The following is a 57,671-nucleotide window of genomic DNA, read 5'->3' as shown; positions in this document are numbered from 1 at the left end:
TTACGTATTTTCATCAACGAAAGAGGTTTCGCTAAAATAGAAATTGCTTTGGCTCAAGGTAAAAAAGAGTTCGACAAACGCGATAGCATTAAAGACAGAGATACCAAACGGGAGCTGGATAGAGCGATGAAGCGGTAGGATAGTCTTCAGTCCGGAGTCTTTAGTCCGGAGTCAAAATTAACTAAAGACTGAAGACTTCGGACTATGGACTTAAACTACTACCACGCCTGGTCGCCCACTAAGGGCACAAACCTAAAGGTATCCAATATAATTTTTTCGTAGTCCGTTTCACTTACGCGGATCACAGTAACCATTTTCTGGGTTTTCTCATCACCCACCGGGATCACCAGAATGCCTCCTATTTTTAACTGTTTCAATAAGATTTCAGGAACCAAAGGGGCACCCGCGGTAACGATTATTTTGTCGTATGGCGCGTGGGCAGCAATTCCTTTCGAGCCATCGCCACAATAAAAAGTAGGCCGGTAGCCCATTCCTGGTAAAACCTGAATGGTTCTGTTGTAAATATTCTCTTGTCTTTCGATGGTAAAAACTGTGGCACCCAGCTCCATTAAAATACAGGTTTGATAGCCAGAACCTGTTCCAATCTCGAGTACTTTATCTCCTTTTTTAATATGCAGCAGCTCACTTTGGTAAGCAACCGTGTAAGGCTGGGATATAGTTTGCCCATCACCTATTGGAAAAGCAATATCTTTGTAAGACTGGTTCCAAAAAGTTTCATCGAAAAAGAAATGACGTGGAACTTTACCTATGGCTGTTAACACATTTTCATCTTCAATCCCGCGAGATTTTAACAACTCAACTAGCTTTTTTCTCGCTCCACGTTCCCGGTAATTATCAACAAATTTATACGCCATGAGCTTCAAAATTAGCGTTTCTTAAACGGTGATACAAGATAAAGAAATCCACATTACTGTAAGTAACACTAAATCAAAACTTAAATTAGTAATTAATACGGATCGACATCTATTTGTGTAAAAACGCCTTTAAATTCTTTGGTCGCATTAAACTGGGTGAGGGTTTCTCTTAATGCATCTTTAACTTTTTGAATCGCAGTATGTTTATCTGCTTTGATAATGATTTGTTTAATATAAAGGTTCCGCACCCTGCTTACCAAAGGTTGTTCGGGACCTAAAACGCGTTTACCAAACTTTCCTTTAAGGATATTGGCTAAAGTAAACGCAGCGTGATCCAGAACATGTGAATCTTTATGTTTGATGTACAGGAATATCATCCGCGAAAACGGTGGATAAAGAAATTTCTCGCGTTCAACAATTTCGTCGTTGTACATTCCCTCATAATCGTTATTGACCACCTGTTTTATGATGCGGTTTTCAGCATCATAAGTCTGGATACAAACGTTCCCCTGATCGGCCCTTCTGCCTGCCCTACCCGCCACCTGCGCCAGTAACTGGAAACTTCGTTCGTAAGCACGGAAATCGGGGTAACCTAAAAGCGTATCGGCATTAATTACCCCAATAAGATTCAGGTTATCGAAATCCAGTCCTTTGGCCACCATTTGTGTGCCGATTAAGATGTCGGTTTTCTTCTCCTGAAAATCATTTAAAATTTGCTGCAGTCCATTTTTCGTCCTCGTACTGTCCATGTCCAATCGGGCGATGGTCACCTCAGGATAAAGTAACCTGAGTTCTTCTTCAATCCGTTCCGTACCAAATCCTTTTTGCTCTACATGTACCGAGCCACAAGCGGGACAGATATTTACGCTACTTTGCTGATAGCCACAATAGTGACAATGTAATTTGCCACTACTTTTATGATAGGTTAAACTTACATCGCAGTTTACGCATTTAGGGGTATAACCACAGGTTGCGCAGATCAGAATGGTGGCATAACCTCTCCTGTTCTGGAATAATACAATCTGCTCTTTTTTAGAGAGCGCCAGATCGATATCTTTGATCAATACACTCGAAAAATAAGAACTCATCGTTTTTTTCTTCGTTTCTTCCGAAATACTGACTACCTGCTGATTTGGAAGCTGAACTCCACCAAAACGCTCTTTCATTTCTACCAGTCCGTATTTACCCTGTAATGCATTATAATAACTTTCAAGGGATGGTGTAGCTGAACCTAAAATAACCTTAGCCTGATGCAGATAACCCAGATAAATGGCTGCATCCCTGGCCTGATAGCGTGGTGCCGGATCGTATTGTTTGTAAGAGGGTTCGTGTTCTTCATCAACCACAATCAGTTTTAGGTGTTCGAAAGGCAGAAAAACTGCTGAACGGGCACCAAGAATAACCTTGTACGCGCCAGTACGCACTTTATTCCAGATTTCTACCCGCTCGCTATTGTTAAATTTAGAGTGATATACCCCAATGGAATTGCCAAAATAGCGCTTAATCCGTTCTACAATCTGGGTGGTTAAAGCAATTTCGGGCAAGAGGAACAAAACCTGTCCATCTGTATTTTGTATAATTTTCTCAATCAGCTTGATGTAAACCTGCGTTTTTCCGGATGCGGTAACACCATGCAGTAAAACCACCTCTTTCTCTTCAAAATACTGGTTAATCTGACCCAATGCTTTCTGCTGACCTTCATTCAGTTCGAAATTCACACTGAATTCTTCATCATGCGCGGCCAAACGGCTAACCGGCCTTTTCATCACCACAAAAATATCCTTATCGGTTAAAGCTTTTAATGCGGCTGGTCCGCAATTGCTTTCTTCTAAAAGCTGTTCTTTAGAAATCGGCAGGTTAGATTTTTGTAATTTCAGGTAAGCCAGTAAGGCATCTAATTGTTTAGGTGCCCGATCCAAAACATTAAAAAGCTGTTTCAGATTTTCTTCATCGCTATAGAAATCGTTTAATATGATGAACGATTTAAGCAAAGGTTTGTATTTCTGCACCACCTCTTCAGCCACCAGAACCAGTTCTTTATCCAATAAATGATTGATGATCGGATAGACAGTTTTCTGTCCAAGGAGCTTAGAAACATCATTAACGGTAAGTTTCTGCTGCTGTTTCAGTGCATTGATAATGATTTCTTCCTTATCGGTGAGTTCGGTATCTTCATTGTAATCTTCGCGAAGAATCAAAATCGTTTCGCTGGCCAGTTTTAAACTTGCTGGTAGAGCAGCCGCCATTACATCGCCTTCGTTGCACATGTAATAATTTGTCATCCAGGTCCAGAATTTGAGCTGGGTAGGTGTAATTACAGGCTCGGTATCTACTACGTCGATAATATATTTGGCCTCATAAACTGTTGGCGGTACCGTGCTGATTCCACTAATTAAAGCCGTATAAATTTTATGTTTTCCAAATTGCACCACTACCCGTTTTCCAACGGCAATCTGGTCGTTTAAATCAAAAGGTACACGATAGGTATAGTTTTTCGCCAAAGATAATGGCAAAATAACTTCAACAAAAAGTGTTTCTCTTTCTGCAAAAATATCACTTTCGAAAGTATTCATTATTTATCTTTAAATGCCGCAAAAAAGAGCATTATCCATCCCAGTACAAATAAAAGCCCGCCAATTGGTGTTATTGGGCCTATAAATTCGGTAAATCCTAAATGCGATATGCTTCGGGTAGCCAATAAATACAACGACCCTGAAAAAAGGATAATCCCAAAGGTGAAGCAAAAGTAAGCGATATTAATGAGCTTGTTCCGATAACGGGCAAAGGTAGAGAGATATAATAGCGCAAATGTATGATAGAACTGATAATCAACACCTTTTTGCCAAATTTCTAATGATGGTCCATCAATTAAGGCTTTTAAACCATGAGCACCAAATGCGCCAAGTAAAACAGCAACAGCACCAAAAAAAGAAGCAGTAAGAATTATTCGTTTATTCATAGTTATTTGCAAGTAGCAATCGCTAAATTAATAAATTGACAAAGAACTTCTCACTAATCAATGTAATAAATTAAATTTGTTGCACAGCAGATGAAAAAAATCGTAATTCTAACAAGTGCATTATTTTTAGGTGTAGCCTTTATGGCTTACCTCTATTTTTCAAAATTGGGTACAGATAATGATGCGAAGGACCTGGCGCTGCAATCGGCAACCAATAACGCAGCATTGGTATTTTCTTTTCAGAACGACAAAGGTTTTTACGATATTATTGAAGGGCAGCAACTTATCCAGCAGGTTTTGGGAAAGGACAAAATGAGCCTCTTAAAACAGCTGAAAACAAGCATTATCGACGACCATCTGCTCAACAAACAACTGAAAGATCAGCAGGTTTATATCAGTGTATTACCTGATTCGGATAAAACCCTGAATTTCTTATTTACCATACAGATACAGCATGTCGATGACATCAAAAAATTCTATGAGCAGTTAAAACTTGAAAAAACGATCAGTGAAAATGCTAAAGACCTGTATACCGTGAAGTTAAATGACAGCTTATCGGTTTATTTAGGCGTGCATGGCCAGGTATTAACGGCTTCAACATCGCTTAAACTGATCAATGATGCGAATGTACGTTTAACGGAAAATCCTTTTACTGAGTACATTAAGGAGAATAACCGACAGATCAAAAATGTACTGGCCCACGTGTACATCAATTTTAACCAGGCGCCGTTATTACTCAAAAATATTATTGCAGGCAACATTAACGGAGAAATTGCCCTGTTTAACCAACAAAACAGTTTTGCAGTACTTAATTATAATTTCAGTAAAGAAAGAATTCTTTTCAGTGGCAATACCGAATTAAAAAATCAGCATAATTACCTTAAACTATTCGAAAACACCGCTGCACAAAATACCTCTTTACAAAATATCCTGCCTGATAACACGGCAAACTACGCCCTGTATGCTTATGATGATTACGGCAAATGGCTTAAAAAGTTAACGAACTGGCAAGCGCAAACTAAAGTGGCAACTAAAGCCAATACAGTTATTAAAAATATCAAAGATGAATACCGGATAGATTTGAATGCGATATTCCCGGCTTATACAAAAAATCAGTTTATTCTTTTTCAATTAAGTACAACCGAAAAATTAGGGGCTATTGCTTTAAGCAACGGCGAAAAGGTAAAACAGCTTCTGCTTGATGTAAGTGCAGACTATAATGAAGATATTAAATTATTTAAATCATCCGATATCCTTTACAGTTACTTTGGTGAACCATTTAAAAAATTCGGCCGTCCTTATTATACCATAGTAGATAATAATTTGATTGTGGCCAATAATGCGAGTACGGTTCAATCATTTTTAAATGATTACAAGCACAACAGGCTTTTGATACAAACGCCACAGTATTTAGATGCGGTGAACCAGATTTCGACCACCTCGAATGTGAGTTATTACATCAACACCAAAAATTCGGCAGATATTTTCAGGAATAATATTCAGCTTCCATTTTACAAACATTTGAGGGCAGACAGTGGTTTGAAAAGTTTCGATACTTTTTATTACCAAATGAGTGCAGACAAAAACAAGTTTATCACTAACTTACTTTTAAACAAATATTTACAAGCAGAAATACCAGATTCATTAAGTAACCGTTAATAAGGAAACCATCCCAACATACTATTTTACATGAAGAAACTTTTACTTGCGTTACTGGCAATAGCTAGCTTCGGGGTTGCAAATGCTCAACAATATGCGCTTTTCGGTACTAAAACCATGTTCGATGCATTCGAAAATCCATCTCAAAAATCTTTCACCTTAGATTCATCACGAAGATTTTCTTCTAATTTCTTCCTACCCTATTTTGGAACAAATGCCATCAATAAAGGGAGCTCTAAGTTTGCCATAAGAAGATTAACACAGGAAGGTGTTTTTGATACAAAAAGTTTACCGATTGGTACCGGAGAAGTAAATCATTTTTTCGAAAACAGCAATATCTATGTTGCTGCATTCAGGCTTTTTAAATCTTACAAATATCAAAAAGAAATGGGCTTTTCGTGGCAGATCAGGTCTGATGCTCATATCGATTACACCAATGAAACATTGGCAATTTTTGATTCGTTCGAAAGGTTTACGCCCAACCAACAATATACCGGAATATTCGATACCAAGGGTTATGAACAGAGTTATCATCAATTTAGCTTTACCTACCGCGAAAACTGGAATAAAAGGCTGGCATTCGGTTTAAAAGCCAGTGTATTGAGCGGAATACTCTATAACAAATTAAATGTTTCTGACTCTTATTTATACATTGATCCTGAAGCGGATGCACTGTTAATTGGCTTGAGAGGAACTTATTCCAGCAATTTTTCAGATTTTAATGAAGTAAATAAGAAAAACTTCTTTCCCAACTTTAAAAACCCGGGTGTATCCTTAAGCTTTGGGACCAATTACACAACTAAAAAAGGCCTGTTCTTAATGGCGAATATTAAAGATTTAGGTTTTATCTGGTGGCGAAGTAATACGCAACGTACGATGATAGATCAATCGAAAATTATTGAGAACATCGAAAACAACCAATCGAATACCAATCAGGAAATAGAAGATATTTTTCTCCTTTCGGAGCAGAGCAAAAAGTTTTTAGCCCCTACCAATGCCAAACTTGATGTTTACCTGTCCAAACGATATGGTTTTTACAAACCAGGACTGGCTGTTTCGAAAAACCTGTTTTACAAAGGTGGAGACATTGCTTTTGTAAATACCTTTATTGCCAACGATTTTTCGGGAAGTATTACACCCTTATACAACTTAAATGGCGTTTTTATGGTTGGGTTGCAGGCAAAATACCAAACCCCTAATTTTGAATTGTTTATGGGCACCGACAATTTGGTCGCGACCAGTTTTCAAACACTGGGGACCATTAAAAATGACGCAACTATTGGCAGTGGTCCAAATGGTGCTTCTTTTTATATGGGTGTAGGCATTAAATTCGGCAGTGTGGTTAACCATCCGCAGTTTGCCGACGTTATACCGGGTATAAATGATAATGAAGGTGGAAGTTTCTTTAAAAGTTTATTTTCAATCTTCAAAAGAAAATAAGCTACTTAACCCTGTGCCTGTTGCTTTTTAGATTGCGTAACAACAAAATCTTTCAGGTAAAAAGGTTCGAAATAAGCTACATCTTCAAATTTACTTTTGCAGAAAGCTTCATTCGCTAATCGCGACATGTATGTTGCAGAATTGAAATTAGCCCCGTCGAATTTTGCATTTTGATGTGTTAAAACTTCAGCACACTTGGCAGCCCCATCACCTAAAAAAGTAACTGTTTGTTGTGCTAGATAATCTGTGAAACTGGATTCGTCGATAATTTTCGCTTCGGTGGGTGTGATTATATTTAAGGAGTGATCGAAAATTGAGGTATAAACTTCCATCCTACGGGCGTCAATCATCGGGCAGATTAAACCAGCATAATCAGGATTTTCTGCCAGGTAACCAGCTGCCATCATTTCTAAGGTTTCGACGGCAATTAAAGGCTTATCTAACGCATAACAGAGACCTTTAGCGGTAGAAACACCAATCCTTAAGCCGGTATAAGACCCCGGTCCTTTGCTTACGGCAACGGCATCTAATTCCTGGTAACTTACTCCTCCGGTTTTAAGCACGTCATCAATGAACAAAGTTAAATTTGCCGCATGCAGGTTCTGTCCCTGCTCCTCTTTAAATGAAAATGTTTTGCCGCTGACAGATAGTGCTACAGAACAAATTGCGGTAGCTGTTTCTATTTGAAGTATTTTAGCCATTGGACAAAGATATTAATAAAATGGAAGATGGAAGAGGTATTATGGAAGATGGGCTTGAGATTGAGCGTTATCCCGAAGTCTTGAGTCTGAAGTCCATAGGCGATTGACCAGTTTGGAGCTGGGCGTTTGGCGTTTAGAGTCGATTAACCGCTAGCCCTAATAGACCATCTCAAGATTGTGGACATACACAAATGACTAATGACAAATGAACTAACTCGAAGTTGGAATCAATTAATCGATTGATCAGTTTGGAGCTGGGCGTTTGGATTAAATGACGGCCGCATCAACCAATAGTCAAATGACTAATGAATCAATAACTAAAGAGCGATGCCAACAAATGAACTAATGACCAGTGAACTAATAAACCTCGCTAAGGAACAGGATCATGACCATGTTTGCCCCATGGATGGCAACGGCCAATACGTTTCAGTGCCAGCCAGCCACCTTTAAATGGGCCGTGTTTTTTAATGGCTTCAACCCCATACTGTGAGCAGGTTGGTGTAAACCTGCAATTTGCACCGAGCATTGGCGAGATGGCATATTGATATACTTTAATTAAGCCTAAAAAAAACCATCCAAAAATTTTATTGATGAATTTCATTGGGCTGGATTAAATTGTGAAAACGCTTAAAAGTAGCAATCAGTTTTTTCTCGATAAAGGCAAAATCATATTTTTCTTTACCCACAAATTGAATGGAAATCAAAAGCAATCCCCTGTCAGCAGGTAAAGGCAGGTATAATTTATCTTGTTTATTGAGGCGATAAGCTTCGCGTATGCGGCGCTTGAGCAGATTACGATCTACTGCCCGTTTATATCTTTTTTTAGGAACGTTGATCACCACCTGCGCCTGTACATCAGCCGGTTGGTCGACAAAAAGATAAGAAATCCGAAAAGGGTATAATAAAAAAGAAGAACCGTTTTTAAACAACAGGTCTAAATGTTTCCTGCTGCATAACCGTTCTTCTTTCCTGAATGTGTACATATATTTTTGATTGATAACTGCAGATTTTGATCTGCCGATCCCGAATTAACGGAAAAGCAATCAAAAATTATGCTTTATGCTTGCGTTCGTCAGAAACTGTTAATCTTTTTCTTCCTTTAGCACGACGTGATGCTAATACTCGTCTGCCGTTAGCTGTTGCCATTCTTTCGCGGAAGCCGTGTTTGTTTCTTCTCTTTCTTTGCGAAGGTTGGTATGTTCTTTTCATGACTGTATATTATCTATTGTAAAATTAAGAGGTGCAAATATAAAGCGATTTCTCTACAAATGCAAGAGTGATTAATTATTATTTTTTCTATTTAAATGCAAATGTAATAATTCTTTTGAAAAAGATGCCTTAGAGGCATTTATAAATATTTTATTGTACGGTTTATTGTTTTATCAAACGCGTCTACTACCTATGATTCGTTCTGATGGGACCTATCGTGTGGAAACATCTTTGTTAGCCTGTATTTTTTTGACATGTTCCAAAGGCGATCTGTCCTGTGTCCTGAAGCTTCGGTATCAGCATCTTTCCTGCTATTAAGAGCTCCTTATCCTTAAAAAACTATCTTGTGGTCACAAATATCATTATTTTTTCCGCTCTCTGCCGCGGGGGCATGGTACTTTGGAGCGCCAAAGTACCCAAAGCGCTTTGTCAATCCGGCAAGGTGGCTTCTCACTGCCCCAGGCTTATCAAAAAAACAGCGGCACTTCGTTTTGTGTTCAATATCTTTTAAAAGCTGGGAATCATGATTATTGAACACAAAACCACTGCGTTTAAGGTTTGGTAGTGCTATTTGTTCTATTCTGCAACTGTTTTTTTGATTTTTCTGCCACTTGGGATTGACGAAGTTCTTCGGCAAAGCCTGAACTTTATTAATGTTGGTTAGCAAAATGCATAAAAACCCAAATCAAAATATGGGTCTACGCGATGGGACGGTCTAATGTTCTCCTTTCACACGATTACCTGTGTTATTTATTTCATCAAACGTTCCTACGGAACGAAAATATGCATATGGCATTTTTTCTACCAATGATTCGTTCCTATGGAACGAAATAAGCAACCCGTGATCAATATCCCCTGTTTTAGTATAAGGCGCTAGAAAGGCGCAAACCATTAATAGCAGCACAGCAGATGTAAAATAAACCTGATTGGAGTGATCCCGATTCTTCATCGGGAATAACGAAAAGCAGGACTAACAATAACTTCAGCACTCAATTGCTTTTCAAATAAAAACTGTTTATTTCTGTCGGTGAAACACCGACCGATAGATTCAATCAAAGGGCAATTTACAAGCCCAGTGCGGCCTTCAGTTTTACATAACCCGTTTTACTCACTGGCAGCCAGATATCAGACTTTAACAGCACCACATAGCTGTCTTTCTCTTTTAGCTCAATTTTGGTTACCTGGGCCAGATTAATGATGTACGACCTGTGTATGCGGATAAACTGGCTCACATCGAGCGTTTGTTCGAAATAAGCCATGGTTTTGTTCTTATAGAAAGCACCATCAGTGGTACTTAATTTCACATAATCATCATCGGCCTCTAAATAGTTAATATCAGCAACCGGAATAATTTTAATTACACCATCTTTTTTAACCACTACCCTGTTATTTTGAGCAGGACTTAAAGCTGCCGCATCCAAAACAGCCTCAGTATTTTCGTTTTGGTTTAATTTGTTCGGTAATTTTTTAAGGGCTGCATCGAAGCGCGATTTATCAATAGGTTTAAGCAGATAATCTACCGCATTAACCTCAAAAGCTTTAATGGCATATTCATCAAAAGCCGTGGTAAAAATTACGGCAGGTTTATCTTCAACCAGCTCGAGCATTTCGAAACCGCTGATTTTAGGCATCTGTATATCCAGAAAAATTAAATCGGGTTTATGTAAAGTAATGGCTTTTAAACCTTCGAACCCATCACCACATTCGGCCACAATTTCTATTTCTGCATGATCTGAAAGGTAATATTTTACAATATCTCTTGCTAAAGGCTCATCGTCAATTAGTATTGTTCTGATCATTTTTTTGTGGAATTTTTAGGGTGGTAATATATAAATTATTTGCCTCAATATCGGTTTGTAACAGGTGGGTATTCGCAAATAACAGATATAACCTGCGTTTAATGGCACTTAAACCAAATCCGGTTCCTCCGGCAGCCTTCATTTCCGGATCAAAAGGATTTTGTACACGTAATTGCAAAATATTATATTCAACAGTAACATCTATTTTAATTGTTATACCTGCCGAGGTGTTATAAAGTCCGAATTTTATGGCATTTTCTACAATGGGCTGTAACAATGTGCCTGGTAAACAAAGATTTAAGGTATCATCGGCAACATTAACCTCGATGTTTAACCTGTGGCTAAACCTTACCTTTTCGATATCGAGGTACAACTGGATGTATTCCATTTCTTCCTCTACCGAAACCCATAATTCATCATCGCGTTTTAGGGTACCGCGAAGAAAAGAAGCTAATTTTGTAATCATTACCCCAGCCTCTTTCGGATTAACCATGGTTAGTGCAAATACCGAATTTAAGCTGTTAAAAAGAAAATGCGGCTGTAATTGGTGCCTTAGCTTATTTAACTCAGCCTCTTTAGCCAAACTTTTAGCTGCTGATAGTCTTTCGTGTGTTTCTGACTGTTCTTCTAACCTATACCATAAAATATTAGCTAGGGCACACCAGGCTAAGCACATAAAAGAAATTAAACCCCTGAAGGCAAAAGAAAAATTATAGAAATCCTTATACTCTTTATAATCGGAAAAAATATAGAGCACCACATATTTTGATGCATAAATAATAACAAAAGTAAGTACAAGAGTGATGATCAGCACATACAATATCCGCTCATTTTTCGGTTGGTAATACCCAAGCATATTACTAATACCAATGCAAGCCAAAGCCAGCAAAAAGTTATTGGTTAAGCTATCGGTTATCGATATCCACCAGGAAAAATTAACTACATAATGCAATCCGACACCACACAATACCGTCCACACTATTGCAATGGTAAGCGAGATTTTCTGTATTTGCGGAACGGATAAGGGTCTAGTTGTCAAAATGGTTTTGATTAGTTAATGATTTATTGCGGTGCTCCAGCTTTTCCAGGTACTGTGTAACCGATTTAGGCTCAACAATCCTCGAACTTACTTCTACACCATCAGCAAGTTCTTCCACTGCCGATATTCCGCCTATACCTATAAACTTCCATACTACTTTATCACCGTTACAATTATTAAAAGGAGGATTAAAATGTACAGCATTCAATTTAGCTTTATCTAAAGCCTGCGCAATCCCATCTGCCTGGATTAAACGCGTTTGTTCATTAAACTGGGGTGTATGTTTTCCCTCACCACAAATTACCTGATAGATACAATTTACTGCAAACCATTTCATAGGCGATGTTTTATCATAAATGTTTAGAAACTTTTAATTTCGATGCCTCCAAATAAGGCCGTCCCATCTAAAATCAATGTTTTTTTCATCTCTGCTACCGGCATTACATGCGATCTTTTATCTTCAACACTACCAAATAATGCCGTTACGTTCGATTTTATTGCCCAGTTTTGGGGTACAATTAATTTAATGCCTCCAAAAACTGCTGTTACATCAAGCGATGCGGTTTCAGGAAAATCAGCCTGAGTCATTACAATATCTGCTCCTCCAAACACCGCGGTAATATCGCCACCCTGAAAGTTTTTAGAGTAAACGGTTTGGTTACTGCCCCCGAAAACGGCTACCACCTCTATAACATCATTATTATTTGCGGTTTTCTTATCGGTCGTTTCATCAAAATCAAAATCCGTATTGTTCTTATCTTTACGTTTTTTCTTAAACCCCCAAACATCCTTTGGCCTGAAGATTAGAAAGCCACCCACGATAACCAAACCAATACCTAAAGCATATTTGGATAGATTAAAATCCAGACCAGGTATATTATCTAAGGTATTGTATGTACCGATCAAAATCAGGATCAGCCAGGCTATTCCTTTAAAGTTACGACGAACGCCGATAAATACACCAAGTACAATTAAAAAATTAGACCAGCTGAATATCCATCGTGGAATGTTTAGTCCCATATTATTCAATAGAAATGCAAATCCGATGATGACTATGATGAAACCGCTCCAAACCCTTCCTGAGTTTTTGAGCTGGTTGTTATCGTTATTATTAATATTTTCCATTTGTGTTCATATTTAATACCCAAAAGTATTGATAAGCACCCGACCATAACAGGCCTGACTTGCAAAAACTCGGTAAAGGGCGGTAAGTGCCCTTATTTTATCGGTGAAAATTATTTTGTTATTTTGATGGCATGAAATTTTCCCTATTAATGTTTGTTCTTACTATTTCTACCGGCTTATACGCACAGGAAATAAGTAGCCATTACAAGATTTATGATGTAAAAAAACAGAAATCCATATCCATAGATGACATTGTTGCTGATATGGACCAGGCGGATGTTTTATTCTTTGGCGAAGACCACAACGATTCTGTAGGGCACTACCTGGAAGCGGCGCTTTTTAAAAAACTCCATTCAAAATATCCGTTAAAAACGGCACTGTCTCTAGAAATGTTCCATACCGACGTACAACCTGAAGTAGACGAATACTTAGCAGGCTTAATCTCGGAAAAGAACTTTATTAAAGAAGGCAGGGCCTGGGGAAATTACAAAGATTATAAACCTTTAATAGAATACGCCAAACAAAATAAGTTAAAAGTTATTGCGGCAAATGCGGCAACGCGTTACAGCAATGCCGTTACGATGGGCGGACTTAAAGTTTTAGAAAATTTCCCCAAAACATCATTCAATTTTTTACCACCCTTACCTATTGATACAGCCCGGGGTCGGTATTATGAAAAATTCACAGAAACTTTGGGTGGCCACAACATGGGCCCGATGAAGATTTACCAGACGCAAAATTTATGGGATGCCACCATGGCCTGGTCTATCAGTAAGTTTGTTAGGGCAAACAGGGGGATGAAGGTGTTTCAGCTTAACGGACGTTTCCATAGTGATGAAAGGTTGGGAACATTAGCCAAACTGGCTCAATCTAATCCAAAATTAAAAATCTTAAATATTTCATCATTTTCTGATGAAAGTTTTACCAATCCCAACTGGGAAAAATTTAAAAATCTTGGCGATTACATCATCATAACCGATCCAACAGTAAAAAGGAGTTATTAAAAAAAAGCCGCCCCAATTTGACATCGGGACGGCTATTGTATGTTATGCTTTTGCTTTTAATAAATCTCTGATTTCTGTTAACAGCACTTCTTCTTTTGTAGGCACAGGGGCGACAGTTGGCGCAACAGCTTCTTTTTTCTTCAGGTTATTGGCACCTTTAATGATGAGGAAAAGAACAAATGCAACAATAATAAAGGTGATGACCTGCGAAAGGAAATTACCGTATTTTATTGCTGTACCTGCAATAGTAAGCTTGCTTAAATCTTCCAGCCCTGCTGCTTTTAGTGCCGGACCCAAAACCGCTGGCGTAATTATATCTTCAACCAAAGAGCTAACAATTTTGCCGAATGCAGCACCAATGATTACACCGACAGCCAGGTCAAGTACATTTCCCTTAACTGCGAATTCCTTAAATTCTTTTACAATGCCCATATTTCATTAAGTTTTAGTTTTTTATTTACTAAAGTAGCAAACATTAAACTCAATACAAATGTTTAGCAAATAATTTTAAAACCGGACATATCGATAGCATTTAGGTCAAATCAGCAGAATATCTGAAATCTATTGTTTATTTTTGCCCCATTCTTTTATATTTACTATGCTAAAGCAACACTTACAACAAAAATTATTACAAAAGTTATCACCACAACAAATACAGTTTATTAAACTGTTGCAGGTGCCAACCGTTGCATTAGATACCCGTGTAAAAGAAGAACTTGAAGAAAATCCAGCGCTTGAAGATCCGAGTTTAATGACTCAGGATGAGCCAAAAAGCGAATACGATGATTTAAATGACGGGCCTGAAGATTACGAACAATCATCGGAAGATACCAGCATGGATGAATTTAATGTAGATGATTATTTACAGGATGATTCGGCCAATGATTATAGTACCAATTACAATAATGGCGACGACGATGAGGAGAAAAAAGAAACCCCTATCGCCATTGAAAGTACTTTTTTTGAAAGTTTACAGGAACAATTAGACCTTATTCCCCTCTCCGATCAGGATTTTATTATTGGCAAGCAAATTATAGGCAGTTTAGATGATGATGGTTATTTACGCCGTCCGTTAGGTTCTATGATTGATGATCTTGCTTTTTCTCAAAACGTAATGGTTGAGGAAGAAGATGTACTGGAAATGTTAAAACTGATCCAAAGCTTTGACCCTCCAGGCATTGGTGCAAGAGACCTGAAAGAATGTTTATTGATCCAGTTAAAAAGGAAAGATCCGAATAATCCGATTATAGTTAAAGCAATGAATGTTGTAGAAAACTATCTGGATGAGTTTACCCGTAAACATTACGATAAATTAGAAAAAAGTTTAGGTTTAGATAGCGAAGAACTTAAAGAGGTTGTAAATGAAATTCTGCGTTTAAACCCGAAACCAGGTGACGCTAATCAGGTTACGACTAAACAAATGCAGATTATTCCTGATTTCCACATCAGTAATAATGATGGCGTGTTAATTTTGACCTTAAATTCGAAAAATGCACCTGAATTAAAGGTAAGCAGATCTTACCAGGAGATGTTTGAGCATTACGACAAAGCCTCATCAAAAGATAAAAAGCTGAAAGAAGCGGTTCAGTTTGTAAAACAGAAGCTCGATTCGGCAAGGTGGTTCATCGATGCCATTAAACAAAGGCAGCAAACTTTGTTAAAGACCATGAACGCCATCATGCACTATCAATATGAATATTTTTTAACGGCCGACGAGCGGAAAATGCGCCCGATGATCTTAAAAGATATTGCCGATAAAATTGATATGGATATTTCAACCGTATCGAGGGTAGCAAACTCTAAATATGTACAAACTGAATTTGGTACTTTCTTATTAAAATCTTTCTTCTCAGAGGCGATCCAAACCGAAAACGGTGAAGAAGTTTCGAATAAGGAGGTTAAAAAAATATTGGAAGACTGTATCGGCAACGAAGATAAACGCAAGCCATTGGCAGATGAGAAATTAACCGAAATTTTAAAAGAAAGAGGTTATAACATTGCCAGAAGAACTGTTGCAAAATATCGTGAGCAGATGAATATTCCGGTAGCAAGGCTTAGGAAAGAACTTTAGATCAGTTTTCAGTTGGCAGTTTTCAGTTGACAGTTATCAGTTGGCAGTTATTAGTTTTCAGTTAACGGTAAACTAGCAATTGCCAAACAGAAGCTTTCTATTATTGTGACTGGGAAATGAAATTTCACTACTTTTGGCAGCTTCAGTCCCGCTTTCTATTCCAATCAAGCTTAAGCACAAATTTTTGCGCACCCTGCAACCTCAGAAATGAAAAACTGCACTGGCCATTTAGCCCCGGTTGCAGCGTTACCCTGCAGCGAGGAGGTATGACGAAGCGAAGCGTAAAAGCGTAAAACGGGAGGACATTTATTGATTTGTACAGGTACTGCGCTCCACATATAAGCTCTGAATACAGCGATAAAATCGCCTTTCTCCTCCATCCTCGTTACAAACAAGGACGATGAATAAGTTTTCAACCTATCGCCCACTGAAAACTACCACATTTTAATATACGATGGCACCTTGTAGATATTGTTCAACAATAAGCCCAGTACAATTTCGTGGCTGCCATTACTTACCTGATTTAACTCAGAGGTTGTAAAATCGTACGAGTAAGTTAAGTTAACCATTTTACCAATGTTAAAGCCTGCCATTGCGGCAAAGGAGTCGTCTTTACGATAACTTCCACCCAACCAGATTTTATCTTTAAAAGCGAGTTTAAGGTTTACATCAACAGAAACAGGTGCAGGCGAAACATACTTTACCATTACCGATGGCACTGCAGCAATCTCATCATCGACGAAAAATTTATATCCCGCAGTGGCAAAATAATGTGGCGCTTCTTTACCTAAATTATAGCTATTATCACCTGTGAAACTTAATTTCTGCGGCAAAATTTGCTGTACAGATAAACCTGCAAACATCCTGGCGCCATACAACCATAAACCAATACTCAAATCGGGTTTTACCTGGTTAATTAATGCCCTGTTCATAATCGGATCTATTGGTGTATCGAAAGTAAGTGCATTCACATCTAAAGAAATACTCGAAATCCCCGCTGCAACACCTGCCGAAAGATTAAAATTATTACTGAGCTGCAGATGATAAGCATAAGTGACATTTGCATCCAATCTTTTTATCGGACCGGTTTTATCTAAAACGGCGGTTAGCCCCATGCCATGGTGCGACGGTGATGACATATAGTTTTGCATATAATTACGGTCCATCGGATTACCGGTTTGCTCAGGGAAAGAAGTCAGCGCATTACTCCATAATTGATTATCGCCCAAGGCCCAGTGTGCCGATACAAATGAAGTTTGAGGTGCATCGGTAATACCCGACCATTGTTTACGGTAGCCAGCTTTAAAATCAAGGTAATTTTCAATTCCTGAGAGCGCCGGATTTAGCAGATACTGATTAAAAATGTATTGGGTATACTGTGGCTTTTGTTGTGCACAAACCTTAAATGTTGCAAAAAGAGCAAATATGATGATGAGTTTTTTCAATTTATCTGATTATAGTGAGCGGTCCTGTTATTGTTTTTCTTCCGTTACGGGGGTTGATGACATAATAATAAACACCTACCGGAAGTGGTTCATTTTGGTAATTCCCATCAAAAGGAATTTTATATCCATTGCTAAAAAATACCTTATTCCCGTTTCTGTTAAAAATTTCGACAGTTGCATTTGGGTAAGATTCTAAATATTTAATAACCCAGGTATCATTTACATTATCGCTATTTGGTGTAAAGGTATTGGGTGGATTTAATACTTGCAAAACTTTAATCAAAACTTTCGATGTCGTGGAGCAGCCATCAGGCTGTGTGGTTGCTGTAAGCGTATATTCTGTATCGTTATCTGGTGAGGCAATGGGATTTAATACATCTGTTTTGTTTAAACCTGTTGCAGGCGACCATTTATATTTCAGGTTAGTACCTTCAGCAGTGGCAGGGATTTCGATCTGTCCACCTGCTAAAATGTAAACCAATGTACCTGCATTAGCAACAGGCGATTTGTACACTTCGATTGTATTGGTTATGGAGCTGGGACAACCATTATCACCTGTAAAGGTATAAGTGATGAGATGTGGCCCAAGTCCGGCAATTTTCGGATTAAAGGTACCATCTTCTTTTATGCCATCGCCACTATATACGCCTGGCGCTCCATTCATTTCTTCTCCAGCTTTCTGTTTCGCCTGCGTAATTAAAACGGTTCCATCGGCCTCGCAAACCGGAGCCATATCATCAAACACCAATTGCGGAACGGGTTTTAAGGTAAGCGTTTGATCTAAAAATTTAGAACAGTTTTCTCCGGAATAAGCGACAAGCCTGATGTTAAAAGTTCGGTCGGTGGTGCCGCCAAAAGTATCATACTTTATCACAAAAACTTCGTTATTACCGGGATAAGGGATGGTTTTGTAAATAGAAGCTTCTCTGCCAAAATCTCTGTAAATCTCAATCTTTGTAATGTTACCTGTAAATACGGTGGATGTATTTTTAATCATGATATCTTCACTCACACAGCTATGATCGTTCAAAATTTCAAAATCTGCTGCTTTAACATCACCATTTACCGTAAATGGTTTTCGTGCGAACACCTCACAACCATCCTGATTATTCACCGTCAGGATCACATTGTAATTACCCGTGGCTGCAGGCGTAAAAGTACCATCTACTCCTGTGGTTGTGGCGATTACATTATTGTTATTGTCAGTGTACTTCCACTCAAAAGTTAAGCCTGTTGTAGTTCCATCTGCATTTTTGGAAATATTTTTAAACCTGGCTACCCCATCTGCCAAACAAAAATCAGGAAGCTCGAAATCAGCCGATTGCGGATCAATTACAGTTACTGCTTTGCTTTTCAAGATGCTCACACATCCTTTATCGCTTTCCGTTATTAAAGTAATGGTATAAGAGCCAATAGCACTGTATTGATGAACAGGATTTTGCTGAGTAGAAGCCGTACTTCCATCGCCAAAATCCCAGGTCCATTTCACAATAGTGCCCGGGCTTTCAATCGTCGATTTTTCAGTTAAAATAATCGGTTTGCCCACACATAAACCTTTCACATCAAAATCGGATATGGGTTGAGGATTAATCACAATTGGAAATACAGAAGATGTTTCTGAACATTTAGAATCTGTCGTAGCCGTTAAAACCACATTATAAGTCCCCGGACGATCATAAATATGAACAGGGTTCTGCTCAGGAGACGTTTTCCCATCACCAAAATCCCATAACCACTGTGTAATGCTTCGCGAATTTGAATTGGATTCACTTTTATCCGTAAACTGAACACCAGTAGACTGGCAACCCGTAGCCGGTAATTCGAATGCCGCTGTAGGTTGATTATCAACCGAAAAATCGATAATCAATTCTTCAGTATTACCACAATTATCGGCATTTGGCTTAGTTGCAATTACTTTAAACTGATAATCACCAGGATTTGGATAATTCAGGTCGTTAGGATACTTGTAGGTATAGTACGTATTGTTATCATTTGGCCTGGTAAAGGTGTTTATTGCCACGGGGTTATCATCGGTAAAACGTGCTGCGCCCTCAATCTCCCAATCTATCTTAGTGGCCTGGTAAGGTAAATTTATCGTTAAACTAATGGGTTCTCCTAAGCAACCGCTGCTAATAGGTTGTCCTGTAACCGCACTGGTGGGTTGAAAAGTAAAATTCTGAATATTTGCCCCGGCTAAATAAGCATAAGACTCTACTGCTCCGTAACCATATGAAATTGCCGAAAAACCACCTGCCGCAGATAACCTGTGCTGGGGCTGTGTATTGGTCACGTCAATTACAGCGTAGCTAAAAGTGTTATCTATATTGGTAAAGTTATTCACCGGGTTACCATCCAGCCTAAATGAAGCTATATCTGCTGTTTTAATAATTACATTCAGATAGTACCTCGTGATCTGGGTAGGAACGCCTACTGATCCCAAATCAGAAAAAACCGTAATGTTATTTAGTGTTTGCTCAACGGGATTAAGCACGGTTATTTCAGGATCACCAGGAAATTGATATTGGTTGGTATTGGTTCCATTGTTTAGGTTGCAAGTTTGCGAAGTTTGGTATTGTGCCACCGCAATTGGTTTCGAACCTGAAATTACATTTGCTGAAGTAGTGAAAAAGGTAATCACTGCTCCTTTATTGTAAGGATTAGAAAGCGGAGTTCCATTGGCATTAGTGGTGCTCCCATTTACGGTTAAAACCGTATTGTCATCAGCTACAATTACCCTCATAATATCGGTATTACCATGAAGGGTGTTATAAAAAGGTGCGGTTACAAAATTCTTTCCCCATGCAGAAACCGGAAAAACCTGTTGGTACAGGTTATCTCCCCCAGCTGGATTACGACTATTACCTTCATTACAAAAAGCTGCCCAGGTATTACCTGTAAATACAGCTATAGGATTACAGTTTAAGGCTTTGATGTGGCTTCCGGTTAAATCACCAACTGATTGATATTGATAAACATCGCCTCTATTTAACTTAATGGTAAAAGTGGCATCAGCGTTTCTTCCTCCGTATCTTTCGTTTTGTTTAGGCGTAATTTCTACATCAGTATTATCAACTGTTGCTACAATTGTAAATTGCGAAAAACCCTGTTGATTTCCATGATTTTCATAACTAAAGGCATAATACTCTTGTCCCAGCGTATTGGTTGGTAAGACTAAGGTACCACCCGTACGGGCATTATTGGAAATAATACTATACAATGATATGGCCTTCGTTGTAACCACATGAATGGCTTTATTGGGTTCTATTAAATTGGAGCTGCCCATCAACACCGCGTAAGTATTGGGATTGATTACAAATGGCAAACAGGTATTTGCAGGTATGGTTGCACCTGCCGGAGAAACTAAAGTATTACCAACATAAACTTCATATTCGGTAGCCTGATCTGCAGATAAAAACAAGGTTAACCTCGACCTATCTCCATCAATATGCCCTGCATAAGGAACATAAAAATCTTTTCCCTTATTTGATGTGTTTTGAGCAAAAGACAAGGACCTTGCAAAGAGCAAGAAAAACAAAACCAATAACCAATGTCTGCTCATTACCTATCAGTTTAGTTTGAAAACGTTATACATGTTTGTTTGATTAGATATGCAATATACTATTAATCAAATCACAAGAAAAAACAATTATTAGAATTTTAACAATTTTTAAGTAGAAAAACGGCCTTTCGTGTAATAAACTGAATGAGTAGTGTAAAAAAGTTTCAGATGCGAAAGTAATGACTTAGAAAAAAGGAATATCATGTAAAACAAAAAAGCCACCTTATTAAAAGTGGCTATAAGATAAATATTCAGTTATTGCCTTGATCGGACTGATCGCCGCTACCGTATTTTGCAGAGAAATCTTTAGCTTTCTCATCTGCAACACTATCGTTATGATCTTCAGGTTCCAGATTTTCGTCTAAGCGGTCGTTCCAATCATTTAATCCCTTTTCAGGATGTTTTGCATTTTCTGCTGTAAAATCAGATTTTGATTTAGCCAGATCTTCTTTTTTATTTTCCATGTTGGCGTTTATTTTAGATAAAACAGTGCCGCTAACAGAAAGTTTGGTTCAGTACGATTATTTAACAGGAGGTTCATCTTTGGCATCCTTAAATTCTTTCACACTTCTCCCAATTCCCCTCATCAATTCCGGTATTTTTTTACCACCAAAAATAAGCAGGATAACCACTCCTATTAAAATAATTTCTATTGCAGACATATCTTTATATTTTTCACAATATACGTTAATTCTTATGAAATGGATTGTTAGTGATTGGGTTAATCGGTTAATTGTTTAAATCGGCGAATTGACAAAACTACAGACTTAAGCCTTCGGACTAACGATAGGATAGTCTACACCAAACACCAAGCGCCTAACCCTAGACTAGCAAGGCATTTAAAGTCCTCTTTTTGATTTTAGGCACCGCGCCATGACGCATAAATTCGGCAAAACCTTTTAATTGTTTGATTGACTTAATGGCTTCGTATCCTTCATAAGAAGTTCTGATTTTGTTTAGCAGCATGATATCTGTTTTAAACAGGTCACTTTCAACTAATATCCCTTTATTCAGAAATTTCTTAATCAGTTCGGCCATTTTGCCATTGGCATATAAATTAAGTGGTAATTTAAACATATCATTATTGAGCTTTTCGAAAGCTTCATTGATCCAAAGCACCTCAGTCTCTACATTCACGGCTATTTTTCCATCCTTCAAAACAACGGAAGTCAAAAATTCGCGGGCACGCTGACGGGAAATTATCCCACCATGAACCCCGTCCCGTAAAGTATAATCCAAACGATCGGCACAGAGCGCTGGCAAGGGTTGTTCTAAAATATCAAAAGTACCGTACAAAATCTGGTTAACATTGTATCCATAATTTAACAGTACATCAGGCACTTCCGATTTACATAAAACTTCTGCAAAAACCTTTTCATGATAATCTTCATCTGTATTGTCGAAAACATAATCTCCCACATGAGAAAAAGCAGTATGCGAAATATCGTGCAGCAAACCGGCAATTTGTTCCAGTTCTGAGCCACCTAACATCCTGATCAACATGGTTACGCCAATGGCATGCTCCAGTCGCGAATGACAGATATCCGGGTTGACCAAAAATATAGCCCCGCTTTGATGGATCCCGCCCAACCTTTTTAAAGTATCCGTATTTAACAGATCAGAAAATACCGCCGGCAATTCCATTTTGCCATACAAAAAATCGTTTACCTGGATCATGTTGCTTTATTTAGTTATAAGGAATAATCAGCAGTAAAAATACTAATTATTTTAGCTTTATTATAAAAAATTATCCACATTAAAACTTTAATAAACTAAATTAATTAGCCATAAAACTACTTTCAAATATTTTGAAAGCTATTATTACAATTTCATGATCAACAAAAAAGCAGCAGTAAAAACAAGCCTATAAATTAAACGTTATACTTGTAAAAAACAGCTATATGGCAACTGCTCAGCAAATTAGAAAAGCATATTTAGATTATGTTTTAACCAACGATGAAAAACCAAAATCGGTTTATATTTTTGTGAAAAAGCTTAAAATTACCGAGGCTGATTTTTATCAGTTTTTCTCTTCTTTCGAAAGCATAGAAAAAACAATCTGGTTCGAACTTACCTTCGAAACCATTAGCAAAATCAAAGAACAGGAAGTTTGGCCCCAGTATACTTCCAGAGAAAAAATGCTTTCTTTCTTTTACAGTTACCTGGAAAACCTGAAAAACGAACGCAGTTTTGTGATTTACAGTTTAAAGAATCACCATGGTAAATTTTCTACTCCTGATGTTCTGGCTGGCGTAAAACCCATTTTCGAAAATTTTGCTCAGGAAATTATTGAAGAAGGTTTAGATAGTGGCGAACTTGCTGAACGTCGTTTTTTAAGTAAGCGTTACAAAGATGCATTATGGATTCAGTATGCTTTTATTGTTAATTTCTGGATCAACGATGATAGCGAAGGTTTTGAAAAAAGCGACGAAGCCATCGAAAAAGGCATCAATGTCACTTTTGATCTTTTTCAGCATTCGCCAATTGATAATTTATTGGAATACGGAAAGTTTTTATCCAGAAATGGGAAGTTTGCAGATAAGATGAGGTTTTAAATACCAGATGAAGACACAAAAAAGTATTCCAACTACCAAGGTAGAGCGTTCGGCAAAATTTGTTAAAACCGGTATTCAGATTGGGGGCAATTATATTAAACATTACTCCAAAAAATTGTTTAACCCTGAAATGGACCGCGAACAGCTAAACGAAGATAATGCCACCGACATTTATAAATCACTGAGCGAATTAAAGGGAAGTGCCTTAAAAATTGCACAGATGCTGAGCATGGATAAAAATATCCTGCCAAAATCATATGTAGATAAATTTACCCAGTCGCAATACAATGCCCCGCCCCTTTCGGGTCCATTAATTGTCCGGACTTTTACCAAAAATTTCGGTAAAACACCTGAAAACATTTTCGATAGTTTTAACTTAAGCTCCAGCAATGCAGCTTCTATCGGACAGGTGCACCAGGCAACGCTTAATGGTAAAAAACTGGCCGTTAAAATTCAATATCCAGGTGTAGGTGATAGCATTTCTTCTGATTTAAAACTGGTAAAACCTTTCGCTTTCCGTTTATTGGGCATGTCGGAAAGGGAATTGAATATCTATATTAAAGAAGTTGAAGAACGTTTGCTCGAAGAAACAGATTACGAACTGGAAGTTAGGCGTTCAATAGAATTTTCTGAAGCCTGTAAAAACCTCTCTCATGTGATTTTTCCGAAATATTATCCCGAATTATCTGGAAAGCGGATCATTACCATGGATTGGATTGATGGCTTACATTTAAAAGAGTTTTTACAAACCAATCCTTCTCAAGCGCTGCGAAATAAAATCGGTCAGGCGCTGTGGGATTTCTACAACTTTCAACAGCACGAACTCAGGGCCGTACATGCCGATCCACATCCGGGAAATTTTATGATTACGCCGGACGAAAATTTGGGTGTAATTGATTTTGGCTGTATTAAGGAAATGCCTGATGATTTTTATTACCCGTTTTTCTCCTTAATTTCAACTGATGTAATTCATGATAAAAATAAAACGATAGATGCTTTTAGAAAACTGGACATGATTCATGCAGACGATTCTCCTGAACAGGTTGAGTTTTATCATCAATCGTATAGAGAGATGATCAGCCTGTTTGCCAAGCCTTATACCAGTAAATCTTTCGATTTTAGTAAGCCTGACTTTTTTGAGCAACTGTATAGGTATGGTGAAAAGATTTCGAAAATGCCGGAATTTAAGCAGGCACGGGGCGTAAAACATTTTATTTATGTTAACCGGACTAATTTTGGCCTGTATACGATATTACATGAATTAAAGGCAACGGTTAAAACAGATACTTATAAACCTAATGTATAGTGCATAGTTGTCATTTCAAGCTCGGGGCTTCGAGAAGAAATTTATATTACTTTGATATTGGTCCTTCCTTACTGGATGAATACTAACCATTAAGGAATTAAGAAAATTAAGGTTTTTCTAAGATGTTATAGAGGAAGTTATCTCTTTGGAAGATCCGTCATTTCGAGCGTAGCCGAGAAATCTATGAGTAAATTTTAATAATACAACTTATAAACTTCTCTCTCTAAAGTTCGGAATTGCTCTCCAGCCGCAAAAACGACCATTCGATCGAATAAGCTATTTTATGAATTTTTCTTTACTACTTCAACCATATGATCGATATCAAATGGTTTTTCGATATAGTCATCAGCTTTGCAATCTTCGGCCTGTTGTGGTAAGTTATTTGATGTTGAGGTTAGCACGGCCGATACATCTTCGGTTTCAGGGTCAGATTTAAGTTCTTTAATCACCTCTGATCCTTTCTTTTTACCCTTGATGTGATCATCTACAATCACTACATCGGGTTCAATTTCATCTATTTTATCTATCGGCTCGGTTGTCAATGATGCCGTAACATCAAAGCCTTCCTCTTCCAATACCTGGTCCATTATATCGAGGATATCTTTATTATCCTGAACAAGTACAACCTTTTTCTTCATAAATAAACAGACTAAATTCTCACTAAAGATAAAGAAAAAGACTAATCCAATAATAAATCTTAAAATATTTTACAATTGGTTAGTAAATGTTGCAGGTTTTCGTCTTGAATTAATGCCTGTTCGTCGAGTATTACCTATCGATTGTATAAAAACGCAACATGGCCTGCAACGTTTTTCATTTCATTGCGTCTTATCTACAAAACTACAACAAAAAGACTTAAACATTTAAATAACAATTAATTAACATTTAATTATTAAATAAAAATATTATGAAAACCTCAATCAAAACCCTAATCGCAACTTCATTAACAGCAATCGTTTTATCTTCAGCAGTATTTACTACAAGTGTTTCTGCAACAGAAAAAGAACCGGATGCCATTTTAAAAATATCGGCTTTTAAAAGAATTTCTGTAAAAGGAAATGTAGAAGTAACCATTATCCAGCGGAGTAATCCTGGCATTTCTTATACTGATGACAACACCGGAACAGCAAAGGTGATGCAGGATGGTGATAATTTAAAAATCGCTTCTACCAGTACCGAAAAAGCAAAATTAACCGTTTATGTAAACGATTTTTACAGAATTGAAGCTTCAGAAAATGCAATTGTTAAAACAGAAGGAAAACTAAGAACTAAATATCTTCAGATCTTTTTAAAAGGAAATGCACATGCCGAAATCAATACCAGCTCAGAAGGTTTATATACTGTAATTTCTGATCAGGCAGATTTAAAATTAAGTGGTTCTACTGATAACCATACTTTAGTAATGGGTAAATCGCAAAAATTAACCATCGATAGATTTGCAGCTTTGAAAACCAACATCAGCTCTGTAGAAACTGTGGCTGTTGAAAAAGAAATTGCCGCAATCAAATAATCATAAAACACACCAATGAAACAAGGCTTTCTGATCGCAATCAGAAAGCCTTTTGTTTTTAAAGGTGATTATATTATAAACTTCTTTAATTCTATTTTCATTTTCTGCTGGTTTCGGTTAACCTCCAGTTGAATTTTATTCCTGGCTAAAACCCTCAATTGTTGTGTGATCTGATCAACAGATTCGGGCACAAGCTGATTAACTTTTATCAGTTCATCACCCTTTCTCAAACCCGCCTGATAAGCCAAACCATCCTCATCAACATTTTTAACAATAAATTTACCACCCTCTTTCTGGAAACCCAAACCCAGTGCATACAATGGTACAATTGGTGTTTCGAAATTTTTATTCGGACTTAACTGGATATAGTTTAAACTATAATTAAACAGCATATTGAATTTACCGATTAGCGACATGCCCAACAAACCATGACTGTTAAAACCATATGGATTTTGTTCTTTGGGCAAATCGACCGTTACCACGGGGTTGTTAAGATTATAGCCTGCAATACTAATTGCATCAATCCCTCCAATTTGCGCTTTACTAATCTGATTGGTTAAATCCATCGAAGCACTTGATCTTTTATTTCTCAATTTATCAACCAGGCCATTTACATAAGTATTTAAAAAATAATTACCTGAAATACTGCCACCATTACCGGTATCAAACATTAAAATACTGGGATAATTAATGCCATTCACTTTTAATGTAACTTCTAATTTGGCTGTATTTCCATTCAGTTTTACAGGTACTTTATTTCCTGTTGATTGATCAAAATAGCCGAAATTATAAATACTCATCAAGTTATCGTCTAAATTAACGGCAACCTGATAATCTTTTAAAAGATCAAAGCCAATAATGCCATCCATTGGCTGGCCTACTACCTGCGATAAAGCATTTAAATTGGCAACAACAACTTGTTTCCCCCGCACATTTACACCTTCGATATTTAACGCTAATGAATCGATGGTTTTAAATTGTCCGCCCTTACCCGCTGTTTTAATATCGATGGCTTTTTGATTGATTTTTATATTTAAGCTTGTGGCCAGACTTTCATTTATAGTTGTTGCACCCGCACCGCTATCGAACAGGAAATTGTATTTTTTACCTGCTATGGCTACTTCTACAAACATTAAACCTGCTGAACGTTTAACATTTACTTTCGACAGTAATTTAGCTGGTTGCAATTCTTGAAAAACAGGATCAGCAAGCCCCATTAACAGCTCGAAATGACCGATTCTTTCAAAAGTTAAAAACTTGCTCATCCGCAACCAGGAGATCATTTTCGGTCCAGTTTTTGGAACGGCAACCTGTTTTGCATAGATTTTATTGTTCTTTTTAACTACCGTTTCATAATAAACCGTATCTAAAATAACCGGATTTACGAGTTGCGGCACAACCGGATACACATCCCTGTCACTATATTCGGCAATACGAAAAGATGGATCGAGTGCATCGAGGATATTTTTAATATGATGTGTCTTTAAATTTTCACCAAACTGCTGCAATGCATATTTAATCTGAACATCATTGGCTTCCTGTTGTGCAAATGCATGTTGACTAATCAACAAAAGCACAATATATACTATTTTTTTCATGGTAGTTATTTAGTTGAATGAGTAGATTGATCGGCCATTTTCAAGGCCTGATAAGCATTAACGATTCCACCAGAAACAGAAATGTTCTGTAGCTTTTGCTTTCCCTGCCATTCTTCCGGAACGATGGTTACCGTTTTCATTAAAATATTTCTAATCTCCGGAGCTGATAATTTTGGATAATAGGAACGCAATAATGCTGCAATACCACAAACTACGGGAGAGGCCATACTGGTACCATGCATGCCCGAGTACTTATTATCAATCATGGTCGAATACACATCAAAACCCGGTGCAAAAAGATCTACCGATTTCTTCCCATAATTAGAGAAGCCCATAATTTCGCCAAATGGACTGGTTGCCCCTACTGTAATTACATTTTTCGCCTGTTTACCATTGTTATAAAACTGTGAAGGATAAAAAACAAATTGATCAGTATCTTCGGTAAAATTCCCTCCACCTCTTACAATCACGACATCCTTTTTTTCTGCGTACCGAATGGCTTCATCAACCAGGTATTTCAAGGGTGAAACACGTTTTCCAAAACTCATATTGATTAGCTGTGCTCCGTTATCTACGGCATAACAGATCGCTTTGGCTACATCCCGGTCATACTCATCCCCACTTGGCACCACTACACGGATCGGCATAATTTCTACCTGACCAGCAATACCTTCAATACCCAGGTTATTGGTACGGTCTGCAGCGATAATTCCAGCCACATGTGTTCCATGATCAGAACTTTGAAAACTCAATTGATTATTGCCCCAGTTTTGCCCGTCCTTAACGTCTTCCATTACAAAAGCACGGTCATCTTTCGATGCTGCAACCAATTTATTCTGATAATTAATTTTAGCCTGACTGATCATAAAATCGCCCATGGTATATAAAATATTTGCAGGCTGACTTACACTATATTTCGCCCCCTGAGCTCTTAATTTTAAAAGTTCGAAAGCAAAAACTAAATCTTTATCGTTTGCGAACTCCGGTTTTTCTTCGTTAAAAGTCTGAATAGTAACCACCTTATTGGGGTACTTTTTACGGAAATAATGATCAATTGAATCAAATTTAGAAGCCATTTTTTCCGCTAAACCGATCGAAGATGCCGTTCTGTATACATCCGATTTACGTTTAACAAGTTCTAAATATTTTTTCTCTTCCCCTTTTAATTTTGTGGTATCTACATTTTCATATTTACGGACCAAACGCAAATATTCACGGTCATTTTCGTTGGCCGTAACCTGAATATTCCTTTTTCCATCAGCACTGCCTAAGAAGTTCCATCCATGAATATCATCTATGTAGCCATTATGATCATCATCTATTCCATTATCAGGAATCTCTTTTTTATTGGTCCAGATTACTGATTTTAAATCTTCATGGTTAATGTCAACACCGGCATCAATCACGGCCACCAGCACTTTATTAGCGGTCTTTCCTTTCAAAATTTCGGCGTAAGCTTTGTTTACCTCCGTACCATAAACACTATCCTTATCGAAGGATAACAGGTGCCAGTTTTGAGGATGATGTGTAAACAGGTCTTTCTTTTTAGCTGCAGATAAACCACCTTTTTGCTGTGCATTTAGACAAAGCGGTAGCCATAAGACCAGGAATAGTCTTGTTATTTTTTTCATTTTCGTATTGATTTTTGGTTCTTTCTCTAAAGCTATTTGGCTTGGAGCGCTGTTTGAATTAAGGTTTCATAAGCAGGTTCTGATGCCTGTACAGCATGATCTTCGATAATTTTGCCGTCTTTACCAATTAAGATATACCTGGGTATGCCAGTAATGTTATAAGCTTTTTCGAAAGCAGATGAAGTTTTATCTCCGGCATGCAGATCAACACCATTCATATTTTTCGATTTCAAAAAAGCAAGCCACTTCGTTTTGGATTCGGCATTATCGGTAGAGATCGACATAAACACTACATTCGGATTATCTTTATATTTATCGCGGAATTTTAGGAAATATGGGAGTGAATGCATACAAGGAATGCACCAGGTGGCCCAAACATCTATCGCCACGACTTTTCCTTTAAAATCAGCCAGACTAATCATTTTTCCGTTAGCATCTGGAATAGAAAAAGTAGGCGCCATTGCGTTTTTAGCAACCTTACTGTATTTTTCTCTTAAAGAAATCAAATTTTTCTTGGCTGCCTCATCAGTTGTTTTTTCGATGGCCACAACCATAATTTTGTCCAACTCAGGGTTCCATCCTTTTATAGAGAGATGATAAACAATACTCTGGCTCAGCTCTTCGTTGATGATCCGTTCGTTGCTTACATTTTTAAGTATATAGGTCATTTTGCCTAATGATGAATTGTCGCTTAAATCTTCATCTTTGATATTTGCACCCTGACTCAATTTTAAGAACATGTAAAAATTGGACACCAGCGACCTAAGCCCGATAGATTTTAATGAATTAACCGCTGGATGATTTAAAGAGATCTGGTTTGCAATACCGAAGAAACGTTGGTCAGCCTTTTCGGTTGGATGTGCCCTTAAATATTGTAATTTTGCTTCCAGATAGCGTAAATCATTATAGAAACTGGCTACTCGATTAATCCCTGTATCTTTAGATCTGGAAATTAGCTTTGTTTCGGCTTGATAGGCCTGATCAATTTCTGTTTTGGTTGGGATGCCTTTTTTTTCTTTGCTAAAATTTGCCCAGGCCACATTAATTTCATTAATCAATAAATTATTGATGGTTGGTTTTCCTGCCAGTTTAATGTTGGTTTCGGTAAGCATTCCTAGCGTAGCGGCTTTCTGTCCGACAGGCCCTCCTATTACAAAGGCACCTGATTTGCGTTCAGGCAGGATAATTTCGAGACGCTCATTGGGCTGTACGTATACCGGGAAATTATCAATCCAATACACCAAAGCTTCATTTGTAGGGAATTCCAAAACAAATTTGCCGTTTTCATCAAATTTCAAGCTTTTATAAAGCACTCTTCCCTGTTTAGAAAAAGCTTCTACAAAAAATCCAGAACTTTTCTCGTTCGCACCTGTCCTACTGCCATGGATGGTAGCAGAAAATACAGGTAACACAGCAACGGCCGAAATCAATAAACTTAATATTTTTGCTTTCATAACTAGTTAATTACACCTGCATTACCTATGGCCTGCAAATCGATATTGTATTTCGTTTTATAATAATTGATAATGATATCGTATTTCTTTTTAACCAATCCAGCGGTATCATTTGATGGTTTTAAGATGGTCGTATCAAGCTCTGCTTTAGTTTTTGAAGTAATTAAAGCGATGTAAGAAAGAAAATCTCTTATAGGTTTGTTATCCTGTAGAGAAACTAAATAGGATACATAACCATAGGTATAAAAATTAGTTGCGGTAACCCCTGTTTGGGTATAATTTGTTACAGTGGTAAACTCTACGGGAACATCAAGTTTACCTCTGTTAAATATGAAGTTGAAAAACTCAGTGTGCAAATTATTTACATATGTTTTTTTCTGTGCATCGGTCATCAGATCAAAATCTGCTGAAAAGTTGCTGAGGGTAATCTGATTATAATTGGACAAAATAGTGTATTTAGTGGTTGGAGATGCTTTCATCCTTAAATTCTGTCCCAGTAAAACTTTAAATGGAAGGTTATTTTTCAAAAAATCATCAGAATAATAGTTAAGCCAGTTTTTTTGAATAAACGCAAGTGCTTTACCCACATAGGTTTCATCTGCTATATCTGCAGTGTAAGTTTCATTAAAGCCATTAGCCAGATATACAGGATTGGAAGCAAAATCTACGGCACTCCATTTATATAGGAAAAATGTGCCGTACTTTTTGTTCAGTTCTACTAATATCGGATCGTAATCGTGGTTACCTTGTGGCAGCTTATATTGTACATCTATTTGCGAAGGCGTGAGCGTTTCTTCTTTCTTACATCCCCAAAGCACACAGCTTAGTATTGCTGTAAAGACTAAATATTTTATTGTTTTCATTTTCAATCTGAGTTTATGGATTTTGGATCAAATTCGGATTACGTCTTAATGCTTCAGTTGGCACATCTAAGGTATATCGGCTATCGTTTTGACTTAAGGTAACCGTTTGAGGTGAGCCAGCAACAAGCTGGATGGTATGCGTCATTTCGGGCATGCCCCATCGGCGAAGATCAAACCAGCGATGATCTTCCAAACAAAGTTCGCGGCGGCGTTCTGCTTTGTAGTAAGTAAACAGAGCTTGCGGATCAGTTATCATTATTGGCGAATAATTAGCGGTTCTAATCCGGTTTGAACGCAAGAGATTGATATCTGCTAAGGCTTTTGCTATTCCTGAAGCATCGCCGGCTATTCCTTTTTGAATATAGGCTTCGGCACGGTTAAGATATGCTTCAGCAGTTCTAAATGCTTTACCATTGCTAATGCTGGTATTTGCAGTTGAGTATTTCGCGGAGCCCGATTTGTAGCTTACAATTACTGATGTGAGATAAGCTGTACTTCTAAAACTATAGGTAACTCTCAAATCACCGGTTTCAAAGGTATTTAAAAAATTATCTGAAATGGAAAAAGCGGCTTTAGCAGCAACACCAACAGCTAAACCAAATGGCATCCCCGTTAATTCTGTTGAACTTCCATAGCCCCAAATCACTTCTGGGGATGAAACACCGTAAGCGATTGGAAATAGTGGTGTAGTGATGGCATTGTATTGTTGCAAAGTTGGTTTTTGCAGTATAACTGCATCGGCATATTTAATACTGGCATCCCAATTCCCCATATAAAGATAAACCCTCGATAATAATAATTTTGCCGCCGTAGCATTAAATTTATAAATATGGTTACCACTTCCATTTGCCTCAAGCAAAGGAACTGAGCTCAGTAAATCTTTCTCGATTTGTGTATAAACTTCTTTAACTGTAGATCTGGCAACCGGAGAATCAGAGACTTCGGCCGTTAAAATAAGTGGCACACCTAAATCTGTTTCTGGATGTACGCTCGTGCCTACATAGGGTTTACCGAAAAGATTTACCAGCATAAGGTAATAATAAGATCGTAACGCTAAAGCCTGTCCCCGAAGGTTATCTTTTTCAGATTGCGGTCCATCTACGCGATCTACATAATCTAAAATCACATTACAACCTTTTATCCTTGCGTAATAATTGTACCAGGTATTGCTATAGGTTGGAGCAACATCAATCAGCTTATCAATCATGTTGCGCTGCCAGGTATAAACAGGAGCATATTTATTCAAACCAGCAACAATCGTTGCGTTTGCATTGAAATCAGACTGAATATCGTCAGTTAATAAATCAAAGTAATCGTTCAGGAATGATTCGGCAGTTAATGCATAACCTTCGCCAGACAATAGCTGATTTAGTGCCGCTGTTGTGGTAGGGCGTACCAAATCCTGACTGCTTTCTTCCAGGAAGCTTTTTTTGCAGGAAACAGCGCTTATTGTTAAACAGATAAGCATTAGTATTTTATAATATTTTCTCATGATCTACAGATTATAAACCAACATTTAGTGTTAAAGAATAGGTTCTGGGAATAGGTAAACTATTTCCTGTTACTTCAGGGTCTTGTCCATTTAATCGCTTATTTGCCACATAGAATAAATTGGTTACCGAAGCCATTAACTGGAGTGATTTTAAACCTAAATGGGTTACCTGTTTGTTTGGAACAACGTATCCAAGTGCTAAATTTCTTAATCTGATAAAACTTGCATCAACAACCCTGGCATTCGAATAATCGTAAAGCGTTCTCGAATACACGTAACCAGAGGTTCCCGGAACAACTAAACCTGTACTGGCTTGTGGTCCGGCTGTTGGTAACGAAGGAATAATGGTATTGGCCTCATCGCCAGGCTGACGCCACCTGTTAACAAGTTCAGATGAAAGATTCTGGAATGAATATGGTGCAGAACTTGCTGAGGTTGCTGTTGGATAGAGTTCGGCCAGACGTTTTACATTGCCTGTACTGATGTAGAGAAAGGTATTAAGCGTAAATGATTTATACCTGAAATTATTGGTTAAACCACCGGTAAACTTAGGATCTAACTGACCTGAATAAACCATTGCTTTGGTCACATCGGTAACAGCACCTGGGTTACTGGCTACATTTAACCCATTAAAGGTTGGGTTTCCATTAGTGGCATCTAAACCTGCAAAGTCGAATGACCATATTGCAGATGACGGATATCCAATCTTATACAAGCCCCCGGAAACAGCCGTTTTCCAATCTGTTAAAGAGATTGCACCAGACTGCTGCACATTATTGGTAACTTTTGAGGTATTAAAGCCTATATTCCAGTCAAAATCCGATGTTCTGATTGCACCAACATTCAAAGAAAGTTCAAAACCTCTGTTATCTACATTCCCTGCATTGATGGGCATGGTTGTTAAACCATATTCTAATGGAATGGTCTTCTGAACAATAATATCGTATCCTTTTTTAATATAATAATCAAAAGTTCCTGATACCCTGTTTTTCAGGAAGGCAAAATCCAAACCCAGATTTACAGTTTTGTTGCGCTCCCACCTTAGATCTTTATAAGCTAAACTTTTAATCAATAATAAAGGCTCACCAGATACTTGACTCACTGAAGAAACACCTGATGGTATTCTTGCAATTAAATCAGGACTAAAGTTTTCGGCAACATTTCCCTGAAAACCATAACTAACCCTGGCAGAAAGCTGATTTAACCAGATAAGGTTATCAAATAAATGCTCTTCTGCAATATTCCATTTTCCGGCAATAGACCATACCGGTAAAAATCTGTGGTTTGAATACTGACCGAAACGATTTGATGCATCGGTGCGGATATTTCCATTGATTACATATTTCTGATTGAAATTATAAGTTGCGGTTCCAAAATATGATACAAAATTAGAAACACGATCTGTAATCACTGGAATAGTTTGCCCATATATTTGATTTATAATCGCTCCACTCGATGTGGTAATCGTTAAAGGAACTTGTGCAAATGATTTCCCACGGTCGGGCAGATAACCGAAGTTGGTTTGACTTAAACCATCATATTTTGAGCTTCTCACCTCCTGACCAACCATAACGCTCAGGTTATCTTTATTTTGGCGCAATGATTTCGAGTAGTTTAAGTTATTTCTTACAGTAACGGTTTGATTGCTCATTGAAAAGCCGTTGTAAACTCCACCAACAGGCAGTGGAGATGAAAGATAAGCAACAGATCCGGGCAAGGCACTTCCAAATGCGTAACCCCTCATAACCGTAATGTAATTTGAGTTTTCTGTTGCGAAAGTATGAGCAGAAGTTTGATTATAACCGTAACCGAATAAAGACTGAAAAGTAAAATCTTTTAAGAATTTATATTCCAAATTTGCAGCCATATTAATGGTGGTTAACCTATTGGTATTGCCCGTTTGAGATTGCTCGTAGCGCGCATTATAATTATATGACCCTGTTGTAGTATTTGGGGCGGTATAGAAAAAATAAGAGCCATCATCATTAAAAGCGGGTATTGTTCTGCTCGTATTATAGGCATATTTAAAAGGATCAACCTGGTAAAAACCACTTGTTGTGCTTTTAGAACCATTTAGTTTTAAACCGATGCGTAAGTTATTGGTTAAATTGCTGTTGATATTTGCTGAGGCTGTATAACGGTTTTGCTCGTTACCTTTTGAGTTGCCTCTATCATTCATATAACCAATAGAGCTGTAATATGTTGTTTTATCAGAACCACCAGAGACACTTAAGCTGTGGTTCTGACTTACAGGTGTTTGAAATAACGCATCAAACCAGTCCATATTTGTAGTCTCCAATTTATTTACACCAGCAACAAACTGCTCCTGGGTAATTTTCTTATCGAACAAACTGGTCGCTAAACCTTCATATGAAACCGGATCTGGCATTACAGCAAATTGCAGACCTTTGGCATAAACTTCTCTGGATACATCTACACGCTCTTTCGAGTTCATTAGATTAAACTGGCTGTAATTTGGTCTTTGAGAGGTAGTAAAATTTGTAGAATAGTTGATGGTTGGCTTACCAATTTTACCTTTTTTCGTGGTGATTACAATTACACCATTGGCTGCCTTTACCCCATAAATCGCGGTAGATGCGGCATCTTTAAGTACTGTTATATCCTGAATATCTTCAACATTTAAAAAAGCAACGGTACTGCCCACCAGGTTCTTTATCGCATCACTTGAAGACTGTCCGGACAGCGAGTTTAATTGCTGATAATCGAACGGAATCGGATCTTCCTGGATAATCCCGTCCACTACCCAAACCGGTTCTTGATTACCGAGCAGTGTTGAGGTACCACGCACCCTTACTTTTGGTTTTGAACCTATCAGACCAGAAGAATTGGTTACCGCAACACCCGGCAATTGACCCTGCAATAATTTATCGATCTGATTGGTTCCGGCAACTTTAATATCTTCCATTTTAACAGAAGCAATAGCTCCAACAAAATCTCTTTTGGCAATGTTCTGATATCCTGTAACCACTACATCATTAAGCCCTTGTGCCGATTCCTCTAATTTAATATTCAACACCAATACTTCAGTAGTTGCATTTACATTAACTGCTTTTATTTCTGCTTTGTAACCAATATACTGATAGCGAATGGAGCTGTTATCATTAACTAAAAGCACGTAATTCCCATTTTCGTCGGTTGAAGTTGCATTCTGCTGGCCAATTTCCTGTATGGAAACACCAGGCAAAGCGTTATTCTTTTCGTCGGTAATTTTACCTGTTAACCTAATTTTCTTTTGTGATATGGTTGGTTTTCCTGATGTGCTAAAAGCTTTTGTTTTAAAAATCACCACATCTTTATCAATTACAAAGGTGATGTTGGTTCCGTTTAACAGGCTGGTTAATACCAGCTCTAGACTTTTATTTTTTAAAGAAATACTTACCCTTGGATTTTTATCCAACTGGTCGGCATTATAAAAAAACTGCATCCTGGCCTGCCTGCTCACCTGTTTAACCGCATCAGACAGTTTTGCATTTTTAACACTAATGCTAATGTTAGTTTGAGTTTGCGCTTTTAGGGATGAACTGAAAATTATAATTGCACAGATTGCAACACTTATCGTTTTTACTAAAAAGCTTAATCCAGGCGAAAAATAATTTTGTAAATATTTTTTCATTTAATTTTGAATAGTTTGGTTGATTTTTTCGATTTTGGTTTGGTTAGATGTCCGTTTTTAACGTTGATCTACATATATCCTCCTGTTTTTAATGCTGAACTTTACTCCTCCGGTCTGTTCAATAATGTTTAGTATTACTTGTATATCTTTATATCTTTCAATTTCTCCAGAGAAATGGATTTGTTTTATTTTTTCAGACTGGAATTCGACATCATAATCGTACCATAAGCTCAACTGATCCATTACCTCGTCAAGTGTGGCTTCTTCAAATACAATTTTTCCATTAGCCCAGGCCACAAAAGGTGTTACATCTACAGCTGTTTTGCTTAAAACATTGCTTTGCTGATTATATATTGCCTGTTGGTTTGGTGCTAAAATGGTAGTCTGATTGTTCGCACTTTTGGCTTCAACCTTACCCTCAACCAAAGTAGTGCGCGTAATTTTGGTATAGGTATTTACATTAAAAGTTGTACCCAAAACCTTTACATCCATACCATTTGCATGAACAATAAATGGTTTGTCGGGATTTTTTGCCACCTGAAAGTAAGCCTCTCCTTTTTCTAAATACACCTCTCTGCTATTGGCTGCATTTATGTTGACCGGAAAACGAAGTACCGACGCAGCGTTAATCATTACAGTAGTTCCATCAGCTAAAGCCAACTTATACTCGGCTCCCCTCGGAATAATTAACTGATTAAAAACCTGCTTTCTGCTTGTTGTACCGCTTTCTTTATAACTTAACAATTCTTTATTTTTATTGGTAATGCTTGTTCCACCTACCTCTGATAATTTTTGGTCGCCTTGTTCAGAGAGCTCAACCGAACGACCGTCAGATAAAATCAAAGTAGCCCGGTTATGATTGGTAGGTGCCAGTTTGGCTAAGTTTAACGCAACAGGCTCATTATTTTTAATATAATAGAAAATACCTCCGGCCAATAAAAACACAGGTAATAACAAAACTGCAGCGTACCTTAACCATCCTGGCATTAAACGCGCACGCTTTGCTTCGAAATGATGCTGTACCATTTTCCAGGCATGTTGCTCGTCCAATCGGTTAACCAAAAGGCTGGCATTTGCAATCAGTTTATCAGCTTTCAAAGCATCAATCAGTTCTCTTTCCTCCAAACTTAATTGTTCGAGTAATTGCTGGTCGGGCAACTCATTGTTGTTTAACTGTTTGATCACTTTAACCCAGATATTTTCTGTTGCGTTCATTTTCTTAGACGGATTAATATATAGTATAACATATGTTAATTTAGGGTGACAGCAGTATTAAAAAATTATTAAATAATTTTCAACTAACTGATTATCAATAAAATAAATTATATATTTTGATTAGAATTTTCCTTTACCCAATAGGATGGCGATGAAAATTACCGAAAGCGGATCTTCTGCTGCTTTGGCTTTTAGAAAAGCATAAGCCCTTTTCATCTGTGTTTTTACGGTATTAACAGAGATTTGATTTGCCTTAGCAATATCGGCATAACTTAAACCTTCTACCACGTATTGCAGAAACACTTTTTTGCGTTCATCGGGCAAAAGATTAACCAAACCCAAAACCTTTTCGTCCGTGGTTTCCTTTAATTGCAAAGCCTCTTCTTCTTCCAGGTAATCGGTTTGAATGGCTAAGGGTGTTTGCTCGGTTAATTCAACCGAAAGTGGTTGCTTTAGAAAGGTTAAAGAAAGATTTTTAACGGCACGGGTGGCGTACGATTGAAAAGAAGTTTCGATGGTAACTTCTTTTCGCCTGTTCCAAAAGTTGATAAAAAAATCCTGAACAACATCTTCAGCAGCAGCTTCATCTTTAATCATTTGATAAGCAACAAGCACTAAAAACTTATAATGTTTTTTAAACAAGTTTTCGAATGAGGCTATATCAGAGTATTCTGCCAATTTTATTATGAATAAGGATGATTTTAAGGAATATCAATTGTAAAATTAATTTAAAACTTGGCAAAAAGAAATATAGTGGTGTATTTAGAATAATTATTCAGCCACAAAAACAGGGACATTTTGTAAATGCTTTTTATTATTTATTATCTTGAGTGTAATTAAGGATCTGTATTAAACAGTTTGGGTGCTGCGTTTCATAGCCTAAAGATGCTTCACTGCGATCAGCATGACAGACATCCGTTTAATTTATTAAGCTAAAAAAAATCCCCCGGTTTTATACCAGAGGATTTCAAAATTATATTTTATCAACTTAGTGCTGTAATACCTTAGCGATTTCCTTTTCGATAGATTTGATCTCTTTAGGTTTAAGCTTTTTAGCCGCATCTGTTTTGGCAGTTACTTTATTTTCCAGGTATTTCACACCTACCCTTAAAGCTTTTAATCCGGAAACACCTTGAAGTTCATCCAGTTCCAGTTCCTCTAAATCATCGTTTAAATAACCTTGCACCTGCATGTATTTAATGTACTCCATATATTCTTTGGCTTCTTCAGGATTGAAATAAACCATGGCAATTTTATGGGGCTGTGTTAAACGTTCGGTGGTACCTTTAACCAATACTTTATCAATACGTTTTTTAACAACTTCGTAACGGATATTGTAAGCACCTTCTACATCGAAACGGCGTTCATCATTCCTGAAGCTAATGTCAATTGCATTAGAGTGGATAAAGATCAGCTGTGTAGTTTCTAAGGCACGAGGCATTTCGCCAATTAATCCTTTCGATAAACGCGCAATATCGACCATGGAGGTTAACTGCCAAAGGCGGATATTTTTCAGGTACAACAAATCAAATGGCCTGTCTGGCGCAATTTCCTGTCCGATGTAAATATCGTATTCTACCCCGTCTGTTCTGAATTTGGCGAAATAACAAGGGTAAGAAGCCTGTAAATTGGCCTGCGATTTCTCCAGGTATTGACTCACTTCGGTATTGATCAGTTGCATCGAAACTTCCAGCTGCCTGCGGTTGGCAAAACCAGCGCCGGTTTCTGGAACAATAACTTCGAAATAACGATCTACAAACTCAGCTGTTATCGGGTAGTTTCCTTTTATAATGGATAAAAAAGGATAAACTTCGATTTCTAAAAACTCATTCAGTTTGTTTTCTTCATTTGATGAAGCAAAATCACCGATGCGTTTAATCCAATCTTTACAATTGAATAATAGTTTATCGGTCAGTTCTAAAGAAATATGCTTGCGGATGGCCTTTAAAGTATCAATTAAACTGTTTAACTGCACTTCCATGTCATCTTTTAAAGCTTTATTACGCTCTATGGTAGAATTACGGATATCTATTGCACCAAACAACGGATACATATGTTTAAAGGTGATCGTTTCGATTTCCTTTAATTTATGGTAACTGTTATTTTGTTGAAGAAAATGCCAAACCGCTTCGTTAAATTTCCATTGTACCGATGGTTGCAAAGCCGTAAACTTATCCATCAGCACTTCATCCATTTTGGCATCAAATTCTTCAATACTGTATTGGAAAAGCTGCCCGATTAAAGGCATTGCCGGACGCAACCTCGATAACAATTTATCATCAACCAACACTTCCTCACTCGAATAAACCTCTAAAACACCTGCCAGCTGGGTATTGTAATACACCGGCAATACCGAATAAGAACAAACTCCTGCTGCTTTTAAAACCCTCAAAAAAGGATCTTTATCAATCTGATCGTCGTTGATTGAACTCACAAAAATCGACCGTGGGTTTTCTTTATACTTATCAACCAGCGAATAAAAAACCTCTTCTTCGAGATTGGATGATTTTGCAGAATTAATCAGCATACTTTGTGAAAACTCCTGATTATCAAAAACGAGTTTGTTGTTAACGGTTAAAAAAGGCATTAAGCCAAATTCAAGTTTTCCGTTTCCGCTAAGTGTTTTTAAAGCGTGGATTACATGCGTATACGCCTCCGTTTGATAATTGTGATTAACCAGGGCATCGCGGATACCATCAATGGCATGCTGTAAGGTCACATCAGTGATAGAGATGATGCTGAATCCTTCAAAATGGAAATTTTGCAGCGGCAAATGCGCTACCAGATACTCCAGTTCGGTTTCGTCCTGGAAATGTTTACCCAATTCTTCAAAATTAAGCTCAGGCAAATCGCCTTTATGCATAATATCTACAAACTTGGTATCGGTTTGGATATTATAATATTGCGTAAGCTTCGTGTCCTGATTAATGTGTGCATAAATGATCTCATTTTTCAGTACTGAAGTAAAATTGTAAAAACGGCCTAAAATAATATTGTAGATAAACTTAAGCTGTTTTTTCTCAATAGGCTCATTGTCTTTAGTTACCTTATTTTTAGGATCATGATCCTTAAAAAATTTATAGAATGCATTGGTGCTAAAAAAAATCTGATCTGGAATTGGGGTACTTAATGCCCAAAACAAATCATCTTCATTATCCATTAAAGGGGTTAGAATAGTAAAAATTAATTCTAAAGTATCTTTATATTGAGATAAATCTTCGGCACTGATGTTGCCAAGCAGCACATCGTCTTTTTCAATTTTTTGAAGTAAAAACCTGTAAAATTCAGATTTTACCGATTTTTCTGTTTTCAACCTGCCTTTTAAATATTCCACAAGCGGACGGAAAGACAGAGATGATTCTACCTGGCAATGTATACATTCGTTTTTATGTAGTTGTATTACATTGGTATTCATTGTATAAGTTTTGCTATAGTGTAAAATTTATAGTTATCTGTTTAATTACTAATTCATTGCAAAGATACACACTCCTAAAAGCAATGTTCGTCTGCTGAACGTAATACTTGGATATTACATCTATTAATATGTTACACAAATTTAATACCTAAAATTAAGCGATACGTATGGATACCAGCCATCAGACGAGTGTCCCATCACAAATCGCACAACTGTGAGTGATGCTGGTGCAAAGTAAACGCCCCCTCCTACACCGTGGTGCCACAATGTAGAGGCTTCATCTCTTTTCCAAACCCTACCTACATCATAAAAACCAAGTAAGCCAACTTGTCCGGGTAAAACATAACTTACTAAATCGCCAATTTTAGCACGCAGCTCTAAATTATTATAAAACATATGCTCGCCGGCAAACCTAAACTGACGGTAACCTAAAAGGTTTCCTTGACCGCCTAAAAATAAAGCCTGATAAAAAGCCGGTTTACCAATGGTTACTCCACCACCGAAACGATCGGCTAAAATGAATTTTTTCCGACCATCGAGGTTTTTATACAGCGCTATACTCGCTGTAAATTGCCCGTAAGAATTAGAATATTTGTTAACGCCTTTATAAGCCAGCAGCTTAAAATCGACATAACTACCCAGGGTTGGCAATAAATCGTTATCACGCGTATTATTGGTGAAATTTACAAATGCACCTGCAAACATCTTTTCGTTCCGAACGGTAAGCGAATCGGATGAATGCAATTGTGATGGGTTTTCGATAAAACGGCCTGCATTATCTTCCTGATTAAGTTTATAATATTGATACGATGGACCTACACTAAAAGTAGATTTAGGGCGGCGCCACCGGATGGAGGCATCAACCTGGTAAAGGTTGAAACGCGCACGGTAATACCTGATATCGTCGCCATGTTCGTCAAAACTTGTTTCATTCCCCAGTCCAAAGAAATTCTGCACATTGTTTGGCGCGAAAGCATCAGCTTTTAAAACAAAATCGCCCTTACCTAAAGCTTTTAACCACTCTCCTTTATAATTAAACCTAAAAGCCTTGGTTGAAAACGAATGCAAAAAGGAAACGGTCTGCGAATTGCCGTAAGGCTGTTTTCTGAAACCAGGATTGGTCTGTTTGTAAATCAAGCCCAATAAAACACCATCATCATTATTGTAACCTGCATTTAACAACCACGAATTCCGGCGATACATATCTTTTGGAATATAGCTGAAATTGGCAGTATCGTTTGAGATTATTTTTCTGATTTTATTGGCATCCTCTCCATTATAAGTTGCCTTATCGGTTCTGCCATATAACTTTACAGATCCATTGCTGTTTGCAAAATCGTAAACTTTAGTGCCTTTACCACCGATAATCCGCAGTTTAATGTTCGAATTTTTATTGTTCAGGATCAGGCTATCGTTACCATTATGCATGTATACCCTGATCTCTTTGGTTACTTTCGGATCAAATTTCCGGTCGAAAAGCTCGTCTTTAACATTACCCTCTTTAGAAATTTTATTGATTTTTACGCGTAAGCCATTATCATCTGCATCAACGATCTGAATCCGTTCATTTTTATTGGTCACTTCGATATCCACAATGCGGTTAAAGAAATGATAATACTGGTTCATTAACTTTGGCAAGGTGGCTATCCGATTACGCATCTGTGCCAGAAAGGCATCATGGTGTAAGGAATAACTTGGTTCAGGAAGTTTTTTTAGCGCTTTTTCGAAAACGGCATCATTATAATTTGCGCAGAAATCTTTCACAATTTTATCAAATTCCGCCTCGTCGATATTGGCGGTCCAACGACTGCTGATTTCTCTTCCTTCCCATAAAAACCAATTGATATCTTTTATGCCACGCTCATAACCCTGCATCATGGGTAATAAAGAGGAAGATTGTGTGTAACGCTGTAAAAAGCCGTCTGATCTAAAAAATACCTGATCACGATCTCTGGGTACCGGCGAATATACCGAACCATCTTTAGTTTTGGTTTCTTTCCAGCGCCATTGGTCTTCATGTCTGTCCCAATCGCCGAGCAACACATCAAAGGCCCTTGCTTTTACCCAGGCCGGTCCGTCTAATCTATTATCGTTATCGTCTGTTAGTTTTTTATCCATTTTCGGAGAACTGTCTGATTCTCCCGTTGGTTCTCTTTCTTCGAATAAACACAAGGTATTAGCAAAAGCCGATTCAAATTCGCCCAGATTATCATCGGGCGAAACCCAGCCAATAATCGGGTTGCTATGCGCAATCCCCCCGGCCTTAGCCAGCTCAGGCACCACCAGCGCCGAAAACGGGTGTTGTGCCGACATGTTATCCTTTATAATATCTTTGGCAAAGGTTTCACGCAATGCTGCAGGCAATAGTACCTCAGGGTATTTCTCTACACTGCGCAACACATATTCTTTGCCATTTTTATCTTCTAACCGTAATGAACGTGATTGATTGCCACCGCCGCGTTGTGTCGCTTTTAAGCCACCCATCATTTGGGAAACCCTTAGTACCGGAACTTTTGTTCTTGCAGCATATTCTTTACGGTAATTTTCGCCAAAAATAGCCCGGTGAAAACGACCAACACTATCATATTCGGGTTTAATACGTACAAAAATGCTATCAGCTGTAATCGGTTTATCTCTGTTTCTTACTTTTTGAGGGATGGTTTCGAACTTTTTAATGTAACTGTAAACCCTTTTAACGCTGGTATCTGAATAAATATAATATTCGTAACGCATATCGTTGTTTTTCAACTGATCAGCAACCACATAACCTTGCTGCATTTCGTGAAATAAAGATGTTTTGCCTTCTTTATTTGGCGATACTTTTGAACCAGATCCACTAATAATCTGCAAGTGTTTTCCTTTGATTAACTGCAGACCGTGTTCATGCCCGGCAACATAGGTTACGTTAGGGTAATCGCCGAATACGCCGGTTACTGATTTAATCATATCCTTATAGGCCGGATGGTTTAAATCTTCAGGACTTAACAAGGTAGAACGAAGTAAAGGATACACGGAACCTAAAACAGGCAAAGGGATATATAAATTTTTATCTAAAGATGTTAATGGAAAAATATGGTTTCTTAAATTGAAATAACCGCCGTGTGGCCCGTAACTCTGAAATGGATGGTGCGAAGCCAATAGAATAACTTTGTTTTTATTTTCTTCCAGCAATTGTTCCATTTTGACCAAAACCTCATCTTTTGTCCGGCATTCGCATTCGCCGTTGGGATTTGATTTATTGTATGGGAAAAGCCACCATTCGCTATCGTAGGCAATAATGGTTAATTTATCGGTTAATTTAATCGCTACGGGATCAGGACATCCGTTTTCGGGCATCAGCCTCAATAATGAATCACCCTGTGCTTTAAGGAAATCATCCTGCGCTTTAATTTTGGCCAAACCCTTAGGACCAGATTTATCCCAGTCGTGGTTGCCCGGAACAAAATAAACCGCAGCACCCATTTTACGCATAGGCTCGAACTGCGAACGCAGAATCTTTTTAGTTTCCTCTTCTTCTACACTTCCTGGCAGCCCCATTCCAGTGGGGTAAATGTTATCACCTAAATATACTACCGTTGTTTTTTTGGGAAGAATTTGCTTGGCTGCGTTTTTTAAATCCTGCATCTGCGCAGGATTCATTTCGCCTGCATCGCCAAAAAGAATTACACGATATTTTACATCATCCTGCGCTAAGGCAATGAAGTTAATTAAAAATAAGATGGTAAAAAGGGTAAATCTTTTAATCATAGACTCAGCGTTTGTATAAAGATAAGTAATTTAAATTTTATTTTTTTTTGGGTTCAACCCGTTAAGCATCTCCTTTTCTTACCATTAGGTGTTACATCCTTAACTTCTGAATGTTAAACTAAATTGTAATAATAGACTTCTCACCATTAAGAAGTTAAGGACATTAAGCATCAAAACCTTAATTTTCTTAACTCCTTAATGATCACTTTTTAATATAGCTTGTTTTTATCATTAAGAAATTAAGTACATTAAGGTTAAGCAATCACTTACAATCATCATGCTTCTCAAAGTTTCGAGATCAAGGCCTTTATTACAGGAAGATGCTGAAATAAATTCAGCATGACGCATGATTGAGGTAACCAACATCAATGGTTACTTTTTCAATTTAAACATTAAAATATTTCCTGCCGATAAGGCACCGCCCTCATTAGAGATATAAAGGTTCTGATCGCGGTCAAATGCAATACCTTCTGGTTGATTAAAGAAACTTCCTTTTAATGGATAAGTGGCTTTAATTTTAAAGTTTTCATCAGTAACAACCAATAATTTATTCATGGACGAAAGCACATACCACTCGTTAGTTGATGGGTTTTTAGCCAAAGCAGATGGACGAAATTTGATTTTAGCTTCGCCTGATAAATCTGCAATCTCTTTATAAGGTAATGCAAAGGTTCCACTTGCTGTAAATTTGCCATCAGCATATTTAAAGGCATAGATATCGGTCTGATCACTTTTATTTTTCTTAATTTCTTTCGTTAAAACATACACCAGACCTGCTTTCTCATCAGCAGCTAATCCTTCGTATTCGGCTTTGGGAACCAGATCTTTGGTTTTAACCACATTGGCCACATCTGGTTTATTAATCTCAGAAATAGGGAATGAATGTAATTCGCCATTACTTTTTAACACAATTACGGTATTATTTAGAATAGCTACGTCTTCGTAATCGCCTTTACCGCCAAATTTGGTGAATTTCGATTCTTTATCAGTTAAACCCAGATGAAATAAATCACCATCTTCGTCCTGTATTGCAAATACTTCTTTCGGATCGCCGTTATGAAATACAATTCCAGAGATTTCGAAAAGATTTTGGGGCATGTTATATTTTACCGGATTTGCTAAATCATAAGGAAGACTTGATTTTTCTCCCCCGCCTGAAGAAACGGTTTCAGTTGAATCACTTTTTTTATTGTCGCGGTTACCATTTACGCATGATATACCTATAAAGGCAAGGGCAATGAGAAAGCCGGGCGCTAAGAAGTTTTTATTGTATTTCATAGGATAAAAATTTAATGTCCATGGTCTGTGTCCTCACAGACCATTAATAAGTAAAATCATGTAGTCTGTGAGGACACAGACCACGGCGTTAGTAACTGTTTATTTATCGTCCGTCATTCCCGCGCAGGCGGGAATCCTAATGCAATAAGCTTTAAGATTCCCAATCAAGTTGGGAATGACGACCCTACTAAACAGCATTATTTTTTTTTAATAATTGATAAATATCGTGTTGAGACTCGACAAGAGTCCCGCTCCTTTTGACAGGAATATTGTTCATGTTTTCATCTATACAAACGGCCTGCACGTTATCTTGTTTTTGGATTTCGATAATATCTATCATTTCTTGTTTAATCTGCTCATTATAAATAGGAAAACAAACTTCAATTCTTCGATAGATATTCCGGTTCATCCAGTCGGCAGAACCCAGGTATACATCATTCTTGCCTAAATTGTTAAAAATAAAAATACGTCCGTGTTCTAAATAACGATCAACGATACGGGTAATTTTAATGTTCTCACTCATTCCAGGTACACCTGGAATCAAACGACAAATGCTCCGCACAATCATATCAATCTTTACACCTGCCGATGACGCCTCGTAAAGTTTGTCGATTAAAACCTTCTCTTCGAGGTTATTCATTTTAATGGTAATACCTGATGGCTTGCCTTGTTTGGCGTGTTCGATTTCCCTGTCTATCAAGTTAAGAAAAACCTGCTGTAAATTAAACTGCGCCACCAGCAAATGATTAAATTTAATCAGATCGGCAGAGGTGGGCTTAACCCTTTTGGCCAGAAAAATAAAAAGCAGTTCTACCTCACGTAACATCTCTTTATTGGCTGTCATTAAAATATGATCCGTATAAAAAGCGGCTGTACTTTCATTAAAGTTTCCGGTAGAAAACAAACCAGAATAGCGCATTCTATTACCAACCTGGCGTTTCACTAAGGCTACTTTGGCATGCACTTTTAAGGCCGTTACACTGTAAATAATATCTACACCAACTTCCTTCATTTTTTTGGCCCACTTGATGTTGTTCGCTTCATCAAAACGGGCTTTGAGCTCGACCAAAACGGTCACTTTTTTGCCGTTTTTTGCAGCACTGATTAAAGCATTCACAATTTTCGAATCGCTGGCTACGCGATAAAGTGTAACATAGATTTCCCTTACTTCAGCATCAATAGCCGCTTCGTTAAAAAAGCGCAACACGCTATCATAACTCTGGTAAGGCGTATGTACCATAATATCGTTTTTATAAATGGCTTCGGTTAACGATCCATCTATCAAATCGGTATTGCATAGTTTTGGCCAGTTTTGATTAGATAACTTTGGCGAATTGACAGGAAAACCCATAAAATCTTTCAGGTTATGGTATTGTCCACCTTCCATCCTATTGGCTTTTTTTAAATTGAAAAGCTTTTTAAGGAGTTCGAAAACATTGGCCGGTATACCTGGCTGGTGGAGGAAACGTGTAGCCAAACCCGAATCGCGCTTTAACAATTGTTTTTCCAGCTGCTCTGATAAACTACCCGAATATTCGTCTTTCAGATCTATTTCGGCATCCCGGGTAATTTTGAAACTATAACATCCGGTAACTTCACCTTCCGGGAAAATACGGTCTAAATGAAAACGTACGATATCATCCAGAAAAACAATAAAAGTTTCATCTCCTGTTTCCACCTTATAAAAACGGGGAAGCTGATTGGAAGGGATATTTAAAATAACCACTTCTGCATCTTCCTTCTTTTTTAGTGTAATCAGAAAATAGAGCTCATTATTTGAAGGAAAAAAGTTCGTATTCGCATTAATGTAAACGGGCTGCAAAAAAGCCATTACCTGACTTAAAAAGTATCGGGTTATACTTTTCTGAATTTCTGCGGGGAACGCCTGCCCGTAAATTAAATTGATCTTATTTTCTTTGAGCAGGGGAATAAGATCTGATTTAAGTACTTTACCGTAGCGCTGTTGCTGTTCTGAAATCAGCTGATTGGCTGTGCTCAGCAAATTATCGTCAATCTGAATGTCATTATCTTCCTTATTGCTTAATTTTTCTAAAGCGAGTAATACCGGCATCCTTACTCGATAAAACTCATCGAGATTGGAGGAGAATATCGACAAAAACTTAATGCGCTCTAAAAGCGGAACAGTGTTTCGCTCGGCTTCCATTAAAATACGCTCGTTAAACTTTAACCAGCTTAAATCTCTGTTAAAAAAAGAGGTTTCGACTATCTGTTCCATTAAAGTTTACCGTAAGCTGCGTAAGCAATTACAAATGCCAATACTGCTGCAATTAAGCCAAACATGAAAATATTATAAGCCAAACGGATCAGTTTATATTTCCGGCCCAAAACTACACCTTGCGAGTATACATCGGTAATGAGGGTTCCATATAAAAAATCTTTATCGTTCATCACCTTAATCATACCATCGGTATAACTGGGTAAGCTCATTTTATAAAAGTTGCCGAAAAACAATAAATTCACCTTTTTCTTATCCATATCTTCCTGGGTGAATTCTCCCTTCGGAATAGATGGACGGGTTGATAAAATGGATACCACAACACAGGTTAAACTCACCAATAACAAAATAAAGGTAGGTATAATCAGGTTGCCGTGATCTTCCAGTCGCCTTAACAATAAACTCACAATCAACGAAAGCATGATCGAATTTACAGTGATGAGGATATGTGCTTTATTATCCGCCATGTCGCTCAACCGCTGGTTGTTGGCAGAAGTAATCCTGAACATGGTTTCGATACCCTTATCCGGTCTGTCGTCTTTATCCTTCTTCTTTTTGCCCTGTACCACATTAGGTGCGAAGTTTTTAGTTTCGGCCAGTTCCGTACTGATTTCTTCCTGCGCCGTTAATTTACTTTTCAGTTTACTGATATTTTTTTGTTTCTGATCGCTCAGCAGTAAAGTGGCATAATCGGTATGGTAATGATGAGATTCCATAAACTGGATATCTTTTTTGCGCCAATCTAATTTACTGATATCTTTTTTATAAATCAGTTCATTTTCCTTGTGCATTAATTTACCCTTTGCTCTGAAATCGGCCAGGCCTAAATGAAATAAATCTGCGTCGCAAAGGATTTTATCAATTTCATTTTTGGGTTTCTGGGGAATTTTAGTGGCCAGTATTGCACTTTTAACATGGTCACGGATTTCCTGATTCACCTGGTGTTTGGCTAAAAAATGATCAGCCAGTTCTGCTCCTTTTGCTTCGTGGTTTAATGCATCTTCAAAATACCCTGTATCGTGAAAATAGGCCGCAACGGTTACGGCAAAAAAATCCTGCTCATTTAGCTGGTAATGATTGGCAATTTGCTGCGCAGCATTAACCACTTCCTGCGTATGTTCGAGGTTATGATATACCAGACGGGGATCGTTATGGGTATGGAAGTAATCGCCAACGTGCTTTTCTACATCTTCCTGCAATTGTTTATAGTTCATGAGCGTACTGGGGGTTGCGATAATTTAATATGTTGAAGGCAATGCATTTCTTGAAAATCTTTAAAACTGAAAAATCGTGTTATTTTTTATGATTATAAAATTACGCTAATTTTTTAAAAACAACACCGATCTCCCCTCAACAATAATAATGCCTTGTTTATTTTACAATAAGATTTAGAAATGGCCGGGTTTAAAACTATAATTAGACCAATAAAGTTTATTCTTGTTAAAAAAAGATAATAATTTGATATAAATAGCCTACTTATTAAAATCTGAAAGTTCTAATTTGCATCTTTTAAATTCATGATTGATCACCTATAGTATTTTAATCTGATGCCAATAGCCCAAACTTGAATGGTCAAAAATTCAGGATATGAAATGTAAAAACATTCAAGTACCTGCGAGTTTGAATGCTTTATCTAAAAACGGATTACAACCGATCATTTATCTGATACAAAACCGAAGCCGGCAGCGCACAAAAACCTATATAACAGATTTTTACACATACAAAGATTTGCATTGCTTTTTGTACCTGTACTTATCTTTATTACAACTATTTTGGAATATTTTTACGATTAAAACCAGATCGGTCAATAATCCCGATTTCTTAATAGCAGGTGCAGAAAGCATCACCTAAACTTTTTACCCAAATAAATAATGAAAAGAAAAAACACATTTTTTTTTTTACTCTCGATGGCAATAGGTCTGAATAGCTTTGCGCAAAAGACAATAGAAATTGCTACAAAAAACAATGTACTCATCCTGGAAACAGATCGTGATAATACCTTATTATCGACATACCTTGGCAAAAAATTAGAGAATGCGGGCGAATACCCAGGCATACAGGCATTAGATAAATACAAACCTGGCTCTGACGATCTTTTAAATAAACGTGAAGCTTATATTGCCTCAGGCTCACTTAATTTATTAGAACCTGCATTAACAGTAACCCATGCTGACGGGAACAAATCGACGGTATTGACATTTTCAGATGTAAAAACCGAACAGCTGGATCAGAACAGAAAGTTAACCAGCGTTATCCTTAAAGATTTAAAATACAATTTTCAGGTTACACTAAAATACCTGGCCTATTTTAATGAAAACGTGATTGAGCAATGGGCAGAAATTGAACATAAAGAGAAAGGCACCGTAGTGCTCAATAAATATGCTTCCGCAAATCTGACCTTAAGCGGAAAAAAATTCTTTCTTAAAAACCAATATAGTGGCGCTACACGCGAAATGCGATCGGAAGAGCAACAATTGCTACATGGTATAAAAACCATCGATTCGAAATTGGGGACCAGAACAAATTTGCTTCATTCTTCTTCGTTTATGGTTTCGATAGATCAGCCTGCCACTGAAGATATGGGTGATGTAATTGCAGGCTCGTTAGCGTGGACCGGAAACTTTAAATTAGATTTTGAAACCTTTGACGAATATTACCTCAGGATAACTGCCGGAATTAATAATTTTTCGTCGAACTATACTTTAAAGGCCGGCGAAAATTTCGTTACTCCCCGCTTCATTTATACCTATTCATCTGCAGGAAAAGGTTTAGCCAGCAGAAATTTGCACGACTGGGCCAGAAACTATCAAATATTAGATGGAAAAGGCGAAAGATCTACCATATTAAACAATTGGGAAACCACTTATTTCGATTTCAATGATGAAAAACTAAACGAATTAACCAAGGATACCAAAAAATTAGGGGTTGATGTTTTTTTACTGGATGATGGCTGGTTTGGCAATAAATATCCACGCAATGGCGCCACGTCTGGTTTGGGCGATTGGCAGTATAACAAACAAAAATTAAAGAACGGCATTAGTGCTTTAGGTAAAGAAGCCACAGCAAGTGGTGTAAAATTTGGTATCTGGATAGAACCAGAAATGGTGAATCCTAAAAGTGAGCTCTATGAGAATCACCCTGATTGGATTATCAGACAGCCGGAAAGAAAAGAGTATTATATGCGTAACCAGCTGGTATTGGATTTAACCAACCCTAAGGTTCAGGATTTTATTTACAAAACGGTTGATGATATTTTTAAAGAAGTACCGGAAGTGGCTTTTATTAAATGGGATTGTAATTCTTTAATATACAATGCAAACTCTCCTACTTTAAAAAACCAGGATCATTTTTATCTGGAATATATCAGGGGATTAAATAGTGTGCTGGATAGGATTAGAAAAAAATACCCTAAAATACCAATGATGTTGTGTGCCGGAGGAGGCTCGAGGGTAGATTATGCTGCGCTACAACATTTCACCGAATTTTGGCCGAGCGACAATACCAATCCATACGACCGCATCTTTATTCAGTGGGAATATTCGTATTATTTCCCTTCCATTGCTGTAGACAACCACATTACCGATATGGGTAAACAACCCATTAAATTTAAAACAGATGTGGCCATGATGGGAAAACTGGGATATGATGTACGGGTAAATGAGCTCAGTAAAAATGATTTGCTTTTTAGTCAAAATGCGGTTAAAACCTACAATAGTTTCAAGGATATTATCTGGCATGGCCAGCAATACCGTTTACAGGATCCTTACGAAAACAAAATAGCCTCCATTGCCTATGTAAACGACGCTAAAGACCAGGCTATTGTTTTTAACTATCATGTGGCAACCCTTTTTACCAATGGGGTGATCTTACCGATTAAACTAAAAGGATTAGATCCCGCTAAAAAGTATAAAATAGAAGAAATTAACCTGTACCCGGGGGCTAAATCGCCAATTGATAGTACTAAAGTTTACTCCGGAGATTTTTTAATGAAAGTAGGCTTTAATCCGGAAGCAAATGCCTACAGAACAAGTGTGGTTTTAAAGATACAGGCCATTTAGCATTTTCAAAAACATCAACATGATATTAAGGGTGGCTTTTCGCCCCCTTTTTTGATATAGACCTTTATACATCCCTATGAAAAAATACATTTTTAGCATTTGCGGCATTGTCTTGATTGGTGCAGCTACCCTATCCTTCAAAAACAAAAAAAAACAATCTTCTGATCGTCCGAACATTCTTTTCGCCATTATGGATGATGTTACCTACCAGCACATGGGCGCTTATGGCTGTAAATGGGTAAAAACACCAAATTTCGATCGCATTGCTCAGGATGGGCTTCTTTTTAAAAATGCCTATACACCAAATGCCAAATGTGCACCATCGCGATCGTGTATTGTTACGGGCAGAAACTCCTGGCAATTGGAAGAAGCCGGCAACCATTGGTCTTATTTCCCGGCTAAATTTGCCTCGTTTGCAGAGGTTTTGGCACAAAATGGATATGCAGTTGGGTATACCGGTAAAGGCGTTGCACCTGTGGTGGCCAAACAAGCAGATGGTACACCCAGGGAGATGCTGGTAAAAGCATTCAATCAGCTTAAAACAACACCTCCTACAGCCAAAATCAGTAATGTAGATTATGCGGCTAATTTCGATGCATTTTTAAGTACAACAGACAGCAAACCTTTCTTTTTTTGGTATGGAGGTTTAGAACCACATCGCGAATACGAATTTAATTCGGGCGTAAGTAAAGGAGGAAAAAATCTGAACGATATTCCCAATGCTGAAATTTATCCCTTCTGGCCAAAAACCGATTCGGTACGAACCGATCTGCTGGATTATGCATTTGAAATTGAATACTTTGATAAACAATTGGGGAAGATGCTTAAAATGCTCGAAGATAAAGGCGAACTGCACAACACCTTAATTGTGGTTACTTCAGATAATGGAATGCCTTTTCCACGCGTTAAAGGGCAGGCCTACGAATACGCCAATCACTTACCGCTTGCCATGATGTGGGCTGATGGCATTGCCCATAAAGGCCGTAAAATTGAAGATTTTATCAGCTTTATCGATTTCGCCCCTACCTTTTTGGATCTGGCCAAAGTACCTGCTGCTAAAAACCAGATGAAACCCATTACAGGCAAAAGTTTTAAAGATATTTTTAGTGCTGATCAGGAAAAGGTTTCAGAGAAACGCAATTTCGTGCTTGTGGGTAAAGAGCGTCATGATGTAGGCCGCCCTAAAGATGTAGGCTATCCTATCCGGGGTATTTTTCAGGAAAACTATTTATTTATAAAAAATTTCGAAACCGACAGATGGCCAGCCGGAAACCCTGAAACTGGTTATTTAAACGTAGATGGCAGTCCAACAAAAACGGTTTGTCTCAATACGGTTTATGCTACTGATCACAATTTCAATTATTGGTTATGGTCTTTCGGAAAACGACCAGGTGAGGAATTATACGATATTAAGAACGATCCGGCCTGTTTAAATAATCTGGCATCAAATCCGGCCCATCAAAAGAAATCGGCACAGTTAAGAAGTAAATTACTGACTTTATTAAAAGAACAATCAGATCCCCGCCTTTTGGGTAAAGGCAGTGAATTTGACAGATACCAATATGCCGACCAAAGAGGGGTTAACTTTTACGAAAGATATATGGCTAAAGATCCCAAATTAAGCTGGGGATGGGTAAATGATTCAGATTTTCAGGATATTTCAAAAATAGAACGGGCAAAAAATGCACGTAATAAATAAGTATTGATTGATGATTTCCAGTCACTAGCAATAAAACCTAAAAAAATTGACCGGCCCTGAGCCTGAAGCGCAGCAATGTGGAGATAGCTTTTAACCTGGTTCAAAGCTATCTCCACCCCGGTAGAAAAAACGATGTAACTATAGTAGAATAAGACTTTTCAATATTAAACAAGCTGGCTTAAAGACCTAAATCGTTCTTCGTAAGCTCTTGGCGAAATGCCAACAACGTTTTTAAATACACGGTTAAAATTAGTCATGCTTTTAAAACCAGCTTTGTAAGCAACATTAGCTATATAATCGGCCTTTTTACCACTGGCCAGATTTTTACATACCTCATTAATACGTACCTCGTTGAGAAAGGTGATGAAATTGCGGCCGGTATGGCGCTTAAAATAACGGCAAAATGCACCAGAAGACATAAAGGCCTGATTAGATACTTCTTCTAAGGTGATGGGTTTATGATAGTATTGCATAATGTAATTAATCACCTTACTCAGCTGAACGTTTTCATTCTCGTTCATATTTGGTAAATAATCGATTGAACAAAGCGATTCCAATTGATCTGCAAATCTAAATTCATTGATTAAGTCAATAAAACTGATCAGTATCTGTTCATCGTTTGCCTGATTGATTTTCTCTATTTTACGGGCAATTTTAACGGCAGATTTACCACTCAGCTTAAAACCATTGCTGTAATGATTAAAAACATGACGGGTCTCATTCATTTCCGGCAGTTCAAAAAGTGATCCTATCCCCGTTTTGAGGTTAAAATATATCGAGTATACTTCTACCTGGCCAGTGCTGGCTGCACTAAAATGCTCCGCATCACTTTTTAATAAGTGGGGTACATTTGCCCCAATTACAAAAATATCGCCGGGGCGGAAATTATGGATATTATTCCCCGAAAAGACAATGCCCCTGCCTTTAACGATCCAGGTAATCTGAACTTCCTCATGCCGATGCAAATGAGGGTAAAAATGTGTATCACAAATATGTTCAACAATAATGCTCCGCTCATTAGGATATAAAATAGTAAAGGGCAGTACTTTCATCAGATTTCACAAAAAATATGGTGTACAATCTTAGCAGATATGATTACCCCAAGTTAAGTGTGAAAAGAAAATAGCATAAAGATTTAATGGTACAAATAATAAACAAAAGCATGCACACACAAACTACTCTAAATAAGATTGTTAAACTAACAAACAAAAGAAAATGGACAGAAACAAATCACTTAGCTAATGAGAAATGAATAATCGAAACCGAAGTCGCAACTAGAATATTTCTTTGGTAGAAAGATCCTCCAATTTTGGAGAAATGGCCTTACCAATTCCACTAAATAAAATTTTGATCCCCATCACCTTACCTATCGATCGTTCGTAACTGGTTGTCAGCACTTTTTTACCATTTAAGATTACAGCCGCTTTTTTATTTTCAACCCTGATCTCTATATCGCCTCCGTTTAAAGGATCGAATGCTAAGGCACCTAAAAACTGTTCAGATCCCTGTACCCTTTTCTCCGAAAACTTATATTGTGAAAAAGCCACGCAACTGGCCCGGTTTAAGGTTAATAAATGGCGGTGCTTCTCTCCCAAAATAATCACGGTGGTTTCTACACATTGCGTACCCGGACGGCTTTGCTCTGAAAAAACCCTACAGGTGAAAGAGAAATTATCGCCACTAATGTTTGAGGGCTTAATATTACTATAACCCACCAAAAAAGGTTTATTGGTGGCTAAACCAGCTGAATCTAATTGTTCTTTTGAAACGTAAATATTTTTAGGGTTTAAGGGTTTTAAACCTGCAATGGGATATGCCCTGGAGGTATCGTTACCCGAATTGGCTACCCAGCCTTTTGTACGCATGTATACCGCAACGGTATCAATTGGTTTATCCTGGTATAAAAGTGTTGCGTACACCACGCCTGGATTTCTGAAAAATTTAGCCACTTCTTTTTTACCGCTTATGGCAGATGGAAGCGCTTCATCCATAAAATCTATCTTAAACTCTTCATTGTTATTCACCGAAGTGCCCGATTTTAATTTAAAAACTGCTGTATGTGGAACGTTTCCAACAGGATTCTCGCAGACCAATTTTGCATCAATGGGCCCAGCCGAAGATTTCCAAATGAAAAAACTCCCCGTCAGGACGAGTATGATGATGGCAAAAATGCTTATATAAGTATATTTTCTGCTGGTTTTAGGCTTAATTTCGGTAGGGATGGAGACTTCTTCGATGGGTTTATCGACTTCGGTTTTTACAGGAACGGGTTTTACTGCAGCATGTACGAGCTCAAATTCTTGCCAATCGCGATAACCAATAAACTGGGCAAGTGCATCCCTTGTCGCTTTTTGTGGAAAATATCGCTGGGGTGTTTTCAATTGACCAAACAACCTTTTCAGCGTATTTACACTGAGGTACACCTTTGTTTGTTTACCCAATTGACTACTCAGGCTGTTATAATCAGATACCCGCCAGTCTTCAATCGCCTTATCGCCCATTTTTTCGATTAGCTTCTGGCAACAGATATCCATTGCATCGAGGGCAGGTTGATTATGAGGTTGTAAAGCGCTGGTATCCATTCGACTATTTTTTTAACTATAGGGACTAATTAATTAAAACAGATCAATTCTGTAAAAAGTTCACAAATACTAAACTTTTGTTTTGCAAACATATAAAATAGTGATGGCTTATAAATATATATTTTCTAATTAAAATAGCTTTTTTAATCTTACCTGATGAGTTAAAACTTATCCATTATTTTATTGCCTAAAATCTGACTATTAATATTTTTCAAAATTATTGATTCTAAAAAAGTCAGGCATTCAATTTTGGATAAAAGACTTTTAATCTGGTCAAAATTATTCACCTTAAATTTCTCGTCTGTAGCTAAAAAAAAGAGGCATGCCAATTTTGGCAATGCCTCTAAACTAAAACTGATTCTTAAGAAATTATATATCAAATAGAAGTATTAGCTGTATTATCTGTCTGATCTAATCAAAAATTCTTTTTCAAAATCTTTCAAGAATGGTTTACCGCTAATATCAAATACAGGCTCTATTTTAGTTTTTGTCCAATACATCATTATCGCGCCT

44 protein-coding genes (2 of these 44 only partly in view) are annotated in these 57,671 nt (G+C 37.6%); 10 read left to right on the top strand and 34 right to left on the bottom strand.

Features of this window, described 5'->3' with window-relative positions; genetic code table 11:
* Positions 1 to 138: the final stretch of an SsrA-binding protein gene (smpB, locus tag AC07YT_RS10875; protein ID WP_057934016.1), read on the top strand. The gene continues 312 nt to the left of window position 1, outside the view; 138 of the gene's 450 nt are visible here — the last part of the coding sequence; its start codon lies off the left edge, out of view; its stop codon occupies positions 136 to 138.
* A gap of 80 nt (positions 139 to 218) precedes the next feature.
* Here the strand turns inward: smpB and AC07YT_RS10870 are convergent, their stop codons facing one another.
* From AC07YT_RS10870 to AC07YT_RS10860, 3 genes are all read right to left on the bottom strand, one after another.
* Positions 219 to 875, bottom strand: coding sequence for a protein-L-isoaspartate(D-aspartate) O-methyltransferase (locus tag AC07YT_RS10870; protein WP_086546696.1), 657 nt, complete (start codon positions 873 to 875; stop codon positions 219 to 221).
* Between the two features lie 92 nt (positions 876 to 967).
* Complete coding sequence (gene priA / locus AC07YT_RS10865; protein ID WP_086546697.1) at positions 968 to 3,448, bottom strand: replication restart helicase PriA; 2,481 nt, start codon at positions 3,446 to 3,448, stop codon at positions 968 to 970.
* Positions 3,448 to 3,834, bottom strand: a complete 387-nt coding sequence (locus AC07YT_RS10860) for a DUF423 domain-containing protein (RefSeq protein WP_029279875.1) — start codon at positions 3,832 to 3,834, stop codon at positions 3,448 to 3,450. The genes priA and AC07YT_RS10860 overlap by 1 nt, the downstream gene beginning before the upstream one ends.
* A 90-nt stretch (positions 3,835 to 3,924) precedes the next feature.
* On the opposite strand from AC07YT_RS10860, the gene AC07YT_RS10855 reads away from it, so the two are divergent.
* The gene (locus AC07YT_RS10855; RefSeq protein WP_086546698.1) at positions 3,925 to 5,493 is read left to right on the top strand and encodes a hypothetical protein; all 1,569 of its coding nucleotides are present in this window, start codon (positions 3,925 to 3,927) and stop codon (positions 5,491 to 5,493) included.
* Positions 5,494 to 5,523: 30 nt separating this feature from the next.
* Positions 5,524 to 6,933 carry a DUF5723 family protein gene (locus AC07YT_RS10850; RefSeq protein ID WP_086546699.1) on the top strand — a complete coding sequence of 470 codons (1,410 nt, stop codon included), beginning with the start codon at positions 5,524 to 5,526 and terminating at the stop codon, positions 6,931 to 6,933.
* Between the two features lie 5 nt (positions 6,934 to 6,938).
* Here the strand turns inward: AC07YT_RS10850 and tsaB are convergent, their stop codons facing one another.
* The 8 genes from tsaB to AC07YT_RS10810 form a co-directional block, all read right to left on the bottom strand.
* Entirely contained in the window at positions 6,939 to 7,634 is a 696-nt protein-coding gene (gene tsaB / locus AC07YT_RS10845; RefSeq protein ID WP_086546700.1) for a tRNA (adenosine(37)-N6)-threonylcarbamoyltransferase complex dimerization subunit type 1 TsaB, read from the bottom strand.
* A gap of 370 nt (positions 7,635 to 8,004) precedes the next feature.
* Positions 8,005 to 8,235 (bottom strand): membrane protein insertion efficiency factor YidD, encoded by a 231-nt coding sequence (gene yidD / locus AC07YT_RS10840; RefSeq protein ID WP_057934022.1) that lies wholly within the window; start codon positions 8,233 to 8,235, stop codon positions 8,005 to 8,007.
* Complete coding sequence (locus AC07YT_RS10835) at positions 8,219 to 8,617, bottom strand: ribonuclease P protein component (protein WP_086546701.1); 399 nt, start codon at positions 8,615 to 8,617, stop codon at positions 8,219 to 8,221. The genes yidD and AC07YT_RS10835 overlap by 17 nt, the downstream gene beginning before the upstream one ends.
* Positions 8,618 to 8,684: 67 nt before the next feature.
* Positions 8,685 to 8,843 carry a 50S ribosomal protein L34 gene (gene rpmH, locus AC07YT_RS10830; protein ID WP_010601723.1) on the bottom strand — a complete coding sequence of 53 codons (159 nt, stop codon included), beginning with the start codon at positions 8,841 to 8,843 and terminating at the stop codon, positions 8,685 to 8,687.
* Between the two features lie 1,064 nt (positions 8,844 to 9,907).
* Positions 9,908 to 10,642 (bottom strand): LytR/AlgR family response regulator transcription factor, encoded by a 735-nt coding sequence (locus AC07YT_RS10825; RefSeq protein ID WP_086546703.1) that lies wholly within the window; start codon positions 10,640 to 10,642, stop codon positions 9,908 to 9,910.
* Positions 10,620 to 11,681: a sensor histidine kinase gene (locus AC07YT_RS10820; protein ID WP_494945313.1), complete on the bottom strand. Its 1,062-nt coding sequence runs from the start codon at positions 11,679 to 11,681 to the stop codon at positions 10,620 to 10,622. Before AC07YT_RS10820 ends, AC07YT_RS10825 begins: the two co-directional genes overlap by 23 nt.
* Positions 11,671 to 12,018 carry a DUF4288 domain-containing protein gene (locus tag AC07YT_RS10815; RefSeq protein WP_086546704.1) on the bottom strand — a complete coding sequence of 116 codons (348 nt, stop codon included), beginning with the start codon at positions 12,016 to 12,018 and terminating at the stop codon, positions 11,671 to 11,673. Before AC07YT_RS10815 ends, AC07YT_RS10820 begins: the two co-directional genes overlap by 11 nt.
* Positions 12,019 to 12,041: 23 nt before the next feature.
* Positions 12,042 to 12,806 (bottom strand): LiaF transmembrane domain-containing protein, encoded by a 765-nt coding sequence (locus AC07YT_RS10810; RefSeq protein ID WP_086546705.1) that lies wholly within the window; start codon positions 12,804 to 12,806, stop codon positions 12,042 to 12,044.
* Between the two features lie 131 nt (positions 12,807 to 12,937).
* Between AC07YT_RS10810 and AC07YT_RS10805 the strand changes: the two genes are divergently transcribed.
* A complete protein-coding gene (locus AC07YT_RS10805) occupies positions 12,938 to 13,810 on the top strand; it encodes a ChaN family lipoprotein (protein ID WP_086546706.1) in 873 nt (290 codons plus the stop codon).
* Positions 13,811 to 13,852: 42 nt separating this feature from the next.
* Here AC07YT_RS10805 and mscL read toward each other — a convergent pair whose 3' ends face one another.
* Positions 13,853 to 14,242: a large-conductance mechanosensitive channel protein MscL gene (mscL, locus tag AC07YT_RS10800; protein WP_086546707.1), complete on the bottom strand. Its 390-nt coding sequence runs from the start codon at positions 14,240 to 14,242 to the stop codon at positions 13,853 to 13,855.
* A gap of 166 nt (positions 14,243 to 14,408) precedes the next feature.
* Between mscL and rpoN the strand changes: the two genes are divergently transcribed.
* Entirely contained in the window at positions 14,409 to 15,881 is a 1,473-nt protein-coding gene (gene rpoN, locus AC07YT_RS10795; protein ID WP_086546708.1) for an RNA polymerase factor sigma-54, read from the top strand.
* Between the two features lie 434 nt (positions 15,882 to 16,315).
* Here the strand turns inward: rpoN and AC07YT_RS10790 are convergent, their stop codons facing one another.
* From AC07YT_RS10790 to AC07YT_RS10770, 5 genes are all read right to left on the bottom strand, one after another.
* Positions 16,316 to 17,326, bottom strand: coding sequence for a PorP/SprF family type IX secretion system membrane protein (locus AC07YT_RS10790; RefSeq protein ID WP_086546710.1), 1,011 nt, complete (start codon positions 17,324 to 17,326; stop codon positions 16,316 to 16,318).
* 1 nt (position 17,327) lies between these two features.
* Positions 17,328 to 20,885: a PKD domain-containing protein gene (locus AC07YT_RS10785; protein ID WP_086546711.1), complete on the bottom strand. Its 3,558-nt coding sequence runs from the start codon at positions 20,883 to 20,885 to the stop codon at positions 17,328 to 17,330.
* Between the two features lie 251 nt (positions 20,886 to 21,136).
* Positions 21,137 to 21,349: a hypothetical protein gene (locus AC07YT_RS10780; RefSeq protein WP_086546712.1), complete on the bottom strand. Its 213-nt coding sequence runs from the start codon at positions 21,347 to 21,349 to the stop codon at positions 21,137 to 21,139.
* Positions 21,350 to 21,406: 57 nt separating this feature from the next.
* Positions 21,407 to 21,547 carry a Sec-independent protein translocase subunit TatA/TatB gene (locus AC07YT_RS10775; RefSeq protein ID WP_086546713.1) on the bottom strand — a complete coding sequence of 47 codons (141 nt, stop codon included), beginning with the start codon at positions 21,545 to 21,547 and terminating at the stop codon, positions 21,407 to 21,409.
* A gap of 160 nt (positions 21,548 to 21,707) precedes the next feature.
* Positions 21,708 to 22,562 carry an HD domain-containing protein gene (locus AC07YT_RS10770; protein ID WP_086546714.1) on the bottom strand — a complete coding sequence of 285 codons (855 nt, stop codon included), beginning with the start codon at positions 22,560 to 22,562 and terminating at the stop codon, positions 21,708 to 21,710.
* A gap of 224 nt (positions 22,563 to 22,786) precedes the next feature.
* On the opposite strand from AC07YT_RS10770, the gene AC07YT_RS10765 reads away from it, so the two are divergent.
* Together AC07YT_RS10765 and AC07YT_RS10760 are read left to right on the top strand one after the other, a co-directional pair.
* Positions 22,787 to 23,440 (top strand): TetR family transcriptional regulator C-terminal domain-containing protein, encoded by a 654-nt coding sequence (locus AC07YT_RS10765; RefSeq protein WP_086546715.1) that lies wholly within the window; start codon positions 22,787 to 22,789, stop codon positions 23,438 to 23,440.
* Positions 23,441 to 23,447: 7 nt separating this feature from the next.
* Positions 23,448 to 24,746, top strand: a complete 1,299-nt coding sequence (locus AC07YT_RS10760) for an ABC1 kinase family protein (protein WP_086546716.1) — start codon at positions 23,448 to 23,450, stop codon at positions 24,744 to 24,746.
* Positions 24,747 to 25,027: 281 nt separating this feature from the next.
* On the opposite strand, the gene AC07YT_RS10755 is transcribed toward AC07YT_RS10760, so the two are convergent.
* Positions 25,028 to 25,384: a response regulator gene (locus AC07YT_RS10755; RefSeq protein WP_086546717.1), complete on the bottom strand. Its 357-nt coding sequence runs from the start codon at positions 25,382 to 25,384 to the stop codon at positions 25,028 to 25,030.
* Between the two features lie 269 nt (positions 25,385 to 25,653).
* Between AC07YT_RS10755 and AC07YT_RS10750 the strand changes: the two genes are divergently transcribed.
* Positions 25,654 to 26,256 (top strand): GIN domain-containing protein, encoded by a 603-nt coding sequence (locus tag AC07YT_RS10750; protein WP_086546718.1) that lies wholly within the window; start codon positions 25,654 to 25,656, stop codon positions 26,254 to 26,256.
* Positions 26,257 to 26,324: 68 nt separating this feature from the next.
* On the opposite strand, the gene AC07YT_RS10745 is transcribed toward AC07YT_RS10750, so the two are convergent.
* The 13 genes from AC07YT_RS10745 to AC07YT_RS10685 form a co-directional block, all read right to left on the bottom strand.
* On the bottom strand, positions 26,325 to 27,854 hold the full coding sequence (locus AC07YT_RS10745; protein WP_086546719.1) for an aspartyl protease family protein: 1,530 nt from the start codon (positions 27,852 to 27,854) through the stop codon (positions 26,325 to 26,327).
* Positions 27,855 to 27,859: 5 nt separating this feature from the next.
* Entirely contained in the window at positions 27,860 to 29,485 is a 1,626-nt protein-coding gene (locus AC07YT_RS10740; RefSeq protein ID WP_086546720.1) for a S8 family serine peptidase, read from the bottom strand.
* Between the two features lie 32 nt (positions 29,486 to 29,517).
* Positions 29,518 to 30,939: a TlpA family protein disulfide reductase gene (locus tag AC07YT_RS10735; RefSeq protein ID WP_086546721.1), complete on the bottom strand. Its 1,422-nt coding sequence runs from the start codon at positions 30,937 to 30,939 to the stop codon at positions 29,518 to 29,520.
* A gap of 2 nt (positions 30,940 to 30,941) precedes the next feature.
* Positions 30,942 to 31,802, bottom strand: a complete 861-nt coding sequence (locus AC07YT_RS10730; protein WP_086546722.1) for a putative zinc-binding metallopeptidase — start codon at positions 31,800 to 31,802, stop codon at positions 30,942 to 30,944.
* A gap of 13 nt (positions 31,803 to 31,815) precedes the next feature.
* Positions 31,816 to 33,294: a RagB/SusD family nutrient uptake outer membrane protein gene (locus AC07YT_RS10725; protein WP_086546723.1), complete on the bottom strand. Its 1,479-nt coding sequence runs from the start codon at positions 33,292 to 33,294 to the stop codon at positions 31,816 to 31,818.
* A gap of 10 nt (positions 33,295 to 33,304) precedes the next feature.
* On the bottom strand, positions 33,305 to 36,928 hold the full coding sequence (locus AC07YT_RS10720) for a SusC/RagA family TonB-linked outer membrane protein (protein ID WP_086546724.1): 3,624 nt from the start codon (positions 36,926 to 36,928) through the stop codon (positions 33,305 to 33,307).
* 57 nt (positions 36,929 to 36,985) lie between these two features.
* Complete coding sequence (locus AC07YT_RS10715; protein WP_086546725.1) at positions 36,986 to 38,143, bottom strand: FecR family protein; 1,158 nt, start codon at positions 38,141 to 38,143, stop codon at positions 36,986 to 36,988.
* 120 nt (positions 38,144 to 38,263) lie between these two features.
* A complete protein-coding gene (locus AC07YT_RS10710) occupies positions 38,264 to 38,821 on the bottom strand; it encodes an RNA polymerase sigma factor (protein WP_494945312.1) in 558 nt (185 codons plus the stop codon).
* 310 nt (positions 38,822 to 39,131) lie between these two features.
* Complete coding sequence (locus AC07YT_RS10705; protein WP_086546727.1) at positions 39,132 to 41,558, bottom strand: hypothetical protein; 2,427 nt, start codon at positions 41,556 to 41,558, stop codon at positions 39,132 to 39,134.
* Between the two features lie 141 nt (positions 41,559 to 41,699).
* Positions 41,700 to 45,305, bottom strand: a complete 3,606-nt coding sequence (locus AC07YT_RS10700) for a BamA/TamA family outer membrane protein (protein WP_086546728.1) — start codon at positions 45,303 to 45,305, stop codon at positions 41,700 to 41,702.
* A gap of 372 nt (positions 45,306 to 45,677) precedes the next feature.
* Positions 45,678 to 46,583 (bottom strand): SdiA-regulated domain-containing protein, encoded by a 906-nt coding sequence (locus AC07YT_RS10695; RefSeq protein ID WP_086546729.1) that lies wholly within the window; start codon positions 46,581 to 46,583, stop codon positions 45,678 to 45,680.
* Between the two features lie 187 nt (positions 46,584 to 46,770).
* The gene (ppk1, locus tag AC07YT_RS10690) at positions 46,771 to 48,819 is read right to left on the bottom strand and encodes a polyphosphate kinase 1 (RefSeq protein ID WP_494945311.1); all 2,049 of its coding nucleotides are present in this window, start codon (positions 48,817 to 48,819) and stop codon (positions 46,771 to 46,773) included.
* Positions 48,819 to 50,033, bottom strand: a complete 1,215-nt coding sequence (locus tag AC07YT_RS10685; protein WP_086546730.1) for a Pycsar system effector family protein — start codon at positions 50,031 to 50,033, stop codon at positions 48,819 to 48,821. Before AC07YT_RS10685 ends, ppk1 begins: the two co-directional genes overlap by 1 nt.
* Before the next feature lie 657 nt (positions 50,034 to 50,690).
* Here AC07YT_RS10685 and AC07YT_RS10680 point away from each other — a divergent pair.
* Together AC07YT_RS10680 and AC07YT_RS10675 are read left to right on the top strand one after the other, a co-directional pair.
* On the top strand, positions 50,691 to 52,877 hold the full coding sequence (locus tag AC07YT_RS10680) for an alpha-galactosidase (protein ID WP_086546732.1): 2,187 nt from the start codon (positions 50,691 to 50,693) through the stop codon (positions 52,875 to 52,877).
* A 76-nt stretch (positions 52,878 to 52,953) separates the two neighbouring features.
* A complete protein-coding gene (locus AC07YT_RS10675; RefSeq protein ID WP_086546733.1) occupies positions 52,954 to 54,576 on the top strand; it encodes a sulfatase family protein in 1,623 nt (540 codons plus the stop codon).
* 164 nt (positions 54,577 to 54,740) lie between these two features.
* Here AC07YT_RS10675 and AC07YT_RS10670 read toward each other — a convergent pair whose 3' ends face one another.
* The 3 genes from AC07YT_RS10670 to AC07YT_RS10660 form a co-directional block, all read right to left on the bottom strand.
* A complete protein-coding gene (locus AC07YT_RS10670) occupies positions 54,741 to 55,628 on the bottom strand; it encodes an AraC family transcriptional regulator (protein ID WP_086546734.1) in 888 nt (295 codons plus the stop codon).
* A gap of 222 nt (positions 55,629 to 55,850) precedes the next feature.
* Positions 55,851 to 57,158, bottom strand: a complete 1,308-nt coding sequence (locus AC07YT_RS10665) for a hypothetical protein (protein ID WP_086546735.1) — start codon at positions 57,156 to 57,158, stop codon at positions 55,851 to 55,853.
* A 398-nt stretch (positions 57,159 to 57,556) separates the two neighbouring features.
* Positions 57,557 to 57,671: the final stretch of a LamG-like jellyroll fold domain-containing protein gene (locus AC07YT_RS10660; protein WP_086546736.1), read on the bottom strand. 1,583 nt of this gene lie beyond the right edge of the window; only the last 115 of its 1,698 coding nucleotides appear in the window; its start codon lies off the right edge, out of view; the stop codon is at positions 57,557 to 57,559.

This window comes from Pedobacter sp. GW460-11-11-14-TSB4 (assembly GCF_059423705.1).
The sequence above is the reverse complement of the archived record's forward strand: the minus strand, read 5'-3'. Positions and strand labels throughout refer to the sequence as shown.

Coding starts and splice junctions, on each gene's coding strand:
- tsaB (WP_086546700.1), bottom strand. CDS start 7,634: ATGGCTAAAATACTTCAAATAGAAACAGCTACCGCAATTTGTTCTGTA.
- AC07YT_RS10725 (WP_086546723.1), bottom strand. CDS start 33,294: ATGAGAAAATATTATAAAATACTAATGCTTATCTGTTTAACAATAAGC.
- AC07YT_RS10850 (WP_086546699.1), top strand. CDS start 5,524: ATGAAGAAACTTTTACTTGCGTTACTGGCAATAGCTAGCTTCGGGGTT.
- AC07YT_RS10835 (WP_086546701.1), bottom strand. CDS start 8,617: ATGTACACATTCAGGAAAGAAGAACGGTTATGCAGCAGGAAACATTTA.
- AC07YT_RS10870 (WP_086546696.1), bottom strand. CDS start 875: ATGGCGTATAAATTTGTTGATAATTACCGGGAACGTGGAGCGAGAAAA.
- AC07YT_RS10750 (WP_086546718.1), top strand. CDS start 25,654: ATGAAAACCTCAATCAAAACCCTAATCGCAACTTCATTAACAGCAATC.
- rpoN (WP_086546708.1), top strand. CDS start 14,409: ATGCTAAAGCAACACTTACAACAAAAATTATTACAAAAGTTATCACCA.
- AC07YT_RS10740 (WP_086546720.1), bottom strand. CDS start 29,485: ATGAAAAAAATAACAAGACTATTCCTGGTCTTATGGCTACCGCTTTGT.
- AC07YT_RS10775 (WP_086546713.1), bottom strand. CDS start 21,547: ATGTCTGCAATAGAAATTATTTTAATAGGAGTGGTTATCCTGCTTATT.
- AC07YT_RS10780 (WP_086546712.1), bottom strand. CDS start 21,349: ATGGAAAATAAAAAAGAAGATCTGGCTAAATCAAAATCTGATTTTACA.
- ppk1 (WP_494945311.1), bottom strand. CDS start 48,819: ATGGAACAGATAGTCGAAACCTCTTTTTTTAACAGAGATTTAAGCTGG.
- AC07YT_RS10785 (WP_086546711.1), bottom strand. CDS start 20,885: ATGAGCAGACATTGGTTATTGGTTTTGTTTTTCTTGCTCTTTGCAAGG.
- AC07YT_RS10700 (WP_086546728.1), bottom strand. CDS start 45,305: ATGATTAAAAGATTTACCCTTTTTACCATCTTATTTTTAATTAACTTC.
- AC07YT_RS10680 (WP_086546732.1), top strand. CDS start 50,691: ATGAAAAGAAAAAACACATTTTTTTTTTTACTCTCGATGGCAATAGGT.
- AC07YT_RS10755 (WP_086546717.1), bottom strand. CDS start 25,384: ATGAAGAAAAAGGTTGTACTTGTTCAGGATAATAAAGATATCCTCGAT.
- AC07YT_RS10825 (WP_086546703.1), bottom strand. CDS start 10,642: ATGATCAGAACAATACTAATTGACGATGAGCCTTTAGCAAGAGATATT.
- mscL (WP_086546707.1), bottom strand. CDS start 14,242: ATGGGCATTGTAAAAGAATTTAAGGAATTCGCAGTTAAGGGAAATGTA.
- AC07YT_RS10770 (WP_086546714.1), bottom strand. CDS start 22,562: ATGATCCAGGTAAACGATTTTTTGTATGGCAAAATGGAATTGCCGGCG.
- AC07YT_RS10665 (WP_086546735.1), bottom strand. CDS start 57,158: ATGGATACCAGCGCTTTACAACCTCATAATCAACCTGCCCTCGATGCA.
- AC07YT_RS10685 (WP_086546730.1), bottom strand. CDS start 50,033: ATGAACTATAAACAATTGCAGGAAGATGTAGAAAAGCACGTTGGCGAT.
- priA (WP_086546697.1), bottom strand. CDS start 3,448: ATGAATACTTTCGAAAGTGATATTTTTGCAGAAAGAGAAACACTTTTT.
- AC07YT_RS10730 (WP_086546722.1), bottom strand. CDS start 31,802: ATGAAAACAATAAAATATTTAGTCTTTACAGCAATACTAAGCTGTGTG.
- AC07YT_RS10675 (WP_086546733.1), top strand. CDS start 52,954: ATGAAAAAATACATTTTTAGCATTTGCGGCATTGTCTTGATTGGTGCA.
- AC07YT_RS10810 (WP_086546705.1), bottom strand. CDS start 12,806: ATGGAAAATATTAATAATAACGATAACAACCAGCTCAAAAACTCAGGA.
- AC07YT_RS10815 (WP_086546704.1), bottom strand. CDS start 12,018: ATGAAATGGTTTGCAGTAAATTGTATCTATCAGGTAATTTGTGGTGAG.
- AC07YT_RS10715 (WP_086546725.1), bottom strand. CDS start 38,143: ATGAACGCAACAGAAAATATCTGGGTTAAAGTGATCAAACAGTTAAAC.
- yidD (WP_057934022.1), bottom strand. CDS start 8,235: ATGAAATTCATCAATAAAATTTTTGGATGGTTTTTTTTAGGCTTAATT.
- AC07YT_RS10855 (WP_086546698.1), top strand. CDS start 3,925: ATGAAAAAAATCGTAATTCTAACAAGTGCATTATTTTTAGGTGTAGCC.
- AC07YT_RS10760 (WP_086546716.1), top strand. CDS start 23,448: ATGAAGACACAAAAAAGTATTCCAACTACCAAGGTAGAGCGTTCGGCA.
- AC07YT_RS10695 (WP_086546729.1), bottom strand. CDS start 46,583: ATGAAATACAATAAAAACTTCTTAGCGCCCGGCTTTCTCATTGCCCTT.
- AC07YT_RS10860 (WP_029279875.1), bottom strand. CDS start 3,834: ATGAATAAACGAATAATTCTTACTGCTTCTTTTTTTGGTGCTGTTGCT.
- AC07YT_RS10720 (WP_086546724.1), bottom strand. CDS start 36,928: ATGAAAAAATATTTACAAAATTATTTTTCGCCTGGATTAAGCTTTTTA.
- AC07YT_RS10735 (WP_086546721.1), bottom strand. CDS start 30,939: ATGAAAGCAAAAATATTAAGTTTATTGATTTCGGCCGTTGCTGTGTTA.
- AC07YT_RS10765 (WP_086546715.1), top strand. CDS start 22,787: ATGGCAACTGCTCAGCAAATTAGAAAAGCATATTTAGATTATGTTTTA.
- AC07YT_RS10805 (WP_086546706.1), top strand. CDS start 12,938: ATGAAATTTTCCCTATTAATGTTTGTTCTTACTATTTCTACCGGCTTA.
- AC07YT_RS10670 (WP_086546734.1), bottom strand. CDS start 55,628: ATGAAAGTACTGCCCTTTACTATTTTATATCCTAATGAGCGGAGCATT.
- rpmH (WP_010601723.1), bottom strand. CDS start 8,843: ATGAAAAGAACATACCAACCTTCGCAAAGAAAGAGAAGAAACAAACAC.
- AC07YT_RS10745 (WP_086546719.1), bottom strand. CDS start 27,854: ATGAAAAAAATAGTATATATTGTGCTTTTGTTGATTAGTCAACATGCA.
- AC07YT_RS10705 (WP_086546727.1), bottom strand. CDS start 41,558: ATGAATACCAATGTAATACAACTACATAAAAACGAATGTATACATTGC.